Origin of the sequence: Acidianus manzaensis (assembly GCF_002116695.1) — an archaeon.
GTDB classification, from domain to species: domain Archaea; phylum Thermoproteota; class Thermoprotei_A; order Sulfolobales; family Sulfolobaceae; genus Acidianus; species Acidianus manzaensis.
The window spans coordinates 1,299,560-1,357,016 of sequence record NZ_CP020477.1; the positions used below are offsets into that span (position 1 = coordinate 1,299,560).

Annotated in this window: 65 protein-coding genes, 2 tRNA genes, 1 other RNA gene and 1 pseudogene (1 of these 69 only partly in view); 30 read left to right on the top strand and 39 right to left on the bottom strand. The window is 30.1% G+C overall.

What is annotated here, in order from left to right; translation table 11 throughout:
- Nucleotides 1-63 precede the first annotated feature (63 nt).
- Entirely contained in the window at nt 64-1,239 is a 1,176-nt protein-coding gene (locus tag B6F84_RS06015) for an amidohydrolase (RefSeq protein WP_148691410.1), read from the top strand.
- Nucleotides 1,240-1,343: 104 nt separating this feature from the next.
- A complete protein-coding gene (locus tag B6F84_RS06020) occupies nt 1,344-2,729 on the top strand; it encodes an MFS transporter (RefSeq protein ID WP_148691411.1) in 1,386 nt (461 codons plus the stop codon).
- Between the two features lie 69 nt (nt 2,730-2,798).
- On the opposite strand, the gene B6F84_RS06025 is transcribed toward B6F84_RS06020, so the two are convergent.
- The 6 genes and pseudogenes from B6F84_RS06025 to cimA form a co-directional block, all read right to left on the bottom strand.
- On the bottom strand, nt 2,799-3,185 hold the full coding sequence (locus B6F84_RS06025; RefSeq protein WP_148691412.1) for a cupin domain-containing protein: 387 nt from the start codon (nt 3,183-3,185) through the stop codon (nt 2,799-2,801).
- Between the two features lie 139 nt (nt 3,186-3,324).
- Nucleotides 3,325-3,455: transfer RNA gene (locus B6F84_RS06030), tRNA-Trp, on the bottom strand.
- 181 nt (nt 3,456-3,636) lie between these two features.
- Complete coding sequence (locus B6F84_RS06035; protein ID WP_148691413.1) at nt 3,637-4,023, bottom strand: hypothetical protein; 387 nt, start codon at nt 4,021-4,023, stop codon at nt 3,637-3,639.
- A gap of 157 nt (nt 4,024-4,180) precedes the next feature.
- Nucleotides 4,181-4,488: signal recognition particle sRNA (ffs, locus tag B6F84_RS06040), an RNA gene on the bottom strand.
- Between the two features lie 23 nt (nt 4,489-4,511).
- Complete coding sequence (locus B6F84_RS06045) at nt 4,512-5,420, bottom strand: 4-hydroxybenzoate octaprenyltransferase (RefSeq protein ID WP_148691414.1); 909 nt, start codon at nt 5,418-5,420, stop codon at nt 4,512-4,514.
- Between the two features lies 1 nt (nt 5,421).
- Nucleotides 5,422-7,002, bottom strand: a pseudogene (gene cimA / locus B6F84_RS06050) (citramalate synthase); the annotation flags it as partial.
- Between the two features lie 44 nt (nt 7,003-7,046).
- Between cimA and B6F84_RS06055 the strand changes: the two are divergent.
- Nucleotides 7,047-7,562 (top strand): hypothetical protein, encoded by a 516-nt coding sequence (locus B6F84_RS06055; RefSeq protein WP_148691415.1) that lies wholly within the window; start codon nt 7,047-7,049, stop codon nt 7,560-7,562.
- On the opposite strand, the gene B6F84_RS06060 is transcribed toward B6F84_RS06055, so the two are convergent.
- The 4 genes from B6F84_RS06060 to B6F84_RS06075 all read right to left on the bottom strand — a co-directional run bounded on the left by B6F84_RS06060 (nt 7,536) and on the right by B6F84_RS06075 (nt 9,971).
- Nucleotides 7,536-8,342, bottom strand: coding sequence for an ABC transporter substrate-binding protein (locus tag B6F84_RS06060; RefSeq protein ID WP_148691416.1), 807 nt, complete (start codon nt 8,340-8,342; stop codon nt 7,536-7,538). The two genes, B6F84_RS06055 and B6F84_RS06060, sit on opposite strands and share 27 nt — an antisense overlap.
- 44 nt (nt 8,343-8,386) lie before the next feature.
- On the bottom strand, nt 8,387-8,713 hold the full coding sequence (locus B6F84_RS06065; RefSeq protein WP_148691417.1) for a hypothetical protein: 327 nt from the start codon (nt 8,711-8,713) through the stop codon (nt 8,387-8,389).
- A 137-nt stretch (nt 8,714-8,850) separates the two neighbouring features.
- Entirely contained in the window at nt 8,851-9,258 is a 408-nt protein-coding gene (locus tag B6F84_RS06070; RefSeq protein WP_148691418.1) for a hypothetical protein, read from the bottom strand.
- A 35-nt stretch (nt 9,259-9,293) separates the two neighbouring features.
- Complete coding sequence (locus B6F84_RS06075) at nt 9,294-9,971, bottom strand: A24 family peptidase C-terminal domain-containing protein (RefSeq protein WP_148692852.1); 678 nt, start codon at nt 9,969-9,971, stop codon at nt 9,294-9,296.
- Nucleotides 9,972-10,235: 264 nt separating this feature from the next.
- On the opposite strand from B6F84_RS06075, the gene B6F84_RS06080 reads away from it, so the two are divergent.
- Nucleotides 10,236-11,372, top strand: a complete 1,137-nt coding sequence (locus B6F84_RS06080; protein WP_148691419.1) for an acyl-CoA dehydrogenase family protein — start codon at nt 10,236-10,238, stop codon at nt 11,370-11,372.
- Here the strand turns inward: B6F84_RS06080 and B6F84_RS06085 are convergent.
- Nucleotides 11,346-12,569: an ArsB/NhaD family transporter gene (locus B6F84_RS06085; protein ID WP_148691420.1), complete on the bottom strand. Its 1,224-nt coding sequence runs from the start codon at nt 12,567-12,569 to the stop codon at nt 11,346-11,348. The genes B6F84_RS06080 and B6F84_RS06085 overlap by 27 nt on opposite strands.
- Nucleotides 12,570-12,626: 57 nt before the next feature.
- On the opposite strand from B6F84_RS06085, the gene B6F84_RS06090 reads away from it, so the two are divergent.
- Nucleotides 12,627-13,739, top strand: a complete 1,113-nt coding sequence (locus B6F84_RS06090) for an MFS transporter (RefSeq protein WP_148691421.1) — start codon at nt 12,627-12,629, stop codon at nt 13,737-13,739.
- Here B6F84_RS06090 and B6F84_RS06095 read toward each other — a convergent pair.
- From B6F84_RS06095 to B6F84_RS06115, 5 genes are read right to left on the bottom strand one after another with little or no spacing between them, the layout of a single operon-like run.
- A complete protein-coding gene (locus B6F84_RS06095; protein WP_148691422.1) occupies nt 13,695-14,636 on the bottom strand; it encodes an acyl-CoA thioesterase in 942 nt (313 codons plus the stop codon). The genes B6F84_RS06090 and B6F84_RS06095 overlap by 45 nt on opposite strands.
- Nucleotides 14,623-14,994, bottom strand: coding sequence for a hypothetical protein (locus B6F84_RS06100; protein ID WP_236749097.1), 372 nt, complete (start codon nt 14,992-14,994; stop codon nt 14,623-14,625). Before B6F84_RS06100 ends, B6F84_RS06095 begins: the two co-directional genes overlap by 14 nt.
- Before the next feature lie 11 nt (nt 14,995-15,005).
- Nucleotides 15,006-16,823, bottom strand: coding sequence for an ATP-binding protein (locus B6F84_RS06105; protein WP_148691424.1), 1,818 nt, complete (start codon nt 16,821-16,823; stop codon nt 15,006-15,008).
- Nucleotides 16,823-17,902 carry a DNA double-strand break repair nuclease NurA gene (locus B6F84_RS06110; RefSeq protein ID WP_148691425.1) on the bottom strand — a complete coding sequence of 360 codons (1,080 nt, stop codon included), beginning with the start codon at nt 17,900-17,902 and terminating at the stop codon, nt 16,823-16,825. Before B6F84_RS06110 ends, B6F84_RS06105 begins: the two co-directional genes overlap by 1 nt.
- 47 nt (nt 17,903-17,949) lie before the next feature.
- Nucleotides 17,950-19,269 (bottom strand): FAD-dependent oxidoreductase, encoded by a 1,320-nt coding sequence (locus tag B6F84_RS06115; RefSeq protein WP_148691426.1) that lies wholly within the window; start codon nt 19,267-19,269, stop codon nt 17,950-17,952.
- 50 nt (nt 19,270-19,319) lie between these two features.
- On the opposite strand from B6F84_RS06115, the gene B6F84_RS06120 reads away from it, so the two are divergent.
- From B6F84_RS06120 to cysS, 3 genes are read left to right on the top strand one after another with little or no spacing between them, the layout of a single operon-like run.
- Entirely contained in the window at nt 19,320-19,757 is a 438-nt protein-coding gene (locus B6F84_RS06120) for a hypothetical protein (RefSeq protein WP_148691427.1), read from the top strand.
- Nucleotides 19,750-20,664: a bifunctional phosphoglucose/phosphomannose isomerase gene (locus B6F84_RS06125; protein WP_148691428.1), complete on the top strand. Its 915-nt coding sequence runs from the start codon at nt 19,750-19,752 to the stop codon at nt 20,662-20,664. Before B6F84_RS06120 ends, B6F84_RS06125 begins: the two co-directional genes overlap by 8 nt.
- Before the next feature lie 17 nt (nt 20,665-20,681).
- The gene (gene cysS, locus B6F84_RS06130; RefSeq protein ID WP_187152772.1) at nt 20,682-22,088 is read left to right on the top strand and encodes a cysteine--tRNA ligase; all 1,407 of its coding nucleotides are present in this window, start codon (nt 20,682-20,684) and stop codon (nt 22,086-22,088) included.
- Here cysS and B6F84_RS06135 read toward each other — a convergent pair.
- Complete coding sequence (locus B6F84_RS06135; protein ID WP_148691430.1) at nt 22,069-22,500, bottom strand: NUDIX hydrolase; 432 nt, start codon at nt 22,498-22,500, stop codon at nt 22,069-22,071. The genes cysS and B6F84_RS06135 overlap by 20 nt on opposite strands.
- Before the next feature lie 42 nt (nt 22,501-22,542).
- Here B6F84_RS06135 and B6F84_RS06140 point away from each other — a divergent pair, with 42 nt between their 5' ends.
- Nucleotides 22,543-23,844, top strand: a complete 1,302-nt coding sequence (locus tag B6F84_RS06140) for a hypothetical protein (RefSeq protein ID WP_148691431.1) — start codon at nt 22,543-22,545, stop codon at nt 23,842-23,844.
- Nucleotides 23,845-23,913: 69 nt separating this feature from the next.
- On the top strand, nt 23,914-25,176 hold the full coding sequence (locus B6F84_RS06145) for a Glu/Leu/Phe/Val family dehydrogenase (RefSeq protein WP_148691432.1): 1,263 nt from the start codon (nt 23,914-23,916) through the stop codon (nt 25,174-25,176).
- Here B6F84_RS06145 and B6F84_RS06150 read toward each other — a convergent pair.
- The 6 genes from B6F84_RS06150 to B6F84_RS06175 form a co-directional block, all read right to left on the bottom strand.
- On the bottom strand, nt 25,160-25,429 hold the full coding sequence (locus tag B6F84_RS06150; protein ID WP_148691433.1) for a TIGR00304 family membrane protein: 270 nt from the start codon (nt 25,427-25,429) through the stop codon (nt 25,160-25,162). The two genes, B6F84_RS06145 and B6F84_RS06150, sit on opposite strands and share 17 nt — an antisense overlap.
- A 2-nt stretch (nt 25,430-25,431) precedes the next feature.
- Nucleotides 25,432-26,919 carry an ATP-dependent nuclease gene (locus B6F84_RS06155; protein WP_148691434.1) on the bottom strand — a complete coding sequence of 496 codons (1,488 nt, stop codon included), beginning with the start codon at nt 26,917-26,919 and terminating at the stop codon, nt 25,432-25,434.
- Between the two features lie 111 nt (nt 26,920-27,030).
- Nucleotides 27,031-27,813, bottom strand: a complete 783-nt coding sequence (locus B6F84_RS06160; RefSeq protein ID WP_148691435.1) for an SDR family oxidoreductase — start codon at nt 27,811-27,813, stop codon at nt 27,031-27,033.
- Entirely contained in the window at nt 27,764-28,417 is a 654-nt protein-coding gene (udg, locus tag B6F84_RS06165; RefSeq protein WP_148691436.1) for a type-4 uracil-DNA glycosylase, read from the bottom strand. The genes B6F84_RS06160 and udg overlap by 50 nt, the downstream gene beginning before the upstream one ends.
- 2 nt (nt 28,418-28,419) lie before the next feature.
- Nucleotides 28,420-29,865 (bottom strand): MFS transporter, encoded by a 1,446-nt coding sequence (locus B6F84_RS06170; RefSeq protein WP_148691437.1) that lies wholly within the window; start codon nt 29,863-29,865, stop codon nt 28,420-28,422.
- Nucleotides 29,866-30,000: 135 nt separating this feature from the next.
- Nucleotides 30,001-30,489 (bottom strand): hypothetical protein, encoded by a 489-nt coding sequence (locus B6F84_RS06175; protein WP_148691438.1) that lies wholly within the window; start codon nt 30,487-30,489, stop codon nt 30,001-30,003.
- A gap of 40 nt (nt 30,490-30,529) precedes the next feature.
- On the opposite strand from B6F84_RS06175, the gene B6F84_RS06180 reads away from it, so the two are divergent.
- Nucleotides 30,530-30,838 (top strand): hypothetical protein, encoded by a 309-nt coding sequence (locus B6F84_RS06180; RefSeq protein ID WP_148691439.1) that lies wholly within the window; start codon nt 30,530-30,532, stop codon nt 30,836-30,838.
- Here B6F84_RS06180 and B6F84_RS06185 read toward each other — a convergent pair.
- Entirely contained in the window at nt 30,818-31,732 is a 915-nt protein-coding gene (locus B6F84_RS06185; protein ID WP_148691440.1) for a sulfite exporter TauE/SafE family protein, read from the bottom strand. The two genes, B6F84_RS06180 and B6F84_RS06185, sit on opposite strands and share 21 nt — an antisense overlap.
- A 53-nt stretch (nt 31,733-31,785) precedes the next feature.
- On the bottom strand, nt 31,786-32,178 hold the full coding sequence (locus B6F84_RS06190; protein WP_148691441.1) for a metal-dependent transcriptional regulator: 393 nt from the start codon (nt 32,176-32,178) through the stop codon (nt 31,786-31,788).
- Nucleotides 32,179-32,358: 180 nt separating this feature from the next.
- Here B6F84_RS06190 and B6F84_RS06195 point away from each other — a divergent pair, with 180 nt between their 5' ends.
- The gene (locus B6F84_RS06195) at nt 32,359-33,243 is read left to right on the top strand and encodes a dihydrodipicolinate synthase family protein (RefSeq protein WP_236749099.1); all 885 of its coding nucleotides are present in this window, start codon (nt 32,359-32,361) and stop codon (nt 33,241-33,243) included.
- A 113-nt stretch (nt 33,244-33,356) separates the two neighbouring features.
- On the opposite strand, the gene B6F84_RS06200 is transcribed toward B6F84_RS06195, so the two are convergent.
- Nucleotides 33,357-33,899, bottom strand: coding sequence for a hypothetical protein (locus tag B6F84_RS06200; protein ID WP_148691443.1), 543 nt, complete (start codon nt 33,897-33,899; stop codon nt 33,357-33,359).
- Between the two features lie 99 nt (nt 33,900-33,998).
- Between B6F84_RS06200 and B6F84_RS06205 the strand changes: the two genes are divergently transcribed.
- On the top strand, nt 33,999-34,409 hold the full coding sequence (locus B6F84_RS06205; protein WP_148691444.1) for an ArsR/SmtB family transcription factor: 411 nt from the start codon (nt 33,999-34,001) through the stop codon (nt 34,407-34,409).
- Here the strand turns inward: B6F84_RS06205 and B6F84_RS06210 are convergent.
- On the bottom strand, nt 34,399-34,683 hold the full coding sequence (locus tag B6F84_RS06210; RefSeq protein WP_148691445.1) for a hypothetical protein: 285 nt from the start codon (nt 34,681-34,683) through the stop codon (nt 34,399-34,401). The two genes, B6F84_RS06205 and B6F84_RS06210, sit on opposite strands and share 11 nt — an antisense overlap.
- A 142-nt stretch (nt 34,684-34,825) precedes the next feature.
- On the opposite strand from B6F84_RS06210, the gene B6F84_RS06215 reads away from it, so the two are divergent.
- Both B6F84_RS06215 and meaB read left to right on the top strand, forming a co-directional pair.
- Nucleotides 34,826-35,242 carry a cobalamin B12-binding domain-containing protein gene (locus B6F84_RS06215; RefSeq protein ID WP_148691446.1) on the top strand — a complete coding sequence of 139 codons (417 nt, stop codon included), beginning with the start codon at nt 34,826-34,828 and terminating at the stop codon, nt 35,240-35,242.
- Nucleotides 35,235-36,155, top strand: coding sequence for a methylmalonyl Co-A mutase-associated GTPase MeaB (gene meaB, locus B6F84_RS06220; protein WP_148691447.1), 921 nt, complete (start codon nt 35,235-35,237; stop codon nt 36,153-36,155). The genes B6F84_RS06215 and meaB overlap by 8 nt, the downstream gene beginning before the upstream one ends.
- A 1-nt stretch (nt 36,156) precedes the next feature.
- Here the strand turns inward: meaB and B6F84_RS06225 are convergent, their stop codons facing one another.
- Complete coding sequence (locus tag B6F84_RS06225) at nt 36,157-36,792, bottom strand: DUF2250 domain-containing protein (protein WP_148691448.1); 636 nt, start codon at nt 36,790-36,792, stop codon at nt 36,157-36,159.
- Nucleotides 36,792-37,379 carry an alpha/beta fold hydrolase gene (locus tag B6F84_RS06230; protein WP_148691449.1) on the bottom strand — a complete coding sequence of 196 codons (588 nt, stop codon included), beginning with the start codon at nt 37,377-37,379 and terminating at the stop codon, nt 36,792-36,794. The genes B6F84_RS06225 and B6F84_RS06230 overlap by 1 nt, the downstream gene beginning before the upstream one ends.
- A gap of 151 nt (nt 37,380-37,530) precedes the next feature.
- Here B6F84_RS06230 and B6F84_RS06235 point away from each other — a divergent pair, with 151 nt between their 5' ends.
- Complete coding sequence (locus B6F84_RS06235; RefSeq protein WP_148691450.1) at nt 37,531-38,760, top strand: NAD(P)/FAD-dependent oxidoreductase; 1,230 nt, start codon at nt 37,531-37,533, stop codon at nt 38,758-38,760.
- 6 nt (nt 38,761-38,766) lie between these two features.
- Nucleotides 38,767-39,390 (top strand): helical membrane plugin domain-containing protein, encoded by a 624-nt coding sequence (locus B6F84_RS06240; protein WP_148691451.1) that lies wholly within the window; start codon nt 38,767-38,769, stop codon nt 39,388-39,390.
- Here B6F84_RS06240 and B6F84_RS06245 read toward each other — a convergent pair.
- On the bottom strand, nt 39,378-40,190 hold the full coding sequence (locus B6F84_RS06245) for an ATPase (protein ID WP_148691452.1): 813 nt from the start codon (nt 40,188-40,190) through the stop codon (nt 39,378-39,380). The genes B6F84_RS06240 and B6F84_RS06245 overlap by 13 nt on opposite strands.
- A gap of 68 nt (nt 40,191-40,258) precedes the next feature.
- On the opposite strand from B6F84_RS06245, the gene psmB reads away from it, so the two are divergent.
- The 4 genes from psmB to B6F84_RS06265 are packed head-to-tail and all read left to right on the top strand — an operon-like array spanning nt 40,259 to nt 43,690.
- Nucleotides 40,259-40,879, top strand: coding sequence for an archaeal proteasome endopeptidase complex subunit beta (gene psmB / locus B6F84_RS06250; protein ID WP_148691453.1), 621 nt, complete (start codon nt 40,259-40,261; stop codon nt 40,877-40,879).
- A gap of 1 nt (nt 40,880) precedes the next feature.
- Complete coding sequence (locus B6F84_RS06255) at nt 40,881-41,327, top strand: YbhB/YbcL family Raf kinase inhibitor-like protein (RefSeq protein ID WP_148691454.1); 447 nt, start codon at nt 40,881-40,883, stop codon at nt 41,325-41,327.
- Between the two features lie 36 nt (nt 41,328-41,363).
- Entirely contained in the window at nt 41,364-42,347 is a 984-nt protein-coding gene (locus B6F84_RS06260) for a replication factor C small subunit (RefSeq protein WP_148691455.1), read from the top strand.
- Nucleotides 42,344-43,690 carry a replication factor C large subunit gene (locus tag B6F84_RS06265; RefSeq protein ID WP_148691456.1) on the top strand — a complete coding sequence of 449 codons (1,347 nt, stop codon included), beginning with the start codon at nt 42,344-42,346 and terminating at the stop codon, nt 43,688-43,690. Before B6F84_RS06260 ends, B6F84_RS06265 begins: the two co-directional genes overlap by 4 nt.
- On the opposite strand, the gene moaC is transcribed toward B6F84_RS06265, so the two are convergent.
- The 3 genes from moaC to B6F84_RS06280 form a co-directional block, all read right to left on the bottom strand.
- Nucleotides 43,674-44,105 (bottom strand): cyclic pyranopterin monophosphate synthase MoaC, encoded by a 432-nt coding sequence (gene moaC, locus B6F84_RS06270; RefSeq protein WP_148692853.1) that lies wholly within the window; start codon nt 44,103-44,105, stop codon nt 43,674-43,676. The two genes, B6F84_RS06265 and moaC, sit on opposite strands and share 17 nt — an antisense overlap.
- Nucleotides 44,106-44,354: 249 nt before the next feature.
- Nucleotides 44,355-45,593: an ORC1-type DNA replication protein gene (locus tag B6F84_RS06275; RefSeq protein WP_148691457.1), complete on the bottom strand. Its 1,239-nt coding sequence runs from the start codon at nt 45,591-45,593 to the stop codon at nt 44,355-44,357.
- Between the two features lie 45 nt (nt 45,594-45,638).
- On the bottom strand, nt 45,639-46,130 hold the full coding sequence (locus B6F84_RS06280) for a THUMP domain-containing protein (protein WP_148691458.1): 492 nt from the start codon (nt 46,128-46,130) through the stop codon (nt 45,639-45,641).
- Between the two features lie 35 nt (nt 46,131-46,165).
- Here B6F84_RS06280 and gins23 point away from each other — a divergent pair, with 35 nt between their 5' ends.
- Together gins23 and mcm are read left to right on the top strand one after the other, a co-directional pair.
- On the top strand, nt 46,166-46,702 hold the full coding sequence (gene gins23 / locus B6F84_RS06285; RefSeq protein WP_148691459.1) for a DNA replication protein Gins23: 537 nt from the start codon (nt 46,166-46,168) through the stop codon (nt 46,700-46,702).
- The gene (mcm, locus tag B6F84_RS06290; protein WP_148691460.1) at nt 46,686-48,737 is read left to right on the top strand and encodes a minichromosome maintenance protein MCM; all 2,052 of its coding nucleotides are present in this window, start codon (nt 46,686-46,688) and stop codon (nt 48,735-48,737) included. Before gins23 ends, mcm begins: the two co-directional genes overlap by 17 nt.
- Here the strand turns inward: mcm and B6F84_RS06295 are convergent, their stop codons facing one another.
- Genes B6F84_RS06295 through B6F84_RS06310 form a run of 4 tightly spaced genes read right to left on the bottom strand, consistent with a single transcriptional unit; the run spans nt 48,738 to nt 50,365 of the window.
- The gene (locus B6F84_RS06295) at nt 48,738-48,956 is read right to left on the bottom strand and encodes a hypothetical protein (protein ID WP_148691461.1); all 219 of its coding nucleotides are present in this window, start codon (nt 48,954-48,956) and stop codon (nt 48,738-48,740) included.
- A 46-nt stretch (nt 48,957-49,002) separates the two neighbouring features.
- On the bottom strand, nt 49,003-49,335 hold the full coding sequence (locus B6F84_RS06300; RefSeq protein ID WP_148691462.1) for a hypothetical protein: 333 nt from the start codon (nt 49,333-49,335) through the stop codon (nt 49,003-49,005).
- 8 nt (nt 49,336-49,343) lie between these two features.
- Nucleotides 49,344-49,838, bottom strand: coding sequence for a CDP-2,3-bis-(O-geranylgeranyl)-sn-glycerol synthase (locus B6F84_RS06305; protein WP_148691463.1), 495 nt, complete (start codon nt 49,836-49,838; stop codon nt 49,344-49,346).
- Nucleotides 49,817-50,365, bottom strand: a complete 549-nt coding sequence (locus tag B6F84_RS06310; protein WP_148691464.1) for an AAA family ATPase — start codon at nt 50,363-50,365, stop codon at nt 49,817-49,819. Before B6F84_RS06310 ends, B6F84_RS06305 begins: the two co-directional genes overlap by 22 nt.
- A gap of 19 nt (nt 50,366-50,384) precedes the next feature.
- Between B6F84_RS06310 and B6F84_RS06315 the strand changes: the two genes are divergently transcribed.
- Genes B6F84_RS06315 through tmk form a run of 3 tightly spaced genes read left to right on the top strand, consistent with a single transcriptional unit; the run spans nt 50,385 to nt 52,536 of the window.
- Nucleotides 50,385-50,942: a hypothetical protein gene (locus B6F84_RS06315; protein ID WP_236748909.1), complete on the top strand. Its 558-nt coding sequence runs from the start codon at nt 50,385-50,387 to the stop codon at nt 50,940-50,942.
- On the top strand, nt 50,936-51,970 hold the full coding sequence (locus tag B6F84_RS06320) for a Clp1/GlmU family protein (protein WP_148691465.1): 1,035 nt from the start codon (nt 50,936-50,938) through the stop codon (nt 51,968-51,970). The genes B6F84_RS06315 and B6F84_RS06320 overlap by 7 nt, the downstream gene beginning before the upstream one ends.
- Nucleotides 51,964-52,536: a dTMP kinase gene (gene tmk, locus B6F84_RS06325; RefSeq protein WP_148691466.1), complete on the top strand. Its 573-nt coding sequence runs from the start codon at nt 51,964-51,966 to the stop codon at nt 52,534-52,536. The genes B6F84_RS06320 and tmk overlap by 7 nt, the downstream gene beginning before the upstream one ends.
- Here the strand turns inward: tmk and B6F84_RS06330 are convergent.
- Nucleotides 52,508-52,852, bottom strand: coding sequence for an Sjogren's syndrome/scleroderma autoantigen 1 family protein (locus B6F84_RS06330; protein WP_148691467.1), 345 nt, complete (start codon nt 52,850-52,852; stop codon nt 52,508-52,510). The two genes, tmk and B6F84_RS06330, sit on opposite strands and share 29 nt — an antisense overlap.
- 57 nt (nt 52,853-52,909) lie before the next feature.
- Between B6F84_RS06330 and B6F84_RS06335 the strand changes: the two genes are divergently transcribed.
- Together B6F84_RS06335 and B6F84_RS06340 are read left to right on the top strand one after the other, a co-directional pair.
- The gene (locus B6F84_RS06335) at nt 52,910-53,179 is read left to right on the top strand and encodes a stationary phase-response protein (protein ID WP_148691468.1); all 270 of its coding nucleotides are present in this window, start codon (nt 52,910-52,912) and stop codon (nt 53,177-53,179) included.
- Between the two features lie 43 nt (nt 53,180-53,222).
- A tRNA-Leu gene (locus B6F84_RS06340) sits at nt 53,223-53,307 on the top strand.
- Nucleotides 53,308-53,612: 305 nt separating this feature from the next.
- Here the strand turns inward: B6F84_RS06340 and B6F84_RS06345 are convergent.
- The gene (locus tag B6F84_RS06345; protein WP_148691469.1) at nt 53,613-54,371 is read right to left on the bottom strand and encodes a hypothetical protein; all 759 of its coding nucleotides are present in this window, start codon (nt 54,369-54,371) and stop codon (nt 53,613-53,615) included.
- A gap of 563 nt (nt 54,372-54,934) precedes the next feature.
- Here B6F84_RS06345 and B6F84_RS06350 point away from each other — a divergent pair.
- Together B6F84_RS06350 and B6F84_RS06355 are read left to right on the top strand one after the other, a co-directional pair.
- On the top strand, nt 54,935-56,371 hold the full coding sequence (locus tag B6F84_RS06350) for a YncE family protein (RefSeq protein WP_148691470.1): 1,437 nt from the start codon (nt 54,935-54,937) through the stop codon (nt 56,369-56,371).
- A 400-nt stretch (nt 56,372-56,771) separates the two neighbouring features.
- A protein-coding gene (locus tag B6F84_RS06355; protein WP_148691471.1) for a 2-hydroxyacid dehydrogenase crosses the window boundary here: on the top strand, nt 56,772-57,457 show its 5' portion. Its footprint extends 256 nt past the window's final position; only the first 686 of its 942 coding nucleotides appear in the window; its start codon is at nt 56,772-56,774; its stop codon lies beyond the right edge, outside the window.

Sequence of the window (57,457 nt, forward strand, 5' to 3'; positions counted from 1 at the left end):
AAGGAAAAGGCAGTAAATAGTTTTGAATATAAGTATATTACAAGTAATATTTGGCAGTAATTAATGATAAACTATAATGATATAACAATAAGGCTCAAAAAAGACGCTAGTGATATGAAAGATGAGGCTATTTCTATATGGAAATATTTACATCAAAATCCAGAAGAGTCATTAAAAGAATATAATACTTCTAGTTTTATTGAAAATAAACTAAAAGAATTAGGAATAGAAACTAAAAGAGTAGATAATTCTGTCATAGGAATACTAGATACAAAAAAGCCAGGCAAAAACATAGCTATAAGATCTGAAATTGATGCTATACCAGTTAAAGAATTAACAAATTTACCTTTTAAATCAAATAAAGAAATAAGCCATGTATGTGGGCATGACGTACATATTACGATGATGCTAAATTCTATAAAACTCCTAATTAAAAATATAGATTTACTCCAAGGAAAAATATTTTTCGTTTTTGAGTCAGGAAAAGAAGAAAGAATAGGAGCTAAAAGGATTTTAGAATCAGGCATTCTGAATAATGTAGATCATATAGTAGGATTTCACGTTACTACACAATTACCTACAGGTGTATTAGGAACTAAAGAAAATGTAATTTTATCTACTTCTACTGCATTTAAAATTAAAATTCATGGAATGGGAGGGCATATATCAGATTCTCATAATACTGTAGATCCAGTGTTTATTTCTTCTCAAATATTATTAGTTTTATATTCTATTCCTAAACTTATAGATCCTAGAGAAATATTCACTTTATCTATAACATCTACTCATTCTGAAGGAAGTATCGACACAATTCCAGAAGAAGCAATAATTCAAGGTGCTATTTCCAGTATTACTACTACTATTCAAGATAAAATAAAAGAATTCATTAAAAGTATAACTAATACAATATGTACTTTACATTCAGCTAAATGTGAAGTTATATTTGAAAAAGAATTACCTTTAGGAATTAATCATCCAGAAACCACACAAAAAGTTATGAAAGCAATTTCTAATGCATTTCCAGTTATTGAAACTCCGGTTAGTCTATTGTCTGATGATTTTTCTTTCTATCTTCAAAATATTCCAGGTACCTATATATTTATAGGAACTAAAAACACGTTAAAAGATTGTATATATCCTTTACATAATTCAAAGTTTAGAATAGATGAAGATATAATACCTATAGGTACTGTAGCAATTGCTTTGTCCGCAATAGCACTAACTAGAGATGAGGAATAAAATACAATATATAGATATAATTCAGTATATAGACTATTTAAATTATAATAAACTATATTTTTTATGTTGAGTAAGCTTAAATCTATATACCTTAATTACTCCATATGAAATTAAGTGATGTATTTAAACCATTAGATGATAAAAAATTCAGTATGTTTCACATAAAAAGCCTAATAACAACTGGAATGGGCGTATTTACAGATGGATACGACTTATCTTCAATAGGAATTGTGATAGCTACAGTGCTAACTTCGTTCGGATTGCATCCACATACTTCAGCATATAATTTCTGGGAAGGATGGGTATCTTCGTCTGCGTTAATAGGAGCAGCAATAGGTGCATTAATTTTCGGTGCTTTATCAAATAGAGGTAGAAAAACATTCTATGGAATAGATGTAGCTCTATTATCTGTAGGTGCAATATTACAAGCTTTTGTAACATCACCATTAGAGTTAGTTTTAGTTAGAGGATTATTAGGTTTAGGTGTAGGAGCAGATTATACTTTATCTCCTATGATAATGGCCGAACATGCAAATGCTAAAGACAGAGGAAAAATTATAGCATTAGGATTTGGATTAATGTGGGGATTTGGGGCTACAGTAGCTGCAGGATTATATTTAGCTTTAATGGCAGCAGGATTACCATCATCAGAAATATGGAGAATAGTACTAGCAGCTGGAGCAATACCATCTGCATCAGTAATATACTTAAGAAGAAAAATACCAGAAACTCCAAGGTACTTACTAAGAATAAAGGGAGATGCTCAAAAATTCGAAACAGTAGTAAAAGAAGTAGCTGGAAAAGCAGTAAATATAACAGCTAATTTAAAAGATACTAACTCCTTTGCAACATACTTCAAGAAACAGTGGAGAATATTTTTGGCTGCTTGCTCACTTTGGTTCTTATTCGATTTATCCGCATATACAGGCATATTATTCGGCCCTACTACAATTGCTTCATCAGTAGGAATTCATAATTCCGGTATATTCCAATTTATAATAGAGTTTGCCTTTACAGTACCAGGAGGTCTTTTAGCGTTAGCAACAATAGATAGAATTGGAAGAAAACCAATGCAAATTTTAGGATTTATAGGTATGGCGGCAGCTTTAATGGCCTTCTCATTTTTAGTTTCAATAGTACCAGCAATCTTAGCATTATTTATATATGGAATGTATAACTTCTTTGAACAAGCTGGTCCAGGATCTATAAGTGCATCAGGAATGTTAGGTGTTGAATTAGCTCCAACAAAAGTTAGGGGTACAGTTCAGTCTTTAACAGTTGCTTCTGGAAGAACAGGTGCTACAATAGCTGGGTTAATAGTTCCTACAATAATATTACCTAGCGTAGGAGTAGTAGGATTAACATTCATATTAAGTATACTTACATTCATTGCAGCAGCAATAACTTTCTTCTTTATCCCAGAAACAAAGGATAAACCATTAGAAGAATCATCTATGGAGAATCAGTACGTAAAAGCAGAAGTAAGCTAAGGAAAAAATTTTACTAAGATAACATTTTTATATACAAAAAATAGATGAAAATTTTTTAATTATATTATTCTATGGATTGCCTTTACATTCATCATCTAAAACTTGAATAGACATATCTTCTGCATAATTTATTATACAGAAAAATTCCAGATTTTCATTATAATTAATGAATGCATGCTTAACATTACCATCTATAAAAATATAATCACCTTCTTGCATTTCGTAAATCTTATCACTTACACAAACTTTACACTTTCCTTTAGTAATTACTACAGTTTCTTGGTATTTATGTATGTGCATAGGTATTATTCCGTTAGGTAGAACACTAAACTTTCTAACTGCATAACTAGCTCCTTTATCTTTAGTAATTAACCATTGAATAAATGCGCCTTTACTTCCTTTAATTGGGACTTCTTGTTTTTCTACTTCTTGAATGTTAGATAGGTAAAAATCCATGAAAGAAGAATGATTAAATAGTATAAAAGAGTTTAGCTTCCTTATGTAGATCACTAAAAGAAATACTCAAAAAAATCTGTTTATATTGTTACTCAATATTACATAAACTATTATTTTATATTCCAAGGGTTCGAATTAATGGGCCCACAGGGATTCGAACCCTGGACCACTGGGTCTCTCCATTTCCAGATGTACTTCATCCCATTCGGTCTGAAGACCCAACGTTGCTCATCTGGAGCCCAGCACTCTCCCTGGCTGAGCTATGGGCCCATTACCGGTCATCAAAAATAAATTATCTAAATAAGTATTAAAGTTTTACCAGATCTACAGAGTTATAGATAAATATTATTTCTATATTTAGTACTTGAAATAAATTAGCTATCAATAAGTAAATATAAAACTTCTAAAAAATAAAATATATTTTTAAATCTTAGTTATAATCTATGTTTAGTTATTTTTTATCAATTTTCCATAGCGTTAATGATAGAGCAATTAGTATAACATCTAAAACAATAGAGATTTCTACGTATGGATTTACTGGTAGTACTTTACCTACGAATAACGCTGGAGCTGTTCTAGTTTCTACTAACAGAGCAAGATCTATCACATAAAATATAGCAGCAGGTAAGTATAAGCTTCTAATCCCTTGGATAAACGCTACTGCTGCAACTATTGCTAATGCTGATACAAAACCAAAAAATACTCTGTATATTAATGTAGCTGTAGGATTTGGAAGTACTGCGGATGTGAGATCTAAATGTACTCCTGCCCACAATGCTGACAATATCATTGATGTCCATTTTAGTCCTGTTTTTCCTAATTCTATATTACTTGACATTTAAGAAATACATTTATCTGCTTTTTTAATAATTTTTACCCAAATCTTAAGTAGATTTGAATTAGTATATATTTGATAGTTATTTTCTATTAATCAGTGATAAAAATAAAAACAATCAAAAAATTTAACCTATTAATTAGATTAAAAATAGTTTAAAGGGTCGGCTCTCCTATTCCATGACCGACAATAGCTCAAGTTTTGCCCCAAGCTTTCCTCTAGCCGGTGACCAATAAGCGCCAACGTCCAGGTACTGTTGCTCCCTTCCGGACCTGGCAGATTCTCCCGGTAAGTATGGATATTCTCCTCCCTCCAGAGGAGAATACCATAGCCGTTAGCCCTATTGGGCGGCTTTCATCGTTAAGCTTGGACTTGAGCTATTAACGTATCATGGAATAGGAGTTACTGATGCCCGATTTACGCCATTCGGGAATAGGAGCTGGCGAGACTCCCCATCCTACCCGACCCATTTTCATATTACTTTTTTAATGTTAAAAAATTTTAGGTATTCCCAATACTACATCTATATCTATTCCTAAACCTAGTACTATTGATGAATAGATATTATAGTAAAATGCTGAACCAAAGTTTCCTCTTGATGCTAGATAAAATGCATAGGCCATTATTAGTCCATGAGCTATTGTAGAAGCATAAGATATCGGACCTAAATTATACATAAAGTCTGCTAGTATGTCTAAAGTAACTGATATTAACTGATTTAAGCCAGCAAACTTTAACGCAGAATTTCCTAGTAGTACTGCAAAACTATGTAAACCCATCTGCTTATCAAATTCTGCGTCTGGTATATGATTATATAGATCAAATCCTAATGCCCAGAATATTGTAGCTATTACGAATAACCAAGGTACTGCTTCAAGTGCTCTAATGATTGGATGATAAACCAATCCTGCAGAGGCTATTGCGCCACTAAATACAGCTAAACCTTGTATTGAAGCTAAATGATAATTTGCGAATGCAGTATATCTTTTCATGTATGGGTAAGTCATTACTATTAGTGCAACTATTGGGGATAATACAAAAGCGTAAAAATTGACAAAGTATGCTGAGACAAAAAATCCTAATAATCCTATAATTATCATAAGCTTAGCTTCCCAAACTTTTATTGCTCCAGTAACTAATGGTCTAGTTCTTGTTCTTGGATTTCTAGAATCTATTTCTCTATCTGCTAAATTATCATTTGTCATTCCTGCTATTCTGAGGAAAAATAAAGCTGAAAAGATTAATAACAAAGTTGAGATTGGTGGTATTCCTCTTATTGCTACTAATGCCCCTAAATATGCCATAGGTAAGCTGAATAATGTTTGTTCAATTCTTAAAAATCTCATTATAGTATGGAATTTTCCTTTTCCTGTTGATGCTGCACCTGGATCCCAGTTCACACTATAAAATCTCTTTTACCTTTTTTAACTTCTTGCTAACTTGTAAGTAATAATCTAAGCCATCAACTAGGGCAATTACTGAGGCTTCTATTACGCTTGTTGATACGCCTTCTGTCCTCCAAGTATCTTTTCCATTAGTAAATTCTATTGTAACTCTAACTAGACTTTCAGTATTTTTGATTTCTCCGGGTAATACTACTCTATAATCAGTTAACGTTACTTCTGATATTTCTGGATATACTTTTTGTAGAGCATTTCTTAACGCAATATCTATAGCATGTACTGGACCTAATCCTTCTGATGCTTGCAGTTGAGAATTCACTTTTACTAATGCTAACGCTAAGTTATTTTCGTTAATTACTTTCCAATACTGAAAATCTATAAATTTCTCATATAGTCCCAACTCTTTTAGGACAATAAGTACTGCTGATGCAGGAGCTAAATCAAAACTATATCCTTTATTCTCTAATTCTTTTATTTTCTTTAATGCTTTCTTTAGTTTTTCGTCTTTTTTATCTACTTTTAACCCTATTTTTTCTAAATAATTTACTAAGTTCGAAGCGCCTGAAAGTTCAGAAATTACTATTTTTCTTGAATTACCTACGAGCTCTGGATTGATATGCTCATATGCCTTAGTATTTTTAATAACTGCATCTGCGTGAACTCCTGCTTTATGAGAAAATGCGTTATCCCCTACATATGGTTGATATAAATTTGGATGTACTCCGGATAATTCATAGACTAATTTTGATATGTATTTTAGCTTAGTAAGATTTTTATCATCCACTACTTTAAACCCTAACTTTAATTGAAGATTTGGTATTATTTGTATTAAATCTGCATTTCCTGTTCTCTCTCCTAAACCATTTATTGTTCCTTGTACATGTCTTGCTCCTGCTAATATTCCCATAATTGAATTTGCTACTGCGCATCCAGAGTCATTATGCATATGAAGCCCTATTTTTGCTTTTGAATAATCTACTACATCTTTAGTTATTTGGTACACTTCGTTAGGTAATGTTCCTCCATTTGTATCTGCTAAAGCTATTACTGATGCTCCTGCTTCTTCTGCTGTTTTTACTACTTGTAAAGCATAATCTCTATCATCTTTATAACCTTGATAGAAGTGTTCTGCATCAAATATCACGTCTAAACCATGATCTTTCAAATATTTTATACTATCATATATTAACTCTAAATTCTCTTCTTTTGTGGTCTTTAGTATTTCTGTAACATGTAATGTCCATGATTTTCCAAAAAGTACTGCAGTTGTTACTCCTGCCTCTAGGATTGAGTTTAAATTAGGATCATTCTCTGGTTTTGTATCTTTTTTTCTAGTACTACTAAATGCAGCTATTTTGGATTTTAGAGAATAGTTCTTTATCTCCCTAAAGAATTCGTAATCTTTAGGGTTTGAGCTAGGCCATCCTCCTTCTATATATGTTATTCCTAGATCATCTAATGCTAATGCTATCTTTATCTTATCGTTTAATGTAAACGATACAGAAGTAGTTTGTGCTCCATCCCTTAGTGTAGTATCTAGGGTTTCAACTAATTTCTTGACCGCCGTGCATAGTCTATACTATTTAGAATAGTTATATAAGCTTTTCAGATGAAAGTTTACTCATGAATTTTAAGGGTATAGCTATTGGACTTATAATTTTTGTAATTGGGTTTATAGCTTATTTATTCTTGCCAACATATTTTCCTAATTATAGTCATGTTGAAGGAGTTTATCGTAATCACGAGACTACTGTTACAATTCCAGCTGGTGCTACTCAAATAGTTTTAAAATTTAACATTACAAAAAATAATAACTCAATTGTAGCGTTTATTACTAAGGGATCAGGTAATGTAACTATTCTTAATGGTACTCCTCCTAAAATTGTATATAATCAAGCCAACATAGTTAGTGTAGCATTATCTCCGGGTGAATATGAATTAGGAATAATAAATAATACTACTGATGCAGAAACTGTAAGTTATACTTATGGTATTTTCCCAGCTAGTTACATTTCTAGTTTTTATAGTGGTTTAGGAGTTCTTACAACAATAACTGAAATCGTTACTTTAGGAGGTATAGCTATTGCAGTAATAGCTTTCATTTATGAGCTTTTATCTAGAAGAAAGAAGGCTTCGTAGCCAAGGTATCGAATCCAAAATAAAGCTAGGACCTAAATGAGCTAAATAGTCTCCTTTAGTATATACTATTTTACTGGAGAATTTTTCAAGACCTCTTTTTTTCAGTATTCCTAAGAATCTTTCTTTTTCGTAATCTGTCAATCTTTTTGGCTCATAAATAAAGATATCGGGATTTCTTTGAAGTATTTCTTCATCTATCGGAGTGAAATATGCTTCACTTTTATCCTCGAAAATATTCTTTCCGCCTACTATATTTATGGCATCGTTTATATGAGTGGGAAATCCAGCCGATATTGGACCTCCTAAGTCAAATTCAATATAAATTTTTACATTTTTTGGAGGAGACATATTTTCAAATATTTTTTGTCTTAATTTGTATACTAATTCCATAGCTTTATCATGATATCCTGTAACTTCACCAATTATTATTACGTTATCAATTATTTTACTTATACTGGTTGCTACTGGAATAGGATAAACGATGTATCCTAGATTTATTAATTTTCTCGTTAATTCTTTTTGAGCTCCCATTGTAGTAAATATAACATCTGGTTTTTCTTTTTCTAAAAAGTCCATCTTTACATGAGTATAACTTCCAATCTTTGGCAATTTTTTTGCTTCTTCTGGTCTATAACTAAATGCGTCTGTTGCTATTATTTTGCTACCTAATCCGAATAAAAATAATGTTTCTGTTGTAGGAGGGTCTAAGCTAATAATTTTTTGCAACGGCTGTTTAATTTCTATATATTCGTCTAAAATTTCATTATAAATTTTTGTCATAAATAGAAGTCGTTTTAGGATTTTATAAATAATGTATGAAGTAGTTATTGCTCTTCTAGCCCTAGGCATGTATATATTCCATATGCTCTTTTAGTTTTTTTCAAAAGTATTTTGGTTTTTAAAAAGTTAAGTGGTGGTTCACATATTTCTCCTTCTTTTTTAGCTGGAACATACATTATAATGGAATTGAATAATTTTGAAATATCTTTTATTTTTTCATCAGTCTCTTTCTCCTCTGAGACTAAAATAAAATCTATTTTCTTTCTTTTTATATTTATCGATTTAAGAGTTGAAATAATTGAAAAATATAATGCTTCTCTAGGAACGTTATCTTTATAACCTAAAGCTATTGCTAACTGAAATGGTTTCATAGTTAGTTTATCTTTTAAAGAATTATAATCACTTGAAATTATTATGTCTGCTTTATTTATTTTATCAATAACCTCATATCCTTCTATAGCTGTTATTTCAAGTTCGTCTGAAAAAACTTTTAAAGGACCTTCTTTTATTAATTTTTTTCATAAAAAGGAATCATATCCGAATTTTCTATTCTTAATCCATTTATCCACGCAAATTCTTCTATAGTATAAAATCCTTTTTGGGACGTTTTTGAAGTTAAAATTAATTGTGAACCTAAAATATCAGCTATTATTTCTCCTATTATTGATCCGCCTTTTTCTTCATTCAATATTGGTATAACATAACTGCCATCATCAGTAATTGATAATATTATTTTATCTCGTAATTCTCTCATTTTTAAGATTTTATGTATTATATTATTTATTGAGTTAAAATATATTAGAATCTCAGGATTCTTATCTACTATGGTATAACCTAATTCGTCCAGATTCTTTGCTAGTTTTTTCGCTAAAGAATTATTTTTTTCTGCTATTATTCTGACTTTAGATACATACAAGTCATAATATTATTGTTCTAAGAGTTAATTAATGATTATGGAAAACCTACTAATAAACTTAAAAGAAAACCTATGAACATATATGGTATTACAGGAATTCCATATGCCACCCAAATATAATCATCTTCTTTAATTCTTCCATTACTCAAAAGATTTCTGAATTTCTCTCTCCATTCCTTATCATCCTCTTCTATTGAAAACGTTGTCCTTAATTCTCTATCCCCATTTTCATTTATTTGAGTTAATGGAAATAGAAATTTTGAATTAAGGAAATCTTTTACTTTAATTCTTTTAGCACTAAGTGCAATTAGAATTCTTTGAGATAAAGATAAATCTTTTGTATACTTAAAATTTTTAAGAAAATTAAATAAACTCATAAGAAAAATAAGTATAGATGAGTATAGCATAATAACTAATGGTTCTATGCCTAACTGTGAAAGAAAAGATGTAGGAAAAATATTTAAAAAAGGATAAACTTTTGCATTAGCCAGGCCAGATATAAGAATAGCAAATATGTCTGCCCCGCCCATCAGTGAAAATCTATAAAATATATATAATAGAATTAATGAAACTCCTAATGAATATGAATATAATAAAAGATTTATAGATTTTATATAAAATATTATAAAAATAACTAATGGAGAATACAAAGCCCATATTTTTAGATCAATTTCTCTGTATTTTATATCCAGTATTGATGCGTGAATAAACATTATTGACGTAAAAATAATTTGAAGTAAATATATAATCACGGCAGGAAACCCTCGTCATCCCTACCCTTTCTGCGGGAGTGTCAGGGGGCTAGATACCCCTATGAAATAACTATGCTATCGGGTTATTAAATCTTTAGTTTTAATAAGCGCTTGCGTATGATTTTATATATACTATGAGTATTTTTCTAAATAGCTTTTAACTTAGCAAAACTTAATGATATAATAAGATTTAATACTGCTTATACATTTTATATCACGAGGCATATGTTTCAGTTATCAAAAGAATTAGAAGAATATAGAAGTAAAGTAAGAGACTACGTACAAAAAGTTGTCAAAGATTATGCGAAAACTATGGACGAAACTAACGATGGTGGCGACAAAATAGTTAAGGATTTTGGAGAAATGGGATTGCTTGGGATGAAAATACCAACTAAATATGGAGGTTTAGGGTTAGGAGAACTGGCTTTTGCAATAGCTACTGAAGAATTAGGAACTGAAAGTGGAGGAGCATCACACAGTCTACATACTCAATTAAATGCGTTACAATTATTAGTTTCAGTAGGAGGAGATGCAGCGAAAGATTGGATTGAGAAAGGAGTTAAAGGACAAGAAATTTATGCTGTAGCACTAACTGAACCAGCTGCAGGCTCAGATTTAGGAGCATTACAAACTAATGCTAAAGAAGACGGATCAGAGTTAGTAATTAATGGAGAAAAAATATTCACAAGTGCTGCATCTTTTTCAACTAAAATGGTCGTTCTAGCAAGAACGAGCGGAAATCCAGGAGATAAGAAAGGAATATCATTACTTTTAATTGATAGCAAAACCCCTGGAGTCGAAATTCATAAATTGGATTTAATGGGAATTAGAGGAGCTGGAGTTTCTTATGTAAAATTCAATAATGCCAGAGTTCCTAAAGATTCAATAATAGGAACTGAAGGAGATGCCTTTAGAGGAGCTATAAAAGGTTTGATGGTAAGCAGAAACGGCTATGCTGGAATAGCTGTTGGCATAGCTAGAGGTGCAGTAGAGGAGGCTATTAATAGAGCTACTGCAAGAAAGCAATTCGGAAAAGCATTAATAGATCAAGAATGGATTGCTTTCAATTTAGCTGATGCATTCATAAAAGTAGATGCAGCAAGATTGTTAACTTGGAGAGCAGCAGAATTATTTGATCAAGGAGCAGAGGCTCTAAATGAAGCTTCAATGGCTAAGTATTATGCAGCAGTTGTATCTGCTGAGGTTACTAGAACTGCATTACATATATTTGGCGGACACGGATTAAATAGAGGTTCTAAAGTAGAGAGATTATATAGGGATTCTAAAATAATGGAAATTGCTGAAGGAACAAACGAAATGCAACTGATGGCAGTATCAAGGAGCTTCCAAAGTAAGAAATAAATAAAGTATAGCAAAATTCACTATTAATATAGGGACTGAATACTTTATAAATTCAAAGAAATTAAACCCTTTTTCTCCTCTACTTTCCGCTGCTTCCGAAATTATTATATTACTTGCAGCTCCTATTAATGTAAAATTACCTGCTATTGTACTTCCAGCAGCTAACGATAACCAATCTACTATAGACGTTAAATGAAAATGAAACATTATAGGAATAAAGATTGCTACTAAAGGAACGTTGGATAATAATTGACTTAAAATAATACTAGCTATAAAAATAAGCAGAACGGAAGAAATTGGAGGCAGTTGACTATATATGAATGAAACTATACCACCAGCAATTAATCCTTGAATGAAAATAAATAATCCTATAAAAAATAATATAGTGGTCCAGTCAATTCTTCTCACTATGTCTCTTCTTTCTTTAGAAATCAATAGAAGAAAAGATGAAGTAATTAAAGATCCAAGAAGAATGTCTATTCTTAGAAAGCTTAGTATAAAAAACAATGCTATTGTGATTAAAAGTAATCCTAGAGAAATATAAGCCAGTCTTTTATTACTTATTTCCAATTTTACAGGGTCTATACTAACTTTGGGCAATTTGCTTCTAAACATAAATTTTAATATAGGATACGTTATAGCTAAATTAATTATAGTAGGTATTGCTAGATATTTTAGAAATACGATAAAAGGTTGTCTTACATTTGAATCTAATGCTATTAATAGGTTCTGCGGATTTCCGGTAGGCATCATTACGCTTCCTATAGTTACGCCAAAAGCTAAAGCATACAAGAAAGGTTTCTCATCCAGTTTTGTGCTTTCTTTCATGTCTAATATTACCGGAGTCCAGCTTGCTGATAATCCATCGTTAGTTACCAGATTGGATAGTATTCCTGACAGAAATAAAGTAGCAAATAAGATTTTATCTGCTGTTTTAAATTTATTTATAATCCATGATGCTAAAAATTTTAAAAATCCTGATGTTTCTAAAGCAGATGCAAAAATAAAAATTGTAATAAGAAATAATATTACATCCATATTAATAGCTTGTAATCCTTCTTGAGGAGTTATTATGCCTAGAGCTATCATTAATACTCCGCCAAAAAGCATGGAAGCCCAAGGAGGTATTTTCGTAATACCTCTAGTCATTATTAAAGAATAAGTAAGAATAGCTACTAGAAGTGAAATAAGATTCATTAAGGTTTACTATGCTGTTAGCTTTAAAGATTTTTTACAACTAATGCTCTCATCTGAATGAAGGTTTTCGTAGGACAAATGTTTATAACTATAGTATTAACTGAGTTATCTTTAATATTTCCAGTTCAAATATATTCAATTACACACTCGATTCTATTACTTGGTATAGTTACAACAATTTACAATGCATTAAACGCTTTAGGTTCTTATATCTGGGGTGATATACTTGACGGAAATGAGAGGAGATTTGAATTCATACTATTGCTTCCATTATCCATTATAGCAATATCTCCATTTATATTTTATAAAAATGAGATAATATCTATTTTATCTTATGGTCTTCTGGGATTTTTCTCTGCATTAGACTCTCCTTTATATTCATTAGTTGTATTAGAAAATTTCAGTTTAGATGATATGCCAAAGGCTAACTCTAGATTATCTCAAATGTCACTTATTGGTAATGTTATAGGAAGTATTATAGCTAGTTTTAACCCAAATGTAAATTTGCTATTATTAGTACTATTGTCTTCAGTAATATCTAGTATTGTATTTAACAGAAAATTAAGAGGTCAAATAAACAAAAATAAATCTGAAAGAATAAAGGATATAAAGAAACTTAATAATGCATTATTATCATTTTTCTCATTTAATTTTGGAGCAGAAATATTCTTCACTTTATACATTCCGTTAAATTATTTAATGAAAGATCCCGAATATTTCATTTTCTTAAGTTATGCATTGCTTTACACTCTAGATGAATTTGTGTATTATATTAGTACTAAATTGGTAAAAAATAAAGAATCATACTATATCTATTTTACGTTATTCTTAAGAAATATTATATCTTTACTAATATCTATAATAATATTAATTAAAGTGAATATAGGTTTTGGAACTATACCAGTATTTTTATCTTTTGGCTCTATATATCCGTTATACTCTACATCTTTCTTTACCTTAATTTTTAGAGGCTTAAAGAGAAATAGAGGTGCTATAGTAGGAGTTTTCAATTCCACTGAAGATATAGCGAGCATATTAGGAAGTCTAATAGCAGGAATCGTTGGTGATAATAACTTATGGGGAGCTTATATTACTTCTTTCTATGTGTTCTCATTGTCAGCTTTTCTAATGGCTAGACATTTGAGAAACTTTGTTTCTTCTAATAGCTGATATCTCCCACATTTTTTTCTCTTCTTCGTTTTCTGGAATGTATTTTGGCATTTCTTTTGGTTTTCCTTCACTGTCCACTCTTACATAGCTGAAATATGCTTCGGTAACTTTCTCCTCTAATCCGCTAGATAGATCTATTTTCATCACATTAAGTAAAACATCTGCAGATGTCCTTCCAACGTATACTATTCCTGCATTTATTTTTATTATATCCCCTAATTTAATTGGGGACCAGAAATTCATGTTTGATACAGCAACTGTAACTACTGTATCAGAATATCTACTATAACCTTTATACCCTATAAACTTTAACATTAAAGCACCTCCAAGATCATCCATTCTTTTCAGTAACTTTCCGGCTGAGATAATTTTACCATCATAAGTTAAACTTGGACCTACATAGATTGTATCTTCTAATCTATAACGCGAATTTTTTGTTAAATCTGTATTTTCTTTATTTTTCCTGTCTATTTTTCTTTCATTTCTTCTTTTTAGTGCATTATTTACTATTTCTTTTTCTGTATCGTTTTCAATTTCTATTTTTTCATTAACTGGTTGTGGTCTAAAATTATCATTTATCTTTACATATACTCCTGATGCAGTAACTATAGTATCTTGATCTCTTATTGCTGACATTTCAACTTCCATAGATGTATTTCCTATGTAAACTACCTTAGCTTGAATTTCTATTATGTCTCCTAGATTTACTCCTTTTTTGAATTCTACATTGTCTAAAGATGCTATTACTGATGTACTTTTACTAACTTTCATAGCTGATAGCATTCCAGTATCTACTAGAAATTCTAACATATCCCCTCCATGAAGTCTGCCCATAAAGTTAGTTTGTTCATAATGTACAATGTTTTGAGTTTTTACTAATGTATCATTTATTTTCATTTAATAACTCACCTAATTGATTAACTATTGTAAGGTAATTTTTGTCTCTTCTAGAGAATGATAAAAGTATATCGTAGAGTTGCTTTAAAATGCTCTTATAATCAGCTAGTATTCTATCCTTTACTGCCTTAGGAATTTGACTATAGTCTATTCTTTTTTCATTCGAAGATAAATAAGGTAAATATTCGTCAAGAGAAGTAGATACTAAGCTTACTCCTTTTCTGTCTAAAACGTATTCATGTGGACCAAGTTTTACTAAGCTTATACTTATGTCATCCGATGGTGGCATAAGTGATGAAATTGCCTTAAGGAATTCTTCTGCATTCTTATTTTTTAAAGAGTCTATTACATTTTGCATCATTTTTCCCCTCAAGTTTTTGATAGATCATAATGTCCTATTGGAGGTGGAACTGGTACTTTAATTTTTACTTTTCCTTCTCTTAGCCAGGGCGATATTAGAAATGCAACGCCATTTCTTTCCCAGGCTAAAATTTTTGAGTCTATAGATGTTATTCCTAGTGATTGAGAGATATCTGATGATATTCTAAATATAAACTTAGTATTAGATAATTGTACTATAATATCATTTAAGTCAGATGGATTATGAGTAGCGAAAATGAAACCTATTTTTCTTCTTCTTCCTAATCTCATCATGGTAGATATTTTTCCTGCTACTCTTCTTACATAAACTGTATCTTCTTCATTTCCTTTTCCTGATGGAAAAAACCTATGTGCCTCGTCAATTATTATTACGTATCTTCCTTTTATATTTCCTCTACGCATTTCTTTTTCTCTAGATGCGAAAAGTCGATCAAGAAAATAATACGTAAGTATTTTTTGAGAAAAATCATCTAATTCACTATTATATATATCAAAGACTGTTATAGGACTTCCATTAGAGTTTACGCAGGAATATAATGTGTCCCTCTCTGCTTTTAAATCGAATAATCCTGTTTCTCTTAATAAATAAAGTCCTCTTAAGATATTCTCTCTTGTACTTTTATGAATCTTAAACTTATCAAATTCTTCTTCATTAGATAATGCGTCTAGTAAGTCTTCTAATGTATTAAGATTCTTTGCCTCTTTTGTTGAGCTAAATATTTTTAGAAAGTGTGATGCTTGTTCAGTAAAATATGGGTTTAGTTTATATAGAATTTTTCTTACATTATTATATTTAAAATAGAAAGGATGAAGAATAACCTTTGAATTCCATTCTGAGTTTGAGAGTATTATCTGATTATCGACAGTAGACGAATATAGTTTAATTCCTTTACTGTCTAAAAAATTCAATAACGGCCTTACGTAAAGTTCATGATATGCATAAGTTATTGAAGATTTTTTACCTGATTTTGCATATTTTTTTAGCCATGATTTAGTAACTGGAAAAATGATATTTACTTCCATTTTATTAAGTTTATTATAGAGTTTTTCAAATTGCAACATGCCTTCCTTTACTTGCTTATCTGAAAAATTAGGAGGAAGAAAAATATGATAATAGTCTCCAGTAGCATCTAAAACAAATACTTTGGTTGAATCTTCATTAATTAAATAAAGTCCAGAAATTAGATCTTTTATAAATGATGTCTTACCAGCACCTGTAGTACCTACTATTAAAGAGTGATAATTTAGATCATCTAAACTTAAACTAACTTTAGCTTCTTCATCTATATCAAGAAATCCTACTCTTAATAATCCTCGATTCAGACTTAATGCTCTTTCAATTAAATCTGAATTTGGTATTATAACAGGTGATTGAGGTTCTATTATTATATCAGCAGGGGAAGGTTCAGAAGAGGATAAAATATCAGTTTTAGTTAGCATCTCGCATTTTAATGTTACATTGTTTATCAAAGTTCCAGGATTTTCTTCATCTACATTACTAACAAAATTCTTTTCTTCAAATAAATATGACTTTACATCGCTTCTCTCATATCCCATTACCCGAAGAAGTATAAAATAAAGCGTTTTTATATCTACTACGCCTAAAAATATTCCTATTTTTCCTAGAAATGGATATTTATAATATGTATATGGATCTATTGTTACGTTCACTATATATTCGTTTTCTTTAATTTCATTTTGTGCATTAGGAGAGACTTTTCCTATTACGTTACCTAAAGTTATAGCTAGAGCTTTTGCTTTTTCTGCTCGCTCTTTGATTTGATTAAATAATTCATCAGAAGACACTATTCCATCACCGAAAGTCTACTGTAAAAGCTCGATTGTATTCCTATTCTTTCGGCAATAGAAACTATATACCTATATAACGCTAAGCTTATTTTTTTAGCCTTAGAATCAGCTAAAGCTAAAATTGATGGTATACCATCCTTTGTTATACTTAAAGACGAAATTAAATTAATTATATCATCGTTATCAGATAATGTCTCTATCCTTAATATAGAGAATTTTGGGACGTAACTATGAAATGGGATTATCAAGTAATTCATGTAAACATTTGTATTCAATATCTCTTTAATTATTGGTCCTATTCTCAAAATTTTATATGGAGGAGAATAATTAAATCTAAGTAAGCTAAGTATGAATGATTCATCGGAAAGAAAAGAATCTATGTCAATTTTAAAATTTTTATAAATTTTGTTTTTTAAATCTTTGTCTAGCGTATTTATTAGCACTCTAGATTTATCTACCCTTTTAACTATTCCTATAAAATTTTCATCCAATATGTTTTTTCTTTCTAAAAGTAATTTTTCCTTAAACTTAGAGGAAAAGTATAAATATGAAGGAAATAATGGACCGTCTACAATTATTTTCCCTTTACCTTTTATCAATTTTAATGCCTTAGTTTCTAAAATTGACCTTATTTCGCCTTCAATTATGTCCATGTCTTCTAAAGAGTTAAAAGGTTCTCCAGTTATAGAAATAGAAGAAATATACTCATTAGAGAATAGGTACGGATCTAACTTAGCTGTCTCGTAGATTGATGATGCTACGGCAATAAAGGGTTCCCTTAACTCAAGTTCCCTTTCTCCATCTAATGATGGGTAAACTCCATAAATAGGAATATAATTGGAAGAAATAACTACAGAACTTACACTTATTATACCTTTTCCGGAAACAAAGCTTCTACTACTGCCATCTACTGCATATATTTTTTCTTGACTAACCGGCTTGACATTAACTTCTTTAATGAAGTTGTCTTCATTAACTCTAGAAGAATTATTATCATAAGTATAAGATAAATAGTTTGAAATGTATTTAACAATAACATCGTTAAGTATTTCCATAATGTTTTGCTGAGATGGCATTTTACATTAATAATTATTTATAGAAATATTTAAATATGGCGTAATACCTAGTCTGCCTTCATTAATTGCCTTATTGCCACTATCACAGGATCCCACACAGTAGCTATTGCGGGTAAATATCCCATTTCGACAAAGAATCCTTCTTCTACAGTAAAACCTTTCATAATCATTGCGGCTAGCATATCTATTCTTCCTAAAACTTCCTCTCCACCAACTATTTGAGCTCCTATGATTTTATTTGTGTTCTCTTCTGCGATTAGTTTTACATAGATATCCTTAGCATCTGGATAGTATCTTGCTCTAGTTTTAGATTTTATCATAGATGAATAAACTTTAATTCCATATTTCTTAGCTTCAAATTCTGCAACTCCGGTTTTAGCAATATAGAATTCCTTATATTTTGTAATCATTGTACCTATAGTACCTGGAAATACCATCTTTTTTCCAGCGATATTACTTCCTGCAACATATCCCATTTTATTGGCTACTGGAGCAAACGGCATCCATGTTCTATCATTTGTAATAAGATTTGCTGTCTCAGCACTATCTCCTGCAGCGTAAACTTCTGGTAGATTAGTTCTCATATGCTCATCAGTCCAAATTGCTCCGCTTTTTCCTAGCTTTACTTTATCTTTAACTAGCGAAATATTAGGAGTAACTCCAATAGCAACTATGGTTCCATCTACTTCGTACTTACTTTTATCTGTTATAACAGTTTTTCCTTCGTCTCTTAATTCCATAAGTGATTCTTCAGTTTTAAGATTAACATCTTTCTCTATTCTGTCTTGAATTACTTTGCCCATATCTTCGTCTAACATTTTATTAAGAACATATTTACCTCTATGAATTAGAATAACGTTTTTCCCTTTATTACTTAAAGCTTCAGCTAGTTCTACTCCTAATATTCCTCCACCTATTATAGCGATCTTATCTAATTCCCATAATTCTTTTCTAAGTTCTACTGCATGAGCTGGATGATGCGCATAAAATATTCTTTTACCTTCAAAAGGGACTTTCTTAGGTACGGAACCTAAGGTTAATACTAAGTAATCATATTCTACTATTGATTTTTTATTGTTCTCATCTGCAAATTTTACTATTCTAGAGTTTAAATCTATATCATATACCTTCCTATTTATTTTAACATCTATTTTTCTTTTTGAAATAAAAAATTCTGGAGTATATGTCATGAACAAGTTCTCATCATTAAATAAGCCTTCTATAAAGTATGGTACCCCACAAGGAGCATGGCTTACCATTTTAGTTTCTTCAAATACAGTTATCTCAGCATTAGGATTTAGTCTTCTTACTCTAGAAGATGCACTCATTCCAGCTGCTCCGCCACCAACTACAACTACATGATCCATAATATCCTAAAGCTTTAAGGATTAAAATATTATAATCTTATAGGGAAACAATGATTTCTAAAGAGAAAATTTCATCAATAAGAAAAGAATTAGACACATTAAGTGAAAGCAATCTGAGTGTTGCTGAACAAGGTATCTTATCATTTTTAAAGGAACAAGTTGAAAAAGAAGAAAATTTACTTTCTGAATTTGAAAATAATATTAATCAAAAGAATTATAATGACGCTTTAACATCCTTCTTTCAACTAATTCAAAGAACTAACATGATGTATGTTTACGTTATTCAACCAAGCATACTCTCAATGCTATCTAATGAGAGAATTAGTAAAATAATACAAGATACTATAGATTGCATAGCACAAATAATTTCTGATATAGTAATCTTATTTAAGAACAATATGAAAGATTTTGGATTAGAAAGCTTAAATATTAACATAAATTCTAATCCTCCTTCAATAAGTTTATCATTGGCGATTAAAAATGCTTGAAAAATATCTTTCTTGGGATAAGGCATTCGAAAAAAGTATTCAAGCAAGCAAAGAAATAGACTATGAAATAAAAACTGATAAAATTTATTTCAGTGGAATGGGAGGAAGCTATATTCCAGGTAAGATTGCCGAAATATTCGATCTTAATGCAGATTATCAAGCTGGAAATGGAGTACCAAGGAAATTAGATAAAAGTACTACACTTATCTCAATGAGTTATTCCGGAAATACTTCAGAAACTATATTTGCAGTAAAAAAAGGTTTAGAAGCAAATTCTAAAATTATTGTAATAACTTCTGGAGGATATCTAGAAAAGCTTGCAAATGAAAACCATGAAATATATTTAGTTAAAATTTCAGGAGAATCACAAACTAGGTATTCCTTTCCATATTTAATTACTCCTCTCTTGAAAATTCTTTCTACAAAGGCTAATGAAAAAATAAATCTTAATGAATTAAAAGAAGGAATTACTGAATTTAAAGAGAAATTCATTAATTTTTCTAAGTATCTGTCAGATAAAATAATCTCTAAAATTCCAGTATTTTATGGATCTACATATTTTCCAATAGCAATAAGGTTTAAGCAAGAAATTAATGAAAACGTAAAATATCCTGCATTTTATGGCTATATTCCAGAAGTAAATCATAATGAAGTTGAAAGTTATGTACGAGGAAAAGAATTACTCCCTATAGTTATAGGCAATGAAGCAATTGATAACGTAACAAGAGATGTACTAAATGCAGAACAAATAGTTCCTCCATCTGAGTCTAAATTGAAAAATATATCATCTCTAGTATTCTTAGCAGGAGTAACATCGATACAATTATCTGAGATCTATAAGGAAAATCCAGAAAAACTATATAATATTCCAAAGTGTAGAGAATTAACATCAAATATATTTAAATAGACCATCTATTTTTTCGTATAAATATGATACAAGTTTTCAATACTTTTGGTAGAAGATTAGAAGAATTATCAGTAGAAAACAATACAATAAAAATGTACGTTTGCGGCCCAACAGTTTATGATTATTTGCACATAGGACATGGAAGAACATTTGTAGCATTTGATGCAATGTCAAGATATTTAAGATTAAAAGGATATAACGTGATAAGAGTCCAGAATATTACAGATATAGATGATAAAATAATAAATAAAGCAAAAGAAACTAATACAAGTTGGGAAGAAGTAGCAAATACGTATTCTAAAGATTATCTTGATAACATGAATGCACTAAAAGTGAAAATTGATCTTCATCCAAGGGTTTCTACACATATAAAGGAAATTTTGGAATTTATTCAAGGATTAATTGATAAAGGACATGCTTATGTAGCGCCTAGTGGTAGTGTATACTTTGATGTTACTTCATTCCCTAAATATGGTGAATTATCCAATACTAAAATGGAAGAATGGAATCAAGGTGAAGAGTTTCTAAAAGAAAAGAAACATCCATTTGATTTTGCTCTTTGGAAAGCTTGGAAACCTGGGGAGCCATACTGGGATTCTCCATGGGGAAAAGGAAGGCCAGGATGGCATATCGAATGCTCTACTATGGCTACAAGATATCTAGGAGAGCAATTTGACATACATGGAGGTGGAATGGACTTAATATTTCCTCATCATGAAAATGAAAGAGCACAATCAGAATCATTAATTGGTAAAAAGTGGGTAAAATATTGGATACATGTAGCATTTTTAACTATAAATGGAGAGAAAATGTCAAAATCCCTAAAAAACATCATACCACTAAAAGAAGCCTTAAAGGAATATGGAGCAGAAGTTCTAAGATATTGGTTCTTATCTTCTCACTATAGATCGTCACTAGACTTTAACGAAAATTCATTACAGCAAAGCAAATCTTCAATTGAAAGATTAAAAGATGCAGTTTCCATAGTAAAGGATATAATAAAAGAAGGACCTAAAAGTTACGCTTCTGATGATGATATTAAGACTCAAAAAGAAATTATAACTAAAATAAGCGAATATAATGAATTTATGTCAAATGATTTTGATACTTCTAATGCATTAGCTAAAATTCATGAATTAGCTAATATAGTATTTACTAAATTACAATATTCAAGAGATTTACTAGGTGCGTCAATAGCGTTAGAAGGATTCAGGCAGTTTAACGAAGTCTTTGGAGTAATGGATAAAGAATTAGGAGAAGCATTAGAGAGTATTGATAAGATAATTGATACTGTAATTGAAATCAGAAATACTTTACGAAATAAAAAGATGTATGATTTATCAGACCAAATAAGATCAGCATTAGCTGATGCCGGCATAAAGATTTTAGACAGTAAAGATAAGTCTACTTGGAGATTTCAGTAATATATAAAGGAAGTTTTTCTTTCTTACTAAAATATTTCTCTAACATATCTAATGTTGTAGGAGATACTGGTAATCTTTTTATCTCATCTAGAGAGAAAAATTTTACATCTAAAGCATCAGACGATGCTTTTAACTCTCCCGATTTTATTTTACAAACAAAATCCAATATTATATAGTGAAATCCTTCCTTTATAATCTGGACTACAGCTAACAATTCCTCTGGTATTACTTCCAAGTTTGTTTCCTCTTTCATCTCCCTTTTTACTGCATCAAAGATTGTCTCTCCATATTCTACTTTTCCACCTGGAATTGCCCAATCACCTTGATTTGGTGGTTTACTTCGTTTTACTAGTAATACTTTGTTTTCTTCATTTACTATAACTCCTCCAACTGCTACTAATGGCCTATTCATACTGGGATTAAAGTTATTATATTGATATATATTCGTGTCTATATGATGTCTAAATATTTGCTTTTGATGATTCTGGTCCTTACTATGCCTTTAGCAGTGTTAGCAATACCTGCACAACCTAATTATTCTTCACCGCAAGCAATTCATCAAATACCATATTTTAAGACATTGAAATATATTGCAACTGTTTATAATCAAACTAAAGTATCAAATACTACAAAAATTATAGTTATAGCAAATTATACTATAAGCTATAACGTTGTAAATCAAAGTAATGGAAATATTTTAGTTAACATTAATACTACGCCAATTCATTCACCTAGGAATTTTACCTTCAACCTAATTAAATCAGGCAATTATACAGTAAATCTTGAAGAAGATATGCTAAGCCTTAATTATCCTTATGTGTTCGATAAATATCTGTATAATGCTTCCATTTATGAATTAGCATTTCCAAAAATATCTATAGAAATGGGTTATGTTAATCAGACTAAAGTAAGTATAAATGGAATAAATTATACTGCTTTTGAATATAGCAATTATTCTACTATTGTTTCCAGTGAAGAACATTTTTACGTTTTAAGTAATGGATTAGGTTATTCTTTTAATACTACATATACTACTAATACTTCTGATACTACATTAACTTATACTGTCAATTTACATTTGATAGAATTATCAGGGGAAGAAAACTCTACTTTAAGTACTATTAGTACACAGTTCATTTCTAACGCTGAGAAGCCATATCAGTATACACTTTATGAATATTCATCATTATCAAATACTTTACAACCAGTAACTTATATTCAAGCGTATTATCCTATAATTTTTTCTAACGGATATCTAGCTGGTGAGGAAATAGAATTAACATTTGATAGCGGAGCGCCAGTTAATCAAAATTTTGGGTTTGGACTTGATATAGGAAATTATACGTCAATTCCTTTAACCTTTACATATTCTAACACTAGTCAAATAATATGGGGAGGAAAGATATTTCATAAAGTAAATACTACTACAATTAACATATATGGTACAAATTATATGGTAAATGAATATCAAAATGTTTCATCTAGCAACATAATAAAATTATACTTCTCTAGTGATAACAATATTCTCGTAGAAAGAGCTGAAGGAACAATTAATGGAAATATAGTAAATATAACTTCTGAATTGATTTATACACAGCACGTTATTACTCCAAACAGCACATATATAAACTACGCACATAGAGTAACTACTGGTACATTACCTTTTAGTGCTGTAGCACCATCTGAATCTCTAATTATCACAATTATAATTACTTTAGTAATAGTAGCAATAATAATTCTTCTATATAAGAGATGATAAATTTTTTTGAACAATTTAAGTAAGTTAATGAATAGATTTTTTATTAGGTAAAAATTATAAGTACCTATGGCCGTAGAAGAAGTTTTAAGTTCTAATTTATATACACAACAAGTTAAAAAATTATATAAAGTTGGTGAGTTATTAGGCCTACAGCAGGACGAACTAGAAGCATTAGCTACTCCGGAAAGAGTTATTCAGGTAAAAATTCAAATTAGAGGAAAAGACGGAAAAATAAAGACTTTCACTGGATGGAGATCGCAACATAACAGCGCTCTTGGTCCATATAAAGGAGGAGTTAGATATCATCCAAATGTAAGTCAAGACGAAGTAATAGCTTTATCAATGATTATGACATGGAAGAATTCACTCCTCCAACTTCCATATGGGGGAGGTAAGGCCGGAATTAAGGTAGATCCAGCTTCATTAAGCAAAGAGGAGCTTGAATTATTATCTAGGAATTTTATCGATGCAATATATAAATATATAGGTAGTGATATTGATATTCCTGCACCGGATGTTAATACAAACTCACAAATTATGTCATGGTTTTTAGATGAATATAATAAAATCTCTGGAAAGATAGACCCTGCAGTTTTTACAGGTAAACCCGTAGAATTAGGAGGTTTAGCAGTTAGAGAATATAGTACAGGATTAGGAGTAGCTCATGTAGCTAAACTAGCTTCTGAAAAGTTTTTAGACGGGATAGAAGGAAAAAGAGTGATAATTCAAGGATTTGGTAATTTAGGCTCTTATGCTGCAAAATTCCTTCAAGAGTTAGGAGCTAAGATAGTAGGCGTTAGCGATAGCAAGGGTGGAGTACTCGATTATAATGGACTTGATTACAATAAATTAATTGAAATTAAGAATTCTCATAAATCAGTGATTGAATACCCTGCAGGAAAGAAAGTAACTAACGATGAGTTATTGATTTCTGATTGTGATATATTAATTCCTGGAGCTCTAGAAAATGTTATACATAAGTTTAATGCACCAAAGATTAAGGCAAAAATAGTAGTTGAAGGAGCAAACGGACCTTTAACCGCTGATGCAGATGAAATATTAAAAGAAAGAGGAATTCCAGTTGTGCCAGATATATTAGCAAATTCTGGAGGAGTTGTAGGAAGTTACGTTGAATGGGCTAATAATAAGATGGGAGAAATCATAGAAGAAGAAGAAGCTAAGAAGCTAATTCTATCTAGAATGGAGAAATCCTTCAATGAGATGTATAATAAATATAATAAACTTGAAAACCAAGACTTAAGAACCTCAGCTATGGTAGTAGCAGTAGAAAGAGTAGTAAATGCAATGAAAGTTAGGGGCTTGATATAAAATTAAGTAAATAAATTATTGCCATAATTATAACTATAACCAAAGCTACTATTATCATCCATTTTTCGATTTTTTTAGACGATCCAAAAATTATAGGTATTGGACCTATAAGTATTATTCCTCCCGCTTCTGTCTTATTTTGATTCTCCCCTTCTTCCTTATTTCTGAAGAATGTATCATAAATTATGCCTAGAAAGACAATAAGAAAACCTAACAGAATTAGCATTATTCCTAGCTGAATTAATCCTTGCATAATTAATTATATACTTGAAGAGATTTTATTTTATTCGCTAATAGCTCTACTTCTTTAGGTATTTCCACTGAATCTACTCTAGTAATTATATCACTAATAGAAGATCTTAATAGATAATAGTCTAATCCACGCTTCTTTAGAACTGCAGTTAACCATTTTATATTTTCGTCTTTATTCAAATCTTTCAATTCTTTGTCGTCAGGATAAATTCCTAATCTTTTTAATGCTTCTAACATTCCAGACTTGGTATAGTAAGATTCTAGTTCTCTGCTTATTGGAATACATGAATCTTTAACATATTGATCTAATTTGTCACATAATCCAAAGAATACTGTTTCAAGCTTTAACATCTCTCTTAATTTTAACCATGTCTGTAATTCTAAATCAGATTTTATAGAGTATATAGATATTCCATTATATTCTGGATTTATATTCATCTTCTTAAGCCAATTATATATTGCTGAGGGTTCAGCATATTCTCCAGTTAATATAATATATTTACTGAATATTAAATCACTAATATTTATTTTCAATATGCTAAGCAGACTCTTAATATCTTCTGATGGAGTTATATTTATAGCTTTAGAAAAAGCTGATTCCTTTTTCAGAATAATAAAATTATCCACATCGCTAGATACAATGAATGGCGAATGAGTTGTCATAAATACTTGAAGCATACCATTTTCAGTCCAACTTTTTAGTAGTTTAATTAATTTATATTGTAAAGTAGGATGCATATTTACTTCCGGTTCTTCCAATAGTAAAATTTTATTTCCACTTAGCCAAATGACAAATAACATTAGAATTACTCTTTGAAATCCACTAGCTGCTAGGTCTATGTATATTGGTAAATTGTAAACGTTTAAGACTAATTTTCCTCCATCCCAGATTTCTATTCCTTTTATTTCAGGAATTGTAGCACTTACTAAATTTACGAAGTCATACCAATATTTTCTCAAGTTAATTGGAGATCTACTTATGTCTATAATTCTTTTCATTATATTATCAAAGTAACCTTGATCAAAGATAGGAACATATTCTATCTGTTGAGAAGCGTTCTCAAACAATTTTCTCGTTTCATCAATTTCATCTTTTGTAGGTACAGAATCATTAACTCTTAAAATATCTAAATCCCATTTTACTTCTCCTCTTTCATATTTTAGCTTATTAATAATTTCAGTTTCAATTCTTTTTGACCTTCCTATTGCTTTTTCAACTTCGTCTTCAGAAAATTCTATTTTACCACCCAAAGTTATTTCTTTTGAAGTATCATATCCTTGCCAAAGTAATAAATATTCTTGGTTTCTATCTTCTATTGTTCTTTTTTCTATTCCAGCTGATAGATTCTTAATGAATAAGTATATGGAAGATAGCAAATTAGTCTTTCCATATCCATTAAATCCGACTATTACATTTAGCCCTCCAACATTCTTTATTCTAATATCTGACAAGCTCCTGAAATTGCTAGTGTAGAATTCGAGTAATCTCAATACTCTTCACTGACCAAATGATTAGGAATTACTAAATATAACTATTAGGCAAATCAAGTATGCTATTTCTTTAAATAGAGAAAAAAGGTAGTATTATCAGCCAAAGGGGTTTTAAAATATTCCCTTAATATTACCACCATCTACTGGTATTAATGTCCCTGTAACATATGTAGATAGAGAAGATGCTAGGAATATAATCACATTAGCTACTTCCTCTGGGTTTGCTAAGCGCCCTAAAGGAATGTCTTTAACTAAATCTTTTAGAACCGAATCCTCAGTTCTATTTTCCCTTTTACTTCTATCTTTTATAAGTTGGTCCAGCCTCTTTGTAAGAGTCCAGCCTGGCATAACACCATTTACCAAAATTCCTTTCGATGCTAATTCTCGTGAAGCAGATTTAATAAGCCCTGCTAAAGATAATCTAATTACATTTGATAAATCTAGATTATCTATAGGCTCTCTTAGAGTTGTTGAAGTTGAAAGTATTATTCTACCTCCTTTTTTCATTATTTTAGCACTTTCTCTCACTGCAACAACTGCACTCATTAATAGTAAATTAAAACCATTAATCCAGTCCTCATTGGTTAATTCCAATAAATTACCTGGTTTTGGACTTCCAGTTACATAAACTAATATGTCTAATCCTCCTAACATGGATGAACCTTCCGAAATTAAAGAAGATACTTCTTCTGGTTTTGTTAAGTCAATTTTCATGTAATAGACGCTTTTACTTATTCCTTTTAGGGTATTGTAAGCATTTAATAACTTATTCTCATCGTGAGAAGAGATTAATACTTCTGCTCCTTCTTCTAAAAATCTTTTAGCTGTGGCATATCCTATGCCACTACTTGAGGCTGTTACTATTACTTTCTTCCCTTTTATCCCTAGATCCATTATAATTACCTTCAAAAAAGGAATCAATAGTAAAGGCTTTTGAATTTAATCTTTCATTAACTTTCTTGAAATCTTTTATTAGCTCTTCCCTTAATTTCGGATTATATAATGCTGCAGCAGGATGGTAAGTAGGAAAAATTAAAATTAAATTGTTGCGAATCTTCCATTCAAAAAATTTTCCTCTAACCGATGAGATAGATTTTACTCTAATACCAATTTTTCCTAGCATATAAGTAGTTGAATATTTACCTAATGTAATAATAATTTTAGGTAATATCTCATTTATTTGCCTATCAAGATATGGCGAACAAGCTATTATTTCATCCTCTTCAGGCTCTCTATTATTTGGTGGTCTACATTTTACCAAATTAGTTATAAAAACTGATTTTCTATCTAATCCAATGGAATTAAGAAGTTCGGTTAGAAATTTTCCCGCAGCTCCAACAAAAGGTTTACCTTCCTTATCTTCATTAGCTCCAGGTGCCTCTCCGATTAACATTATTTGGGCTTTTGGATTTCCTTCACCAGGTACTGCATTAGTCCTTGTTAAGTATAATTTACATTTCTTACAGTTTACTATTTCTTTGGCTATTTCACATATCATAATTATTTAGCTTCCATAAGTTTCTTATATGTTATGTTATTAGAGAACAAGCTTAATATAGTCATTATTATCGCAATTCCTGAAGCTATAGCATAAATCATTGAAAATGCATAATCTGAAGGTATAGTAGCCTGCACTACATAGTGACTATTATATGTTATTTGAATAGTTGTAGTATAAGTATCCATAATGGAGCCAGCTATTGCTGGACCTACGCTACCTCCAATAAGTCTAAATACTGTGTTTAATGAAGTGGCTATTCCCATTACTTCTCTTTCTACTGAGAAAGTTAACAAATTAATTAATGAAACATTCAGAAAGGCTGTAGATAACATCGATATAGAAGAAATCAGTACAATGTAGATTAATGACACATCACTACCTTTCAATGCTAAAAATGATGTTACTAAGTATGTTGGGATTAACATGAATGAGCCAATAATTAACATAGATTTAGGTCCACTTAAAGATATTGTTCTTCCAGCTATCATTGAACCTATAATTTGAAATATGGCTAAAGGAAGTAATGTTAGCCCAGTATAAAAGATATCTAGATCGTAACCTACAGGCTTTGGCTCCTCAAATAGATATGTTAAGGCTTGATATGCCATAAATATTCCAAATCCTGCAACTATTGCAGCTATATTTGAAACTAATACGTTTCTTCTTTTTAGTAGTGATATAGATATTAAAGGATTCTTTATTTTCGATTCATAAAATATAAATAATGTAAACAAGAGAATTGATGCAATTAAAAGTCCTAGTGTACTAGTATTTGACCATCCCCATGTAGGGGCTTCAGTAACTCCTACTATTAATGAGACCAAAGATACACCTAAAAATACTAGACCTAAATAATCTATCTTACTCACAACTGCATTTATTCTTGATTCTCTTATTTCTTTCTGTATTAATATTGCCAAAATTATTACTATTGGAATTACAGTGTGATATGTATATTGCCAACCGAAAGTTTGAGAAATATAAGCTCCTATAGGTAATGAAATTGCACTTCCTACTCCAAACATTGCACTTATTATTCCCTGAGCTTTAGGAACTAAATTAGGTGGAAATTCCTCCCTTATTAGACTAAATGCTAAAGGAAACATAGCTAGTCCTAGACCTTGTATTGCTCTAAAAGATATTAGTAGTGGAAAATTAGGTGAGAAACCAGTTAGTGTTACACCTATGGCATATATCCAGATTATGATTGTAAGAACTCTCTTTTTACCATAAATATCTCCTAATTTACCTGCTATAGGGTTCATTAATATTCCGCTAAGCAAATAAATTGAGAGTACCCAACTTACTTGTGATGCGTTTACTGAAAAGTCTTTTTCTATAGATAAAAGAGATGGAATTAGCATTCCTTCAGTATACATTACCATTATAGATAATGGTGCCAAGATATAGAGAGCTTTTCTTGCATAAGATATATCGTAATCCATTACTTAATTTACTTTTCATAAAGTTTATAAAATTAAGTTAAAGTCTGTTCAGATTATCGACCCTGTCGTCATTAATCCGATTATGTCGGCGTCATCATAATGTACCCCGCTTGGCTGAAAGTCCTCATTGAAGCCTTACGGCTTATCAGACTCTGATAGGAAGCGGGGCTTTTTAAGTATCTTGTAAAGCCTAATTAAAAAAACTATCAGTACAATTTGACCTAAATCTATCTGTAAAGCCTTAGCACCATTATATAATATTTCTATTACAAATGGATAAATATAAATAGTAGGATGCCAAGTTTGTAGTATTATATAATAATTAAAGTAATTAAGAAAAATAAAAGATATAGCAGACGCATCTATTATCATATTATAATATGCGTTTCTACTTCCCCATAATATTATAGCAGATATAATAAAAATCATAAGTGATAAAAATGCTGAAAAAGATACTCCTACAACTGGGCCTAGATTATATATTTGTCCATCATAAGCGTAAACTTTAGGCTCGTCTAGTGGAGCAAAGTTTCCTAGTGGCAAAACAATAAAAGTTATTATTACTGCAATTATTACTGTGTAAATATAATATTCCGCAATACTTGAAGGACTAAATTTCGACATTAATAAAAGCTTTAATTATTAGTATAAAGAGTTTTTCAGTATGTCTTTTTCAAAGAAGTATATAGAAATGCAAGATATGATTTTGGCTAGAACTGCCCTAGAAAAAGTTAAGATGCACATAGAAGAAAGAAAAGATAAGGCAATTTTCAAATGGATATCTTCTGAAACTCAAGAATTTATTAGAAGATTTAAAAATGATAAGGATTTACATAGTTGTATTGAAAATCTAGAAAAAGGGATAAAGACTGAAGATTACAATACAATAAAAAATAGCGTAGATGAATGTATAGATCTGCTTTCCAAAAAAATTGATATATCTTATAATGACTTAATGAATGAGCAGAAATAATCCTTTCACGTTCTCTATCATTATATATATAGCTGTTATTATAATGATAACTGCAAATATTTTTCTAAGCATTCCTCTAGGCATTCTAGAAGCTATACTTGAACCTAAATATCCACCAGCTATACCTCCTACTAAATAAGTTATACTTATCAAAGGTAGTACATATCCATATACTGCATATTCTGCTGCTGATGTAATTCCAAAAGTTCCTACAGAAATTAATGATGTACCTACTGCTTTAATCATACATAATCCCGTACTGAATAGTAATCCTGGCACTATCAGAAATCCTCCTCCAATTCCAAAATAACCTGAAGCAAATCCTACAATAAGGCCTGCCGGTATTATTTTCTTTACTGATACATCAGATAAATTAAACTTCTTTGATAAATTCATTGAAGATCCACTTGCTGTTGTTATAGTAGTTAAACTTCTATTACTTGGTGCTTTTTCCATTTGTGGTCTTAGCATAAGAAGTGCTACTGCTATCATTAATATTCCGAAGAAAAATAGTAAAGATTGTCCAGGCGTTATATGACTTATATATGCTCCTATTAATGCTCCTACTACACCAGGTATACTAAATAATATTCCTTCCTTAACCCTGACATTACCTTTTTTAAAATGCATATAACTATTGATATATGCGTTTAATCCAACTGCTAGTGCTGTAGTACCTAAAGCTACATGATCAACGTAACCTACGTACTCATGAGCTAGTGTAGGATTACTAGCATATTGAGCTGGAACTGTTGCTAAACCTACAAAATATAGAAGTAATGGAACAGCTAATATTGATCCTCCTCCACCTATTAATCCTAAGCTAAATCCTACTGCTACTCCAGATATTAATGCTAATATGTACTCTATTGGGGTAATTACTATTGTTATCATAAATTTATTCTCTTTACTTTATACTTTAAAAAGTTTCGTTTGTGAAAAATAGCTTATGGTATGTCTTCTCCATGAGGACAATTAGTTGGTTTGCCTAGAAAAACATATAATTTATCTATAATCTCTTCTGGAACCATAAGATCAAATTGCTTTGAATATTCGCATGCCTCTTCTTTACTCATACCTAGTTTAACTAAAAAAGACTCAATTACCCTGTGCGCTCTTATAGCTTTTAAAATATAATTATTGCCTTCCTCAGTAATCCAGATATCGCTCTTATCTTTTTTTATAAGACCTTTCTTGTTAAGATGTTCGATCTCTTCAAATGCACTTGCAGGAGCCACTTTAACTTCCTTAGCTACATTAGAAAGCTTTGCTGGATCTCCATTTTTATTATATTTCTTTATTACTAGCAAGTATTCTAGTTCCCTATGTGAGTACTTCATGTAATTTAATATTCTCCTAAAGAAAATATAAGCTTTCCCTAAATTTTGCTCTATGTATTATTAACCTACCATTATTTACATTTTAGTTTTAAGTAACTTTTTAGTATAATTTATAGATAAAAATCTAATAAATATAACTATAAAAATATCCACTTAGGTAGAGTTTAATTTAAATTGCAAATGAGTATAAGACTATACATGAAAGGAATACTAGTAGCATTAGTTACACCATTCAATAATAAGGAAGAACTTAATTTGGATGCTCTTACAACTTTAATTAACTTCGACCTAACTAGAGGTGCAGATGGATTTTGGGTTCTAGGAACCACTGGAGAATTCAATATGTTAAATATTGAAGAAAAAATGCAAGTAGCAAAAAAGGTTATGGATATTGCAAAAGGTAAAGTTTTGCTAGGTATAAATGAAAACTCAACATACAACTCTAGCAAGTTAGCTAAATATTATATAGATCTAGGTGCAGATGGAATATTTTCAATTCCACCACTTTATCACAAAACAGACGAAAAGGGAATAATACAATATTATACTGCCTTATCAAAATTTGGAGTAGATCTGTACGTATATAATATTCCATCCACAGTTGGATATAATATTCCCTTAGATATTCTAAGGAAACTAGCTGAAGAAGATATAATACAAGGAATCAAATACACAACTTCTGATTTTGAATCTCTAATAAACTATTTTAAGTCATTAAAGGAAGTAAATAAGAACATAAATGTTTATGCTGGAAATGATAAATTTGCACTGATATCGTTCTTATATGGAATTGATGGTATAGTTTCTGGAATAGGAAATTTTGCTCCAGAAATTGTTTCACAACTCTATAAGAATGTAAAAGAAGGGAAAATTGCTGATGCGTTAAAATACCAACAAATGTTGGATAAGTTAGTAGATGCTACTTCTTTGTCAGATTATCCTAGTGGAATAAAGATAGCACTTAGATACAGAGGTTTAGACGTTGGACCAGTAAGAAAGCCTTTAGAAGAAAATATAACTGCAGATTCCACTATTTATTATACTCTTAAGGAATTGAATTTGTGATGAGCTCGATGAAGTTTGATAGAATGAAATAAGTATCCCCGACTGAAAGTTATTAGATTTTTATCTTTTAATCGTTAAAACAGAATTAGAAAATTATATATAATATAAATTAGTCATCTTATAATTATAATCAAGTATTCTTCTTCATTATTATATTCTACCGGAATTATCAAAGTAGAATTTGGAATCTCATGATGTAATCGTAGTTCAAACGAAAAAAATATATTATTTCCTGTAATTTTTTCATTTATGGATACTATTGTAAAATACCATGGAGATTGAGGTATTGATAAATTTGTAATATTAGAATAGCATACTACTATATTAATTTGTATATTGTGTTGAGTACTATTAATTATAATAGGATCTGGAATTATCTTAAAATTATTAACACTATAGTTTTGAGGAGATTCATCTATATAAGCATAAGAATACATAATATTATAATTATAAATAGCTGGATAATAATATCTTACATTCATATCAGAATTGAAGTTCATATTTAGTTCGCTAAAGTTTTTCTGGTAAAAAATAGCTTTAGATGAATTAATATTACTCTTTATATTAAAGTTCACTGGCATAGTTATCAATATGGTTAATGCTATGGCTAAAGTTATGATAAGCCCTAAAATAATCATCACTAATATACTATTCACAAAATCATTTTTATATAACCCAAATATATAATTATTCGCAATTAGTATACATTTGTATACTAGTAAGTTTTATTTTAAAGCAAATCAATAGTATTAAGGATGGAAAGAGTATCTAGCAATTCAACAAGGAAGAAGATATATTATTACTTGTTAAAGCAAAAATCACCAGTTAATATTAAAAAAATACAAAAAGACCTTAATTTAAGTTCAGTATCATTAGTATATTATCACATAAGAAAGCTTGAAGAAGAAGGACTAGTAAAAGAAACTAATGAAGGCTATATAGTAGAAAAAGTAGTTCTTTCGGAATTTATAAGATTATACAATCATGTTATACCAATTTCTGTATTTTGGGCCTCCTTTTTCGTTTCTTCTTTAATTTTAATGATAACTTTTTTAATACTTGATAGGCCTATAGATGGAGAAATCTTTGGAATTATAATAGTAAGTATAGCTTCCGCAATATTTATTAATGATATATTGAAGAAGTATAAGGATCTTATTGCTTAACAAAATAGTAAAGTAAGATAATTGTCAAAGTTGTAAATAAGCCTATTAAAAGTGATGGATAAACGTATATTGGATTTTTATTTGAGCTCCACATAATAAATGATGATAAATCTAAAATACTACTAATAAGTAAAAGTGCTGAAATAGTTACTAATATAGATGTAAGTTTGCTTGTAAATTCATTTCTAAGTCTTATAATTTCATAATTTATGAATGCAGAAAATATTACAGATAAAACAGCCAAAGTTATACTAATATACCATACTTCAAACATATGTTTGAAGTAAAGTGTTGGCATTAAAAATATTTGCCCAAATTTTAGTCTAATATATTTCTTTGTATTTTGCTCTAATAGCGGGATCAAATAATGAAGAAAAATTTAAACATTTTAAACCCAATAAACTATTGAGAAGTATATGGAAAAAAGAATTAAGGTTATAGTTGCAAAGTTGGGATTAGACGGGCACGATAGAGGAGCTAAAGTTATCGCAAGAGCTTTAAAAGATGCAGGAATGGAAGTAGTATACACTGGACTACGACAAACTCCGTCTCAAGTTGTTAGAACTGCAATTCAAGAAGATGCCGATGTAATTGGGGTAAGCATATTAAGTGGAGCACATCTTGAACTAATTCCTCCTTTGGTTAATATGATGAAAGAAAAAGGTATTACTGATGTAGGCTTAGTAGTAGGTGGAGTTATACCACCTCAAGATATTCCTAAATTAAAAGCAATGGGTGTAGATGATGTATTTTTACCTGGCTCTAGCTTAAAAGAGGTTGTTGAAAAGATAAAAAAGGTTGCCGAAATTAAAAGAGGTATAAAAAGTGGATAATCTTCTTATAAAAGCATTAAATGGCGATGAATTATCTATTTCGAGAGTTTTGACTAAGATAGAATATATGAGCGAAGAGGGATTAAAATATTTAGATGAACTAAGTAAAAATTCAGGTAAAGCGTATACTATTGGAATTACTGGTATTCCAGGCGCTGGGAAAAGTACATTAATTTCGTCATTAATTGAAGAATATACAAAGTCTGGAAATAAGGTAGGAGTAATCATGATTGATCCTTCTAGTCCAATTTCAATGGGATCTTTTATGGGAAATAGAATAAGAATGCAGGATAAAACAAATTTAAATAATGTATTTATAAGAAGCTTAGCATCTAGAGGCCATTTAGGTGGATTTTCATCAGAAGCGATAATGTTAATTGAAGCAATGGATGGATTAGGATTTGATCCGATAATTGTAGAAACTGTAGGAGCAGGACAAACAGATACAGAAGTAGTATCTAGCGTTCATAGCGTTATCGTAGTTAATGTTCCAGGTACCGGGGATGAAATTCAAGCTTTAAAAGCAGGCATTATGGAAATAGGAGATATTTATGTAATAAATAAAGCGGATTTACCAGATGCAGAAGTACTTTATGATGCTATAAAATTTGCTATAGATAATGGCGAATGGAACGGATGGAAGCCCTCGGTGATTAAAGTTAGTGCGTTAAAAAAACAAGGTATAGAAGATCTTATTAATGAGCTAAAAATGCATAAGGAATATCTTATTAAATCTGGAAAATTTGAAGAAATAACTCATAAAAGAAGAAAAGAAATGATTGAACTTATTTTGAGAAGAAAAATAAATAATGTAATCTCAATTGTCGTTAACGAGAATCAAAATATATTCGAGGAAAATTCGATAGAAAAGATAATTAATCAATTATATGATAAAATTAAACAAAATCTATAATTTATTTTGGTATTATTCCTTTTCTTTTCATTTCTCTTACTACAAGTTCTCCTATTCTTGAAAGACCATAATACTTATGATGCGTTCTAGTCTCTTTTTTTGGTTTTGATTTTCTGTCTCCAAACTTAATTATCTTTGATTTTGCTTCTTCAAGTAAACCCATTTTTTCCAATTCTTCTAATTTTGGCGTTACTTCCTCTAATTTTTTATGGGTTAGTTTAGAATATGTTAGTGCATGATCAGCATTTAATTCTTCAGCTAATTTTAAGATATCCTTAGCTAGATCGTCATTTTTTACTAGATCAATGTATCCTTTTATTATTTCTTTTTCATCTAAGTAGCGTAATAAATGATCACCTTCCCTAGTTAATCGATAATAAGTGTGATGTTTATGAACTTCTGAGCTTAATTTGAATTTAGCTTCAGTATTCTTCAAAGTGGCACCATGAACTCTCTCAATAAGTCCAAGAGTTTCTAATTTATCTAGAATATCTACGACTTCATCTATAGGAATTTTTGTATTAAGCATTATCGATTTTCCATAGTCTATATTAGCTTTTCTTAGATGTTGTAAGACTTCTAAGTATCGCCTATCTTTTAATACTTCTCGTAACTTATTTTTTAATTCCTCCTCCATTATAAGCCCTTCAGAAAATCTTTAATTTGAGCATTAAATCCGTTAGGATCATCTAAATAGCAAGCATGTTGATTTCCTATATTTACGTATTTTGCAGTCTTTACATATTTTAATAATAATTCGGCATTATGTTTTGGAGATACTGAATCATGCTTACCCCATATTAATAGAACTGGTAATCCATCTAGATTATGTAACTTAGATTCAAAAGAACTAACACCCACTGCTCCTACTAAGATTAAACCACCGATTTTATCAGCATGATCTACAGCGTATTCTAAAACTGCTTCTCCACCCATTGAAGCTCCTAGTAATATTGGCTTTTGTAATTTTAATGTATCTATAAAATCTCCTATAAAATCTGATAATGAATTAAATCTTCCGGATGATGATTTACCATAACCTGGAAAATCTATCGAAATTGCTTGATATCCAGCTTCTGCTATACTTGAAATTGTTCCAACTTCATTCCAAGTATATGCATTAAATCTAGCACCATGATGAAGAACAACAAGTCTTCCATTTCCTAGTTCTAGGTAATGTATCTTTGCTCCGTTTATTTCAACGAACTTTTCTTGTGGTTCCATACTAGAATTATATAATTAAAAAGCTATAAAGTTTTTGAAGATTCTATAATAAAAAACATATATATAGCAAAATTAACTAAGATGAATAAAGTATAAACATTTTTTAATAAAAATTTATAATTAGTCATTACACATTGTTTATAGATCGAATATGCCCAAAGTATTAGTTTTAGGAGGAAGATTCGGAGCTTTAACTGCAGCATATACTCTTAAAAGATTAGTAGGAAGTAAAGCAGATGTAAAAGTAATAAATAACAATAGATTTACATATTTTAGACCTGCTTTACCACATGTAGCTATAGGAGTTAGAGATGTAGATGAATTAAAAATTGATCTTAGTGAAGCTTTACCAAGCAAAGGAATACAATTCCAACAAGGCACTGTAACTAAAATAGATGCTAAAAACAATCAAGTAGTATATACAAAACCCGATGGTTCTACAGTTGAAGAAGAATACGACTATGTGATGGTAGGAATAGGAGCGCATTTAGCTACGGAATTAATGAAAGGATGGGACCAATACGGCTATAGCGTTTGCGAACCAGAGTTTGCTACAAAATTAAGGGATAAATTAACTGAATTCAAAGGAGGTAACATAGCTATAGGTTCTGGACCATTCTATCAAGGACATAATCCAAAGCCCAAAGTTCCAGAAAACTTTATACCAAATGCGGATTCAGCTTGTGAAGGACCAGTATTTGAAATGTCATTAATGCTTCACGGATACTTCTTGAAGAAAGGAATGCTAGACAAGGTAAAAGTAACTGTATTCTCTCCTGGTGAGTACTTATCAGATTTATCCCCAATGTCAAGAAAAGCAGTAGGTCAAATATATGGAAGTTTAGGAATAAAATTAATACATAACTTTAGGATAAAAGAAATCAAAGAACATGAGATTGTAGATGAAAAAGGAAATACAATACCTTCAGATTTAACTATAGTATTACCACCTTATACTGGAAATCCAGCTTTAAAGAATTCTACACCAGACTTAGTTGACGATGGAGGATTCATACCAACTGACTTAAACATGGTTTCAATAAAATACGATAACGTATATGCAGTAGGAGATTCTAATTCTATTACTATACCAAAATTAGGATATTTAGCTGTTATGACTGGAAGAATAGCATCTCAACATTTAGCTAATAGATTAGGAGTTCCAACTAAAATAGATAAATACTACCCAACTATAGTATGCGTAGCTGATAATCCATATGAAGGATTTGCAGTATCAGTAAAAGACGATACATGGTATGGAGGAAGCGTTAGCGTAGCAGAACCAGCAGCTGTAAATCACTTAAAGAAGGAGTTATTCACTAAATACTTCATGTGGACTAAAGGAGATATGGCTCTAGAGAAATTCCTAGCAAGCTGGTGATTTTTTATGTCAGACCTTGAATTGTCAGCGCTTGATAATCTTTTAACGCCAGACAAATTAATGTCACTAAATCATGTATTAGATTTACTAGAAAAACTAGATAAAATGGGAATAATTGATGTTGTAAGTGGAATGATAAGCGACGATGAATATATGGGAAAAATTATGGGCGCTATAGTTAATGATAATACATTGGAACTATTAGGAAATTGGAATAATATGATGGGAATATTAACATTTTTAGCAGATCAAGATACTATGAATTCATTAAAGACTATGTTAGGCCTTGTAAAAGATCTAAACAAATCTGGTATTCTCGATCCTATTATAGGTATTCTAAAGGACGAAGAGACTTTAGGTAAAATTGTTGGAGGATTAGTAAACGATTTTACTATGAATTTGCTAACTAATTGGAACCAAATAATGTCAGATTTAGGTAAAATGGATTTAACTAACTTCAAATATTATACGCAATTAATAAATTCTATTGGAGAAGCTATAAAAGTTGAAAAAGTAAAACCGGTAGGATTAGGAGGATTATTATCAGCTTTAAGAGATCCTGATGTACAAAAAGGTATGGGTATTGTAGTAGATATTCTTAAACATATTGGACAAAACTATAAATCATGAATTAGATAATCTATAATTTTTTCATTTTTTGATGTTATTACTTCTAAATCAAAGCTCTTTTCTATCTTAGCATACTTAATTACTTCAGACATTTTTATTATCCAAGGAGGCTGTAATAGAAACTCTAGTATTTTTCTAAATTCCTTTCCATCTATTATAAATGCTTTACCTGGAGAAATAGTAAAAACTATATCTACATTTTTTGATAGTTCGGTAGGAGTTGCAGCATCATTATACGATTCTATTAGTATATGATCTTCTGTTATGTTATTTATATTTTTCAATATGCTGCATGAATCTACTATTTCCCACGATTTATTTATTAATTCCCTTATATCCCTTATATCAACTATAGTTGGACGAAAATCTTTGTAGAGTTGACTGAACGAATTACATAAGGAATTAGGAACTAGATTTCTAAAATTTATACCATAATATTCATCATTATTACAAGATATTCTAATAAGTAATGGAAGCCCTAATGACATTATATTATTATAATAATTTATATTATACTGGATCTTTTCTAAATCTACTGGAGAAAACAGAGCTGCAAAGGGATTTATTTGCCTTATATCAAGATGAGTTTCCTCGTAATATTTTAACGCATCATTACCTACTAATATACCTAAATCATGGCTTCTTACTAATGTCATATAACTATACCATGCATTATGTCCTGCAACAGGTTTTATTGGTCTAATATTTATTCCTAAATTTTTTAACTCTCTAAGCAAGAAAAGTGAAAAAGTAGTTTTTCCTGAATCAAATGGTAATATGCCGTTAACTAAGATCTTCATAAATTTATTTAAAGAAAAATAGCTAATAAAAAGCAAGATTCAAATATTTATAAGAATTAATGTTAAGCATGGAAGCTGAAAAGAAAATTAAATACCTTAAAGGTACTACCACAGTAGGATTAGTAGCAAAAGATGGTGTCGTATTAGCGGCAGATAGAAGAGCATCAGAAGGATTTTTTGTAGCAAATAAAATGGTAAGAAAGTTACTTTATATTACCGATAATATAGGTATAACGACAGCCGGAAGTGTAGCAGATCTTCAGTTTATTTATTATTATTTAAAAAATACATATCATTACAACCTAATTTCTGGTAGTGGCCCTACTACTGTTAAAGGTCTAGCTACGTTACTAGCTAATATCCTTTCTACGTCCAAATACTTCCCTTATATAGTTCAAATATTAATGGGTGGATACGATACTGCTCCAAGATTATATAACTTAGACTACTTAGGAGATGCTACAGAAGAGAAATACGTTGCTACAGGATCTGGTTCTCCTGTCGCTATGGGTGTACTAGAAGATAATTACAGAGACGACTTAACTGCTGATGAAGCTATGGATATAGCAGCTAGGGCAGTATTATCTGCAATAAAAAGAGATTCATTTACTGGTACTGGAGTTATAGTAAGTAAGATAACTGCTACAGGCCATGTAGAAAAAGAAGTATATCTAAGAAAAGGTACCTAAAATGCAAATAAAAAGTGTTTTTAAAGAAGAAGAGGTAATACCTAAGAAGTATACGTGTGATGGTGAAGATATATCTCCACCATTAGAGTGGGATAAAATAGATAATGCAAGAAGTTATGCCATAATTGTAGAAGATCCAGATGCTCCATCAGGTACGTTTATACATTGGGTTATATATAATATAAAACAAAATAGTTTACCTGAAAATATTGAAAAAAAGGAAAATACAAAATATGGAGTTCAAGGCTTAAATGACTTCGATAGAGTTGGATATAATGGCCCATGCCCTCCAAGATCTCATGGTTTCCATAGATATTATTTTAACGTATATGCTTTAGATACAGAGATTAACTCAAAACACAAAATTACTGCTGACGAATTAAAAGAATTGATGCAAGGCCATATTATTTCTTCTGGGAGCATTATGGGAAAGTACAAAAGAATGTAAACCTTTTTTAAATTTATGCTATAAAATAATGACACGATGGAAGAAGAAATACTTTGGGCTGAAAAATATAGACCTAGAAGTTTAGATGAGATAGTTAATCAAAAAGACATTGTAGAAAGATTAAAAAGATTTGTAAAAGAAAAAAATATGCCTCACTTACTATTTGCTGGACCTCCCGGTACTGGAAAAACAACAGCAGCTTTGGCGCTAGTTCACGATTTATATGGAGATTCCTTTGATCAATTTTTCCTTGAATTAAATGCTAGTGATGAAAGAGGTATTGATGTAATAAGAAATAAGGTAAAAGAATTTGCTCGTACAATGGTATCATCATCAGTCCCATTTAAGGTTATTTTACTTGACGAAGCAGATAACATGACAGCAGATGCTCAACAAGCATTAAGAAGAACAATGGAATTATACACTGAATCTACTAGGTTTATTCTTGCTTGTAATTACTTAAGTAAAATTATAGATCCACTACAATCTAGAACCGCTCTATTTAGATTTTATCCGTTGAAAAAGGATGATGTAATAGGACGTTTAAAATACATAGCCGAAAAAGAAAAATTAGAGTATGATGAGAAGGCATTAGAAACCATATATGATACGACAATGGGAGATATGAGAAAATCCATAAACATATTGCAGGCTTCTTCTGCTTTTGGTAAAGTTACTGTAGATGCTGTATTTAAAGTGCTTGGGCTTGCTCAACCTAAAGAGGTAAGAGAAATGGTAAAATTAGCACTTTCTGGAAAGTTCTTAGATGCAAGAGAAAAATTAAGAGGACTTATAGTTACTTATGGGCTTTCCGGGGAGGATATAGTAAAACAAATTCATAGAGAAATTACATCAAATGATTTGGACGTACCTGAAGAACTAAGAGTACTCTTAATGGATTACCTAGGTGAAGTTGAGTATAGAATCGTAGAAGGAGCTGATGACGAAATACAATTATCTGCATTATTATCTAGATTAGCAATATATGGAAACAAATATATTGGAGTTACTTCGAAATGACGTTACCTTGGATTATAAAATATAGACCTAAAACTTTAGTTGAAGTGGAAAATCAAGATGATGTAAAAGAAGAGTTGAAAAAATGGATAAGCTCATGGCTATCCGGTAAACCGGAAAATAAAGCAGTATTACTTTATGGTCCACCCGGGTCTGGAAAAACTACTATAGCTCAAGCGCTAGCTCACGATTTTAATCTTGAATTAATGGAAATGAATGCTAGCGATGCTAGAAATATTACAGCTATAAAAAATATAGCAGAAAAAGCTGCTATATCAGGTAGTCTCTTCGGAATTAAAGGAAAGTTAATTTTCCTTGATGAAGTAGATGGGATAAACTCTAGAGAAGATATGGGTGCAATTCCGGCTATCTTAGAATTAATAAGGGAATCCAAATATCCAGTCCTTATGGCAGCTAATGATCCTTGGGATCCTTCTTTAAGAGAATTAAGAAATGCCGTTAAAATGATAGAGGTCAAAAAATTAGGAAAATATGCCCTTAGGAGAATTTTGCAAAATATATGTAAAGCAGAAAAATTGCAATGTACTGATGACGGAATTGATGAAATAATAAACGTATCTGATGGAGATTCTAGATATGCCATAAACTTGTTAGAAGCTACTGCTGAAGGATTTAGGAAAGTAACTGCAGAGTATGTTAAAGAGTTCGCTAGAAGAAAAGATACTGAATTAGATCCTTTTGAAACTGTAAGAAATGTATTTTGGGCAAAATACGTTTGGCAAGCAAAGAATGCCGTGACTAGCTCACAAGTAGATTATGAATTACTTATGAGATGGTTCTCAGAAAATATTCCTATACAATACGATAATTTTGAAGATGTATACAGAGCATATGATGCACTATCAAGAGCATCTTTATTTTTAAGCAGAGCAAAAACAGTTAGTTGGGACTTCTTAAGCTATACTTTTGACTTAATGGGTCCAGGAGTAGCAATGGCAGAGAAAGAAAAACAGAGCACTAACTGGAAAGCCAAATGGAGAAAATATCAATTTCCTCAAACTATTCAAATGTTATTCAAATCTAAAAGTAATAGAGATACTAGGGATAAAATAATAGAAAAAATAGCTGCAAATATTCATTCTTCTCAAGATAAGGTACTTAATGATGTGTATCCTGAATTTTTAATATTTTACAGAAAATATAAGGATGAAATAGCTAAGTACTTGGATCTATCTCCTAATGAAGTAGAATTCCTTAATACTTTGACTGGAGAAAGCAACAAAAGTGAAAATGAAGAGCTCAAAACAAATAAAACTTACTATAAGAGGAGTTATTCATCAACTGGATCTAATACAAGAAAAAGGTATTCTAGGAAAAAGACTTAGTTTTTTTAATTACCTTTATATTTTGAATTTCTGTCTCTGGATATTGCCCATTTTCATCTTTCTCATATTTTTTAACCATATCCCAAACAGTAAGTAAAGCTACGCTTACCGCAGTTAATGCTTCCATTTCAACACCTGTCTTATAATGTGCTTTAATTTCAGATGTTATTTTTATTCCTGATTCTTCAATCTTTAAATCTACATTTATTAACTCTAATGGAATTGGATGGCACATTGGTAATAGCTCAGAAGTCTTTTTAGCTGCAAGTATTCCAGCTACTTTAGCTACTGAAATAACATCACCTTTTTCAACTTGCCCGTTTTTTATTCTTTCTATAGTTTCTTTTTTTAGTTTTATGAAACCTTCAGCTATTGCTGTTCTAACTACGGTTTCTTTATTACTTATATCTATCATTTTTACTTCTGTCAAAGCTCTTCTAATTCTTCTAGTAGATTTTTTAAGATAAGAATTTTTTGATTAGCGTAATTTAGTCTAATAACTTTATTTCTTTTCCCAGATAAGATTTCTATATATCCTTTATCGGACAAAAATTGTAATTCTCGCTTTAATACATAAAATTTAACTCTTGATTTTTTAGATAAGTTAGAAATAGATAAATCTCCATATTTGATTAATGCATAAAGAATTTTAAGCCTTATAAAATCATTCCTGCTTTGAATTTTTTAGCGCCCCAATTAATTTTGTAATATAATCATCAAGCTCTTGACTTACAGGAAATGTTAGTGATATTAATGTAGTTCTTCCTCTCATTCCTTTCCCACTCTGCATAGTATTAAATATACCCATAAGTTTTAGTCTTCTCATATATTCGTAAACTTGAGTATGCCTTCTTGGTTCTTCTCTAAAGAGATCACAGACTTTAGTATATTCCTCTTCAACTTTACCTATTGGGAAAGATTCTCTATTCTCTTTTTTTACTAAATTTATTACTGCCTTAACTAATAATAGCGAATGCAATTCTAGGTATTTTAATTCGTCTAAAATCAAGCTAGCTTCTTGATTTATTCTTGAATTGGCTTCTTTAGCATGTTGCAATGTAACTATTGGAGATCTTTCGCTATCTGCTATTTTTCCGGAAAGTTCTAAAGTTTCTATAGATAATCTTGCATTACCACTTCCTCCTTTATCAAATCCATTAGTGTCAGCTATGAATCTTACTGCATCATCTGTTACTGCATTTTTTTGAAATGCTATTTTTACTCTATCTTGTAATATATCGTAAAGTTCGTCTGAAGTATATGGAGAAAATTCAATTATATTCCTTGCTATATGGTCTTTTATTGTCTTGTCTAATGTAGATATTATAGAGATATCTCTAACAATAAATAAATAGGAAATTCTTTTTAGTGTTACAGCAAGTTCATCATATAATCTTACTAAAAAGTATATATCCTCCATACTAGATGTAGTTAAGAAATAATCGAATTCGTCAAGAGTTATTATAATATGCATGTTTCTTCGATCTAAATAATCATGAATTATTTTGAATACTTCTTGAGATGATAATCCTCTAGGTGGTATTGATAATTTTAATTGTTCAGCAATATCTTGCGTAATTAAATATAATGTTCTTTGCTTATGACAATTAACGTGTATATACTGTAATTTTATTCCTTTTTCTCTTATTATTTTAGAAAACCTATCACCAAAAACCATTGATGTTACAGTTTTACCAGTTCCTGTTCTCCCTGTAATCACAACTCTCACAGAAGTTTTTCCGGGATCAGCTACTATATCTCTAAAGGCTATTGTTAATTCTGATAATTTGCTATCTCTATGAGGTAATTTTTCTGGAATATAATCTGGATTAAGCTTATAACTGTCCTTAAAGACAGATGGCGAGTTTAAGCTATTGGCTATTATATCGTCAGGGTAAGACATAACTTTCACTCATACGATAATTTAGCAGTAATACTTTATATTTTATTAGAGAGACCTAACCGAAACTTTTTCTTCACCCTTCTTCATTAAGGATAGATAAAATTCATTATTTATAATATTCACAAATAATATATAATCTGGATCTTTATAATTCACATTTACTAAGTCCTTTACACTTAGACCTATTCCAATTTCTATACTTCTGCAATCTATATTCTTAGAATTCCTATTTATACATTCTACATAAAATTTTTTAGCATTATTCGATAACAATAACTGTTTAGCAGAATTATATATCGTGTTTATATCACTTAGTATCTGATTAATTATAAATATTCTAGCTATACACGAAGGAGGTGCAGAAATTATAAGCCCATAAGCTTGTAATGCAGATAAACCAGTATATAATAAATATACATTAGGAATTACCTCTTCTAATTTACAATTTTCATCTTTTAATAATATCCTATTCAATATTTCTGATCTACATTTCTTACTTTTTCCTGGCTTCGTGGTAATAATTAGTTTAGGTTGCATATTCGTTATTAACTCTACACATTAAGTTAAATTATATGTTTAAAGTAATGTTAAGGGCTATAAATAGACTACAACAAGTAGAAAATAAAAAAGTTGCAATTTATGATGATATAGGCCCTTTAGACTTAGGATTTACCGAATTAATATTAAATAAAGGAAGCGAAGACGAGATACCTCTTTGGATAGCTAGTGAGCTAGAAAAATCAGATAAAGTGAAAGTTTATTCTATATCATTGGAAGAATTAGGTAAAATAATTTTTCAAGAAAAACAAAATATTAACACTCCAGCTAGCTTAGTTAAAGTTTATCCAGATTTGTACTTTAGAATTAAAAAATTAAGTAATGAACTAAAAAATCAAGGAATAGATGGATTAGAATCAATCAAGAAAATTAATTCAATAGTTAACGAAATAAGTAATATAAGGTTAAGAAAAATCATACAGCTAGCTCTTCTTAACATAGATGACAAAACAGTTATAAATAAAATGACTAAAGAAGAATACTTAGTATATGCAAGTTTGAAATCAATAATTTCCTCATTTTATGGTGATGTGATTGGAAGTTCAATTTGACATTGCAGAAGAATTTGAAAATTTTGTAAAAAACTTTAAAGAAAATAATAACTATAAATATCTTAATCAAATAAATGAAATGATCGCATATAGAAAAAAGAGTCTTATAGTTGATTTTAGTGATTTATATTCTTTTAATGAGAAAATTGCTTCAGAAATAATTGCAAATCCCATATATACATTACAGATTCTTGATGATAAATTACTAAAAATAATTGAAGAAATTGACCCAACTTACTCTAGCGAAATAGAAAGAGTAAATGTAAGATTAATTAATATACCAAGAGTTATAGAATTACGAAAAATTAGAAGTAGTGATATAAATAAATTAATTTCTGTAGAAGGAATACTAACTAAACAAACACCAGTAAAAGAAAGAGTATATAAAGCAGTATTTAAACATGTACATCCAGATTGCAATCAAGAATTTTACTGGCCAGAAGAAGGAGAAATGGACGAATTAATAAAAATGCCAGTAATTTGTCCAAGATGTGGAAAACCAGGTCAATTTGAAATCATACCAGAAAAAACAAAATTAATAGATTGGCAGAAAGTAATATTACAAGAAAGACCAGAAGAGGTACCACCAGGACAATTACCCAGACAACTAGAAGTAGTTCTAGAAGATGATTTAGTTGATACAGCAAGACCTGGAGACAGAGTAAAAATAACTGGAATACTTGTTATAAAACAAGACTCCTTAGTAAAAAGAGGTAGTAGATCAGTATTTGATATGTATATGAAAGCCTTAAGCATAGAAGTATCTCAAAAAGTATTAGATGAGGTAGAAATAACTGATGAAGACAAGAAAAAAATAGAGGAACTTTCTAAAGATCCTTGGATAAAGCAAAAAATTATCTCATCAATAGCACCAACAATTTTCGACCACTGGGAAATAAAAGAATCTATAGCATTAGCACTATTTGGAGGAGTACCAAGAGTAATGCAAGATGGAACTAGAATAAGAGGAGACATCCATATTCTTATAATTGGAGATCCTGGTACAGCAAAATCACAAATACTACAGTTTGCATCTAGAGTAGCTCCAAGATCAGTTTATACTACAGGTAAAGGAGCCACTGCCGCAGGTTTAACAGCAGCTGTTGTTAGAGAGAAAAACTCAGGAGATTATTATTTAGAAGCTGGAGCATTAGTTCTTGCTGATGGTGGAATAGCAGTAATTGATGAAATAGATAAGATGAGAGAAGAAGATAGAGTAGCAATTCATGAAGCAATGGAACAACAAACAGTATCAATAGCCAAAGCAGGAATAGTAGCAAAGTTAAATGCAAGAGCAACTATAATAGCTGCTGGAAATCCCAAATTTGGTAGATATATTGAAGAAAGAGGAGTATCAGAGAATATAGACTTACCTCCTACTATTCTGTCAAGATTTGATCTTATCTTCATATTAATAGATAAACCAGGTAATGAGGATGAAAAACTAGCCTCACACATACTAAATATGCACTCAGAAAAGAATATGAAAGAATATATATCTGTAGATTTATTAAAAAAGTATATAGCGTATTCTAGAAAATATATTTATCCTAAATTAAGCCAAGAAGCAAAAAAACTTCTAGCTGACTTCTACGTAGAAATGAGGAAAAAAAGTTCGGATAATCCTAACTCACCAATACTCATTACACCAAGACAGCTAGAAGCTTTGATTAGAGTTTCAGAAGCATATGCAAGAATGTCACTAAGAACTGAAGTTACAAAAGAAGATGCAGAAGATGCAATAAATATAATGAGAATATTCTTAGAAAGAGTAGGAATTGACGTGGAATCAGGTACTGTAGATATAGATACAATAATGCTAGGTAAACCAAAAAGCGCTAGAGAAAAAATGATAAAATTAATAGGAATAATAGATTCATTAGCAAGCTCTGAAGGGTGTGCAAAAATTAAAGATATAGTTAAAGAAGCAGAAAGAGAAGGAATACCAAAATCTAATACAGAAAAAATAATTGCAGACATGAAAAAAAGCGGTTTAGTATACGAAGCGAAACCAGAATGCTATAAAAAAGTATAATCAGACACTTCTTTTGTATATACTATCTGGATACCACATTATCCAAGTAGGGAGTTGATTTATAAGCTCATAAGCTTCTTCCCATCCTGATAAACCTAATTGCGTGGCTAAATCTTCTAATGTAAGTTGAGTTCTAACATATCTATTAAGTATCCTTACATTTTCATTATTTATTTCTACTTCTTTTCCACTTGATAATTTGATTTTAATTGGATCCATAAGGAGTAAAAGTAAAAAACGAATAAATATTTTTAACTACAAAGAGTTAGATCCTAAATATATTAGACACATCTCCTAGTCCATATAATTCCCAAACTATAATTGTTAAAATTATAAGACTAAATACTAATAACGCACCTCCAAATTCTTTACTATCTCTCTCCAACAGAACTACACTAGATATTATCATTGTAACCAAAATTATTCCTAAAATTAAATATCCAACACCACTAGGAGAGCCTCCATTAGAATAAGTAATAGGAGAAACATAATACGGTATAGCTAACACTCCCATTATTCCCATTATCAATAAAACAACCAATATTATTGTTACATAATTATTCAATACCTCAGTGTAAACTTTCCTTGGATTTGCCATATATTAAATTACCATGGCACACTTTTTATTTTTAATCGATATGCCACATTATTCGTGAAAGTATGCAGAACAAAAGCTATAACAATAATAAAAATAAACTGAATAACATTAACCCTCACACCTAATAAAAATAAAGCCAAACTTGAACCCAGCACAAAATCAAGCTGATCTAAACCTAAGGCCCTACCTCCTCTAGGAATATTAAGTCTTCTCTTTATAAAAGCACCAGTCATATCTCCTAACATAGCCATTAAGGATTCAACAAAAGAAATCAATATCCAATCATATCCTAAGAATTTAGATAATATTACGCCTACAGTAGTACCAAAAGTCAAAGCTAATGCAAGCCCCTCAAACGTCTTTCCATCACCGAAAATTCTTCTTTTATCTATAAAATTTCTGTAAAAATCTATAGGATGCCCCCTTTTTACAAATGGAGCAGAACCATTAGCTACAAAAGCAGGTAAATAAATAACTATAGCTAACAAGAGTTCTTTAAGCATCCAATAACTCCTCTTTCTGTAATTTTAAATTTGCATTCCCTCATATTTCCTATAATATAATTCTTTGTCATCCTTAGTATGTCATCAGAAAAATATCTCATAAATTTTTCTCCGCTAACTTTGTTATTTAGTGACATCTGCCAGATAGTTACTACTCTACCCAACTTAGAGAACTCTTTCAATAGCATAAGAGGAACTATTAGTGTTTTCTCTTTCCTTTCTAATCTATAGAAAATATTTATAGTATCTACTATAATCAATTTCAATTCTAATCTAGAAGCATTTAATATTGCCTGAATCAAATCTGCATCATTATTTACTTCTAGAAAATAAGACTCAGTTAACAACATTCTAGATGCTCTAGCTTGATATTCTTTTCCCTCTGTAGAGATATATAACGAAGGATAAATATTTTCCAACAACTGAAGAGCTACTATAGTTTTTCCACTACCTGCTTGGCCATAGATTGATACAAAATTACCATTCTTGAAGACAAATTCAGAGATCTTACAAGATTTATATTCCACTATTATATAATTATATTTTGTGAGTATAAAAAGAATAACATTAAGACTTAGTAACCCAAGAATTTTTAGACAGAGCATATTAGAAATGAAAAAAGCTGGATTACACCCCACTACCTCAGATAACGGGGATATTATAATCTCAGATTACGATAAAAATGCAGATATTTTTATACAAAATGAAGATGACATAAAGAAAGCAATCAACCAAATACTCTGTCTTTCAAATGGAAAAAAAGAATTCGATGAACTCCTTATAGGTATAGACACAAACTCGCCTAACCTTACACTAGTTGTAGTAGGAGACGGAAAAATAATTGAAAATACAAATCTTAGTATATATGACATAGAAGATAAACTTAATGAAATAATATCAACTTATCCACATAAAAGACTATATTTAGGAATAGGCACTGGAAATAAATATGGAGAAATAATTTATAAAATGTTAGTTTTAAAATTTCCAATGGTAAAAAGAGTAAATGAAAGCAAAACAAGTAGCAAAAATCCATATACAAACATAAAAGATAAAGATGTAAGAGCTGCCTATCTCATAGCATTAAGGTCAACAATATGCTAATTCAAAAAGGCTATGATTACATCTTTAAAGGACCTTGCAATGTACGTAAAATTAAAGGAAAAATATTAATCAAAGGAATAGAAATAGAAGATCAAATAAATTTAGACGACTATTTTAGTATAGTACCCATTGAAGATTCAGAGATTCAAACCAATTGCCAACCTATAGATAAAATACAACATTTAGGCTGGGAAGAATTAATTCTTAATATTTCTAATACGCAAGGCACTATATTATTATTAGGTGATACAGACTCAGGAAAAACATATTTTTCAACAATAGCCAAAAACCTTGTAAATAGTGTAAATATTGATGCAGATGTTGGACAATCAACATACTTTTTACCTACATTCATATCATCAAGCAATTCATATCTCGAATTTTTTGGAAGCATATCTCCATCAACCAATTTTAGATTACATGCACAACTAACAACAAAAATGTTTGAGAAAATAAAATCAAAAATAACAATAATAGATACAGACGGTTGGATAACAGGATTTAAAGCATTCCAACACAAACTAGAATTAATATACTGTATAGATCCTGATTATATTATAACATTCAATGAAAAAATAATAAATTTCTTTCCAGAAAATATAAAGAAAAAAATAATTCTCGTTAAACGAGCTCCAATTTTTTTAGAGAAAAATAGGATTAAAAGAATATTATACAGAAAACTTAAATACGTGAACTATTTCAAAGATAGCAAAGAATTTAAAATTGAGTATGAAGCATTATTTGGAAAAAGAATAGCAGAAAATCTAATACTTAGCTGGAATGAAACCCTACAAATATCGCCAGAAGAACCTTGTTATGGATATTATATTTATAAAGAGGATTTAAAGGGCCTCCTACTAGGCTTAACCCTACACGGAAAAGTAATAGGAGCAGGATTTATAAAAAACATAAATGACGAATACATAACTATTTCAACTCCAGTAGACCAATTCACCGGCATAATACCAAGTAACATAAGCTTAAATGACAACTTTGAAGATAAGAAAATTAAGATTCAGAAATGCTAATGATTGCACTAGAAGGAATAGACGGATCCGGAAAATCCAGCATAGGAAAAGAATTACAAAAGTATCTACAAAATAAATATAAAAACAAAAAAATATTGCTAACTTATGAGCCATTCACGTCAGAAATAACTACTCTAATCCAAAATCTAGGTTGGAAAGACGGAATCTCACTTACACTCCTATTTTCCGCTGATAGAGCAATTCATTTAAATTGGATAAAACAGAACAATCCAGATATCGTAATTATGGATAGATATTACCTTTCTACAATAGCCTATCAATCATCATTAGGAGTAAAAAAAGAATGGATAATAAATGTAAACTCATTTTTCCCAAAACCAGATCTAACAATACTCTTAGATCTCCCATCAGAAATTGCAATAAAAAGAATAAATAAAACAGACAAGTTTAACTTTTCAGAAAAAATTCAGTTATTAGAAAAAGTAAGACATAACTACTTAGAACTTGCAAAAGAAGACAAAAATATTAAGATAATTGATGCAACAAAAGAATTTAATACAGTGTTAAAAGAAGCCATTATGAACGTTGAGAAGTTATTCTCTTAAGCCTTTCTAAAGCATCTAGATACTTTATCATCTGCATAATATTTTCACTATCCATAGGATCCTCCTTTATTTTTTTAGCTACTACTAATATACCATCAATCAAAATACCTTCTACTGAATCAAGACTAAATTCTCTCTTTATTTTAGCTTCCTCCTCATCAGATTTAACTAAGTAAACCTTACCATGAACTGGACATACTATATCTCCTGATTTTAATTTAAAAAGCGGAGAATTACAGATTGGACATGATTCGCTAAGCATAGTAGCCCCTTGCCTGAGTAACTCAGCTGCCTTTTTAATGGAATCATCAGCCATTTTATACTCAAAATAATTTAATGTATAGGACTAATAAAGTATATCTGGTGACCAAAAATGGCTACCCTATACGATAATGAAGCAAAAATAAAACAAGCAGTAATCCTTTTGCAAAAGATAGTAAATGATACTAGCGTGCCAAGAAACATAAGAAGAGCAGCTACAGACGCAATTAGAAATTTGCAAGATCAAAGATTAAGTGCAGGAGTTAGAGCTGCAAACGCAATAGGAATTCTGGAAGATATAAGCCAAGATCCAAATATGCCAACACACACTAGAATTAATATTTGGAACGTAGTTTCCATCTTAGAGACAGTTAAGGATTAATTTAAGACTAAGTTTTTTAAGCAAAAGAAAATAATTAAAATATGCGGGAGTGCCCGAGCTAGGCCAAAGGGGGTAGGCTTAGGCCCTACTGGCGAAGGCCTGCGTGGGTTCAAGTCCCATCTCCCGCACATAATTCAATTTTTATCATCAATATATTCTTAAAATGAGATAATAGACTTTAACTCTTGTTTGATTATAAATGTTTTAATTTAAGTAGTTAACAATTTGAGAAATAAGAGGAATTTTATATACAGTTCTTCTAATGATTCTGAACATCTAACATCATGAAACTTACAATGTAATCTCGTTAAATAGAATAAAAATACAGAAGCTTTAGCAGTAATAAATCCATGTTGACTAATTTTTGAATATTTGATTTAAGATCTAAAATTAAAGATTAATTTATTATGTTAATTTTCTGATAAGTAATATACTATGAATTTTCTTTAAAGTTAGTGTTTACTTCTTCTGGTTCTTCATACCATTTTACTTTCTCTCCAACTTTAGCTCTCATCTTCCATTTCATTGATTTAGGATGTTTCTCTACTATCTCTCTTATCTTATTCAATTTAGGAATTATTTGATTAGAATTCTGATTATCTTTTAAAAATTCTATGATCCTATCATGATTTATTGTATATGTCTTATAAAATCCCCAATCTTGCGAAAGTATATCTGCTATATAGTTTGCGTTCATCACTTTTTGATCATCTTTTTCTCCAATTTCAAAGTCATAAAGTAATGCTGCTATATCTTTCTTATCATTTTCTGTTAAATTGATTATTTGCATTTTTGTCAAAAACAAGTCTGATGGAGGAATTGTAGGATAATACAATTTAAGTCTATCTTTTAAGACTAACTTATGACACATCATAAATTCGTCCAAGAAAATATCAATAGTAGACTCAAGAACGGGATCATAGAACATTAATCTGTTGTAACCATGTAAAGCGTTAAATCGTTTATTAGCTTCCATACCTAAGTTTTCTAGCAATGAAATAATTTCTTTTCTTTGACTTGATAATCCGAAATAATCTGCATCTTTATAATTTCTAGGAAATAATTGTGAGCCTTTAGGTGATAAGTACGCTATCGCTGCTCCTCCTATTAATCTTAGAATAATGTTCTTGTCATTGGCTTTTTCTATAACATCTAGAGCTCTATTTAATAGTACTTCTTTTTGAATTGTGATTACATAACACCTTATTTAGCTTTGCTTACACTAAAAAATAACTTTTATCAATCGTATTAACTTTAAACTTACCATATATTTAATGAAGAGAGTTAAAAAGAATATAATAATAGGTATATATAGTTAGATAGCGTTTGAAAAATTTTTATACTGTAAAAATGAAAATGTCTCCATAGTAAGTACAATTTAGTACGCTTATCTTCATGAAATGTTATTTATTAACATCGACTGGCTTAGTTTCCACATGCAAGAAAAATAAATTTATTTACAGAGGTTATTAGAAATTTACGTTAATTTTTAGTAAAAACTTACTAAAATAAGTGTTTGCTTTTCTGGTCTAAAGTGAGTTTTTTAAGTTATAGAGTTAGAGCACCTTTTTAGAATTAAGATTTTAAGCATATTGATCGATATCTGTAATTTAATAAGTTTTTCAAGTATGCTGACTTAGCTTCTTCTATCTATCCTTTTTTGTTAAGGATAAGAAAGTTTATGTGTAACATCTTTCTGCTAATACGTGTTACTTTATAATGTATGAATAAAACACCCGATTTATTATAATTATTATGAGATATGGGAATATCCATAAGGATTATGTGAGAATGTTTTTGCTATTATTTTTATTTTTCTTTATTATTTTTCCAATATTTCAATCTTATCAGCATGAATCTAATGCTAAATTTGAAATAACAGGTAATATAAGTGTAGGAGATTTTCCAATAGATGCAACTTATGATCCGTCCAATGAATATTTGTATGTTACAACTGCTGGATCGAATTCTGTCTCAGTAATTTCTGGAATGTCAGTAATAGCCAACGTAACAGTAGGAGATTATCCTGGAGTTATTGGCTACGCTAATGGATTAATATATGTTGCAAATTATATTTCAGACTCAGTGAGTATAATTAATGGAACATCAGTAATAGCAACGTTAAATGTAGGAATAAATCCAGACTCGATAACTTATGATCCAATTGATAGATACGTTTACATTTCAAACTATGAATCAAACTCGGTAACTGTTATATCAAGAACAAGAGAGATAGCTAATATAAGTGTAGGTAGTCTTCCAATAGATTCTATTTATGCTAATGGATATGTTTATGTTGTTAATGATGGTTCAAATTCTATTTCAGTAATTAATGGAACATCAGTAATAGCTAGTATAAAAGTTGGAGAATATCCTGATAGCATAACTTTTGATTCTCATAATAATTTACTCTATGTTTCAGATTTTGGATCTAATTCTGTTACAGTTATTAACGGAACGAAGGTAATAGATAATTTAAGTGTAGAAGAAGGTCCTGACGATATTCTCTATGATCCTGTTAATAATTATATATATGTTCTTGATTTTCTTTCTAATTCTGTTAGTATAATTAATGGAACATCAGTAATAAACATAAAGGTTGGAGAAGAACCCGCAGGAATGACTTATGATCCAATTAATGGAGATGTGTTTGTATCTAACTATGGCTCGAATTCAGTAACTGTTATATCAGGAACAAGAGAGATAAGTAATATTTCATCTATAGAATTTCCAGTTATTATTATTTATAATCCAATGAACGAATTTATATATGTATTAAATAAGGCTTCTCATTATGTAACAGTAATAGGTCAAAAACTTAATTTAACTTTTGTTGAAAGTGGTTTGCCACAAGGTTATAATTGGAGCGTGACAATAAATGGAAGTACGAGATTTACTAATTCTGATGAAATTTCGTTTAATTTATTGCCTGGAATTTATAAATATAAGGTTAATGTCCCTTCAGGATATTCTGCTGAGCCTAATAATGGTAGTATAAATTTAAATCAGTCACAAATAATTAAATTAAGTATAGTTAAAATAAGAGTTATGTCTAGTACAATTATAGTTTCAAGTAGTAAAATATCAATCACAAGAACTTCTATGTTTCCAGTCTTCTATTTAATTATAATAATAATTATCATATTAGCAGGAATTATTATAGGATTAGTTCTAAGAAATAGAAAGAAATAAATATAATATATTTCTTCTAAATATAGATACAGTAGTTATTGAAAATAATAATAGATAAGATTTTAGTTAGTTTACTAAAGTAAAATCTTCATTATACTTGATGTATGTTTACATGGAATTGTAAGAGACTTGAATTTTTAATTTCCCTATTGATACTTAATGTATAAAATAGTTTATTAAGAATTCCTTTTAGCCAATACAGGCCTCAGATAGAAAATATTAGTTTTTGATTAAGAAATTTTACCTTTCTAACTATATTAGTTTCTGCTACTATAAATTTGTAAGTAATTTTATTTTTACAGGCATAAAACAAAATGATTTTATCAAGAGATTTTAGTTAACCATAGATGTTAAGACGTAATAACTATAACTTATTAATATCAAAATTGTTTATTCAGCTATGTATAATGTTTTAGTAACAAAGCAATTGCCTGGTAATTGGCTAAATTATTTATCTAATTACTGTAATATAACTTTGTGGGAGAAAAATATTCCTCCGACAAAAGAATGGATAATAGATAATATCAAAGATAAAGATGGTATATTAGTTACCTTAACTGAAAAAGTGGACAAAGAAATTATCGATAAAGCAAATAAATTGAAAGTAATAAGCACCTATAGTGTTGGATATGACCATATAGACGTTAAGTATGCTAAATCTAAAGGAATTACTGTGACTTATACCCCAGAAGTATTAACTGATGCTACTGCTGATTTAATCTTTGGACTTCTTATAGCTGTTTCTAGAAGAATTGTAGAAGGTGATAAAATAATAAGGGCAGGAAAATGGGATACTCCATGGTATCCTACGTTTATGCTAGGTAGAGAAGTAAATCATAAAACACTAGGTATTATTGGAATGGGAAGAATAGGTAAGGCTATAGTTAAGAGAGCTAAGGGATTTGATATGAAAATAATTTACAATAGTAGAAAACCCCATACTGATGTTGATGCAGAATTCGTAGAGTTAGATAATTTACTTAGTAATTCTGATTTTGTAGTAATAGCTGTTGACCTTAATGATAGTACTTATCATCTGATTAATGAAGATAGGTTAAGAAAAATGAAACCTACCGCATTTCTTAT

Bases quoted from the DNA above. Each gene is read 5' to 3' on its own strand.
- B6F84_RS06015 (WP_148691410.1), top strand. From the start codon at position 64: ATGATAAACTATAATGATATAACAATAAGGCTCAAAAAAGACGCTAGT.
- B6F84_RS06020 (WP_148691411.1), top strand. From the start codon at position 1,344: ATGAAATTAAGTGATGTATTTAAACCATTAGATGATAAAAAATTCAGT.
- B6F84_RS06025 (WP_148691412.1), bottom strand. From the start codon at position 3,185: ATGGATTTTTACCTATCTAACATTCAAGAAGTAGAAAAACAAGAAGTC.
- B6F84_RS06035 (WP_148691413.1), bottom strand. From the start codon at position 4,023: ATGTCAAGTAATATAGAATTAGGAAAAACAGGACTAAAATGGACATCA.
- B6F84_RS06055 (WP_148691415.1), top strand. From the start codon at position 7,047: ATGAATTTTAAGGGTATAGCTATTGGACTTATAATTTTTGTAATTGGG.
- B6F84_RS06060 (WP_148691416.1), bottom strand. From the start codon at position 8,342: ATGACAAAAATTTATAATGAAATTTTAGACGAATATATAGAAATTAAA.
- B6F84_RS06065 (WP_148691417.1), bottom strand. From the start codon at position 8,713: ATGAAACCATTTCAGTTAGCAATAGCTTTAGGTTATAAAGATAACGTT.
- B6F84_RS06075 (WP_148692852.1), bottom strand. From the start codon at position 9,971: ATGTTTATTCACGCATCAATACTGGATATAAAATACAGAGAAATTGAT.
- B6F84_RS06080 (WP_148691419.1), top strand. From the start codon at position 10,236: ATGTTTCAGTTATCAAAAGAATTAGAAGAATATAGAAGTAAAGTAAGA.
- B6F84_RS06085 (WP_148691420.1), bottom strand. From the start codon at position 12,569: ATGAATCTTATTTCACTTCTAGTAGCTATTCTTACTTATTCTTTAATA.
- B6F84_RS06090 (WP_148691421.1), top strand. From the start codon at position 12,627: ATGAAGGTTTTCGTAGGACAAATGTTTATAACTATAGTATTAACTGAG.
- B6F84_RS06095 (WP_148691422.1), bottom strand. From the start codon at position 14,636: ATGAAAATAAATGATACATTAGTAAAAACTCAAAACATTGTACATTAT.
- B6F84_RS06100 (WP_236749097.1), bottom strand. From the start codon at position 14,994: ATGCAAAATGTAATAGACTCTTTAAAAAATAAGAATGCAGAAGAATTC.
- B6F84_RS06110 (WP_148691425.1), bottom strand. From the start codon at position 17,902: ATGCCATCTCAGCAAAACATTATGGAAATACTTAACGATGTTATTGTT.
- B6F84_RS06115 (WP_148691426.1), bottom strand. From the start codon at position 19,269: ATGGATCATGTAGTTGTAGTTGGTGGCGGAGCAGCTGGAATGAGTGCA.
- B6F84_RS06120 (WP_148691427.1), top strand. From the start codon at position 19,320: ATGATTTCTAAAGAGAAAATTTCATCAATAAGAAAAGAATTAGACACA.
- B6F84_RS06125 (WP_148691428.1), top strand. From the start codon at position 19,750: ATGCTTGAAAAATATCTTTCTTGGGATAAGGCATTCGAAAAAAGTATT.
- B6F84_RS06135 (WP_148691430.1), bottom strand. From the start codon at position 22,500: ATGAATAGGCCATTAGTAGCAGTTGGAGGAGTTATAGTAAATGAAGAA.
- B6F84_RS06140 (WP_148691431.1), top strand. From the start codon at position 22,543: ATGATGTCTAAATATTTGCTTTTGATGATTCTGGTCCTTACTATGCCT.
- B6F84_RS06145 (WP_148691432.1), top strand. From the start codon at position 23,914: ATGGCCGTAGAAGAAGTTTTAAGTTCTAATTTATATACACAACAAGTT.
- B6F84_RS06150 (WP_148691433.1), bottom strand. From the start codon at position 25,429: ATGCAAGGATTAATTCAGCTAGGAATAATGCTAATTCTGTTAGGTTTT.
- B6F84_RS06160 (WP_148691435.1), bottom strand. From the start codon at position 27,813: ATGGATCTAGGGATAAAAGGGAAGAAAGTAATAGTAACAGCCTCAAGT.
- udg (WP_148691436.1), bottom strand. From the start codon at position 28,417: ATGATATGTGAAATAGCCAAAGAAATAGTAAACTGTAAGAAATGTAAA.
- B6F84_RS06170 (WP_148691437.1), bottom strand. From the start codon at position 29,865: ATGGATTACGATATATCTTATGCAAGAAAAGCTCTCTATATCTTGGCA.
- B6F84_RS06175 (WP_148691438.1), bottom strand. From the start codon at position 30,489: ATGTCGAAATTTAGTCCTTCAAGTATTGCGGAATATTATATTTACACA.
- B6F84_RS06180 (WP_148691439.1), top strand. From the start codon at position 30,530: ATGTCTTTTTCAAAGAAGTATATAGAAATGCAAGATATGATTTTGGCT.
- B6F84_RS06185 (WP_148691440.1), bottom strand. From the start codon at position 31,732: ATGATAACAATAGTAATTACCCCAATAGAGTACATATTAGCATTAATA.
- B6F84_RS06190 (WP_148691441.1), bottom strand. From the start codon at position 32,178: ATGAAGTACTCACATAGGGAACTAGAATACTTGCTAGTAATAAAGAAA.
- B6F84_RS06195 (WP_236749099.1), top strand. From the start codon at position 32,359: ATGAGTATAAGACTATACATGAAAGGAATACTAGTAGCATTAGTTACA.
- B6F84_RS06205 (WP_148691444.1), top strand. From the start codon at position 33,999: ATGGAAAGAGTATCTAGCAATTCAACAAGGAAGAAGATATATTATTAC.
- B6F84_RS06210 (WP_148691445.1), bottom strand. From the start codon at position 34,683: ATGTTTGAAGTATGGTATATTAGTATAACTTTGGCTGTTTTATCTGTA.
- B6F84_RS06215 (WP_148691446.1), top strand. From the start codon at position 34,826: ATGGAAAAAAGAATTAAGGTTATAGTTGCAAAGTTGGGATTAGACGGG.
- B6F84_RS06225 (WP_148691448.1), bottom strand. From the start codon at position 36,792: ATGGAGGAGGAATTAAAAAATAAGTTACGAGAAGTATTAAAAGATAGG.
- B6F84_RS06230 (WP_148691449.1), bottom strand. From the start codon at position 37,379: ATGGAACCACAAGAAAAGTTCGTTGAAATAAACGGAGCAAAGATACAT.
- B6F84_RS06235 (WP_148691450.1), top strand. From the start codon at position 37,531: ATGCCCAAAGTATTAGTTTTAGGAGGAAGATTCGGAGCTTTAACTGCA.
- B6F84_RS06240 (WP_148691451.1), top strand. From the start codon at position 38,767: ATGTCAGACCTTGAATTGTCAGCGCTTGATAATCTTTTAACGCCAGAC.
- B6F84_RS06245 (WP_148691452.1), bottom strand. From the start codon at position 40,190: ATGAAGATCTTAGTTAACGGCATATTACCATTTGATTCAGGAAAAACT.
- psmB (WP_148691453.1), top strand. From the start codon at position 40,259: ATGGAAGCTGAAAAGAAAATTAAATACCTTAAAGGTACTACCACAGTA.
- B6F84_RS06255 (WP_148691454.1), top strand. From the start codon at position 40,881: ATGCAAATAAAAAGTGTTTTTAAAGAAGAAGAGGTAATACCTAAGAAG.
- B6F84_RS06260 (WP_148691455.1), top strand. From the start codon at position 41,364: ATGGAAGAAGAAATACTTTGGGCTGAAAAATATAGACCTAGAAGTTTA.
- B6F84_RS06265 (WP_148691456.1), top strand. From the start codon at position 42,344: ATGACGTTACCTTGGATTATAAAATATAGACCTAAAACTTTAGTTGAA.
- moaC (WP_148692853.1), bottom strand. From the start codon at position 44,105: ATGATAGATATAAGTAATAAAGAAACCGTAGTTAGAACAGCAATAGCT.
- B6F84_RS06275 (WP_148691457.1), bottom strand. From the start codon at position 45,593: ATGTCTTACCCTGACGATATAATAGCCAATAGCTTAAACTCGCCATCT.
- B6F84_RS06280 (WP_148691458.1), bottom strand. From the start codon at position 46,130: ATGCAACCTAAACTAATTATTACCACGAAGCCAGGAAAAAGTAAGAAA.
- gins23 (WP_148691459.1), top strand. From the start codon at position 46,166: ATGTTTAAAGTAATGTTAAGGGCTATAAATAGACTACAACAAGTAGAA.
- B6F84_RS06295 (WP_148691461.1), bottom strand. From the start codon at position 48,956: ATGGATCCAATTAAAATCAAATTATCAAGTGGAAAAGAAGTAGAAATA.
- B6F84_RS06300 (WP_148691462.1), bottom strand. From the start codon at position 49,335: ATGGCAAATCCAAGGAAAGTTTACACTGAGGTATTGAATAATTATGTA.
- B6F84_RS06305 (WP_148691463.1), bottom strand. From the start codon at position 49,838: ATGCTTAAAGAACTCTTGTTAGCTATAGTTATTTATTTACCTGCTTTT.
- B6F84_RS06320 (WP_148691465.1), top strand. From the start codon at position 50,936: ATGCTAATTCAAAAAGGCTATGATTACATCTTTAAAGGACCTTGCAAT.
- tmk (WP_148691466.1), top strand. From the start codon at position 51,964: ATGCTAATGATTGCACTAGAAGGAATAGACGGATCCGGAAAATCCAGC.
- B6F84_RS06330 (WP_148691467.1), bottom strand. From the start codon at position 52,852: ATGGCTGATGATTCCATTAAAAAGGCAGCTGAGTTACTCAGGCAAGGG.
- B6F84_RS06335 (WP_148691468.1), top strand. From the start codon at position 52,910: ATGGCTACCCTATACGATAATGAAGCAAAAATAAAACAAGCAGTAATC.
- B6F84_RS06350 (WP_148691470.1), top strand. From the start codon at position 54,935: ATGAGATATGGGAATATCCATAAGGATTATGTGAGAATGTTTTTGCTA.